Source organism: Persephonella marina EX-H1, from assembly GCF_000021565.1.
GTDB lineage: Bacteria > Aquificota > Aquificia > Aquificales > Hydrogenothermaceae > Persephonella > Persephonella marina.
Genome location: NC_012440.1, coordinates 228,556 through 286,226 on the forward strand (window position 1 = coordinate 228,556; position 57,671 = coordinate 286,226).

The 57,671-nt window shown below is 37.4% G+C and carries 56 protein-coding genes and 2 tRNA genes (2 of these 58 only partly in view); 44 read left to right on the top strand and 14 right to left on the bottom strand.

From position 1 onward, the window contains the following. From PERMA_RS01250 to fbp, 14 genes are all read left to right on the top strand, one after another. Positions 1-564, top strand: the final stretch of a protein-coding gene (locus PERMA_RS01250; RefSeq protein ID WP_012675719.1) for an FIST signal transduction protein. The gene continues 576 nt to the left of window position 1, outside the view; only the last 564 of its 1,140 coding nucleotides appear in the window; its start codon lies beyond the left edge, outside the window; the stop codon is at positions 562-564. Then, positions 561-1,943, top strand: a complete 1,383-nt coding sequence (locus tag PERMA_RS01255; RefSeq protein WP_015898871.1) for a GGDEF and EAL domain-containing protein — start codon at positions 561-563, stop codon at positions 1,941-1,943. Before PERMA_RS01250 ends, PERMA_RS01255 begins: the two co-directional genes overlap by 4 nt. An 11-nt stretch (positions 1,944-1,954) precedes the next feature. Further along, on the top strand, positions 1,955-2,740 hold the full coding sequence (locus tag PERMA_RS01260) for an ABC transporter ATP-binding protein (protein ID WP_012676175.1): 786 nt from the start codon (positions 1,955-1,957) through the stop codon (positions 2,738-2,740). Positions 2,741-2,808: 68 nt separating this feature from the next. Further along, positions 2,809-3,879 carry a threonine synthase gene (thrC, locus tag PERMA_RS01265; RefSeq protein WP_012676942.1) on the top strand — a complete coding sequence of 357 codons (1,071 nt, stop codon included), beginning with the start codon at positions 2,809-2,811 and terminating at the stop codon, positions 3,877-3,879. Continuing rightward, a complete protein-coding gene (locus tag PERMA_RS01270; protein ID WP_012675455.1) occupies positions 3,876-4,820 on the top strand; it encodes a ketopantoate reductase family protein in 945 nt (314 codons plus the stop codon). The genes thrC and PERMA_RS01270 overlap by 4 nt, the downstream gene beginning before the upstream one ends. Positions 4,821-4,878: 58 nt before the next feature. Continuing rightward, entirely contained in the window at positions 4,879-5,664 is a 786-nt protein-coding gene (gene rph, locus PERMA_RS01275; protein WP_012676856.1) for a ribonuclease PH, read from the top strand. Beyond that, a complete protein-coding gene (locus PERMA_RS01280; protein ID WP_012676514.1) occupies positions 5,664-6,962 on the top strand; it encodes an adenylosuccinate synthase in 1,299 nt (432 codons plus the stop codon). The genes rph and PERMA_RS01280 overlap by 1 nt, the downstream gene beginning before the upstream one ends. Before the next feature lie 2 nt (positions 6,963-6,964). Next, on the top strand, positions 6,965-7,228 hold the full coding sequence (locus tag PERMA_RS01285; protein ID WP_012675642.1) for a hypothetical protein: 264 nt from the start codon (positions 6,965-6,967) through the stop codon (positions 7,226-7,228). After that, entirely contained in the window at positions 7,225-8,808 is a 1,584-nt protein-coding gene (locus PERMA_RS01290; protein WP_148206393.1) for a hypothetical protein, read from the top strand. The genes PERMA_RS01285 and PERMA_RS01290 overlap by 4 nt, the downstream gene beginning before the upstream one ends. Further along, positions 8,805-9,182 (top strand): HEPN domain-containing protein, encoded by a 378-nt coding sequence (locus tag PERMA_RS01295; RefSeq protein WP_015898960.1) that lies wholly within the window; start codon positions 8,805-8,807, stop codon positions 9,180-9,182. Before PERMA_RS01290 ends, PERMA_RS01295 begins: the two co-directional genes overlap by 4 nt. Continuing rightward, entirely contained in the window at positions 9,179-10,765 is a 1,587-nt protein-coding gene (locus PERMA_RS01300) for a bifunctional ADP-dependent NAD(P)H-hydrate dehydratase/NAD(P)H-hydrate epimerase (protein ID WP_012676463.1), read from the top strand. Before PERMA_RS01295 ends, PERMA_RS01300 begins: the two co-directional genes overlap by 4 nt. 37 nt (positions 10,766-10,802) lie before the next feature. Further along, a complete protein-coding gene (locus PERMA_RS01305; RefSeq protein WP_012676805.1) occupies positions 10,803-12,179 on the top strand; it encodes a class II fructose-bisphosphate aldolase in 1,377 nt (458 codons plus the stop codon). Positions 12,180-12,184: 5 nt separating this feature from the next. Beyond that, a complete protein-coding gene (locus PERMA_RS01310; protein WP_012676594.1) occupies positions 12,185-12,694 on the top strand; it encodes a 6-carboxyhexanoate--CoA ligase in 510 nt (169 codons plus the stop codon). A gap of 11 nt (positions 12,695-12,705) precedes the next feature. Beyond that, entirely contained in the window at positions 12,706-13,671 is a 966-nt protein-coding gene (gene fbp / locus PERMA_RS01315) for a class 1 fructose-bisphosphatase (protein ID WP_012676407.1), read from the top strand. Here fbp and PERMA_RS01320 read toward each other — a convergent pair. Both PERMA_RS01320 and PERMA_RS01325 read right to left on the bottom strand, forming a co-directional pair. Next, the gene (locus tag PERMA_RS01320; RefSeq protein WP_012675461.1) at positions 13,661-15,460 is read right to left on the bottom strand and encodes an EAL domain-containing protein; all 1,800 of its coding nucleotides are present in this window, start codon (positions 15,458-15,460) and stop codon (positions 13,661-13,663) included. The two genes, fbp and PERMA_RS01320, sit on opposite strands and share 11 nt — an antisense overlap. Continuing rightward, complete coding sequence (locus PERMA_RS01325; protein WP_012675315.1) at positions 15,454-16,497, bottom strand: alcohol dehydrogenase catalytic domain-containing protein; 1,044 nt, start codon at positions 16,495-16,497, stop codon at positions 15,454-15,456. The genes PERMA_RS01320 and PERMA_RS01325 overlap by 7 nt, the downstream gene beginning before the upstream one ends. A gap of 101 nt (positions 16,498-16,598) precedes the next feature. Here PERMA_RS01325 and crcB point away from each other — a divergent pair, with 101 nt between their 5' ends. The 7 genes from crcB (at position 16,599) to trpE (ending at position 20,747) form a co-directional block, all read left to right on the top strand. Beyond that, on the top strand, positions 16,599-16,973 hold the full coding sequence (gene crcB, locus PERMA_RS01330; protein WP_015899036.1) for a fluoride efflux transporter CrcB: 375 nt from the start codon (positions 16,599-16,601) through the stop codon (positions 16,971-16,973). Between the two features lie 9 nt (positions 16,974-16,982). Then, positions 16,983-17,309: a DUF190 domain-containing protein gene (locus tag PERMA_RS01335; protein ID WP_012675800.1), complete on the top strand. Its 327-nt coding sequence runs from the start codon at positions 16,983-16,985 to the stop codon at positions 17,307-17,309. Positions 17,310-17,378: 69 nt separating this feature from the next. Next, the gene (locus PERMA_RS01340) at positions 17,379-17,957 is read left to right on the top strand and encodes a hypothetical protein (RefSeq protein ID WP_012676924.1); all 579 of its coding nucleotides are present in this window, start codon (positions 17,379-17,381) and stop codon (positions 17,955-17,957) included. A 92-nt stretch (positions 17,958-18,049) separates the two neighbouring features. Then, positions 18,050-18,307: a hypothetical protein gene (locus tag PERMA_RS10725; RefSeq protein ID WP_041530854.1), complete on the top strand. Its 258-nt coding sequence runs from the start codon at positions 18,050-18,052 to the stop codon at positions 18,305-18,307. A 129-nt stretch (positions 18,308-18,436) separates the two neighbouring features. Further along, positions 18,437-18,895, top strand: a complete 459-nt coding sequence (locus tag PERMA_RS01350; RefSeq protein ID WP_012675552.1) for an Hsp20/alpha crystallin family protein — start codon at positions 18,437-18,439, stop codon at positions 18,893-18,895. A gap of 48 nt (positions 18,896-18,943) precedes the next feature. Continuing rightward, positions 18,944-19,219 (top strand): hypothetical protein, encoded by a 276-nt coding sequence (locus tag PERMA_RS01355; RefSeq protein ID WP_012676932.1) that lies wholly within the window; start codon positions 18,944-18,946, stop codon positions 19,217-19,219. A 37-nt stretch (positions 19,220-19,256) separates the two neighbouring features. Further along, positions 19,257-20,747, top strand: a complete 1,491-nt coding sequence (trpE, locus tag PERMA_RS01360; RefSeq protein WP_012675821.1) for an anthranilate synthase component I — start codon at positions 19,257-19,259, stop codon at positions 20,745-20,747. Here trpE and dapE read toward each other — a convergent pair. The 5 genes from dapE to PERMA_RS01385 form a co-directional block, all read right to left on the bottom strand. Then, positions 20,744-21,805: a succinyl-diaminopimelate desuccinylase gene (dapE, locus tag PERMA_RS01365; protein ID WP_012675402.1), complete on the bottom strand. Its 1,062-nt coding sequence runs from the start codon at positions 21,803-21,805 to the stop codon at positions 20,744-20,746. The genes trpE and dapE overlap by 4 nt on opposite strands. Then, positions 21,802-22,587, bottom strand: coding sequence for an IclR family transcriptional regulator (locus PERMA_RS01370; RefSeq protein ID WP_012676772.1), 786 nt, complete (start codon positions 22,585-22,587; stop codon positions 21,802-21,804). The genes dapE and PERMA_RS01370 overlap by 4 nt, the downstream gene beginning before the upstream one ends. Positions 22,588-22,609: 22 nt before the next feature. After that, positions 22,610-22,688 (bottom strand) — tRNA-Asp (locus tag PERMA_RS01375). 8 nt (positions 22,689-22,696) lie between these two features. Beyond that, positions 22,697-22,770 (bottom strand) — tRNA-Val (locus tag PERMA_RS01380). 30 nt (positions 22,771-22,800) lie between these two features. After that, a complete protein-coding gene (locus PERMA_RS01385; protein WP_012676674.1) occupies positions 22,801-23,616 on the bottom strand; it encodes a radical SAM protein in 816 nt (271 codons plus the stop codon). A gap of 88 nt (positions 23,617-23,704) precedes the next feature. Between PERMA_RS01385 and alaS the strand changes: the two genes are divergently transcribed. Continuing rightward, entirely contained in the window at positions 23,705-26,341 is a 2,637-nt protein-coding gene (alaS, locus tag PERMA_RS01390; protein WP_012675483.1) for an alanine--tRNA ligase, read from the top strand. A 38-nt stretch (positions 26,342-26,379) separates the two neighbouring features. Next, on the top strand, positions 26,380-26,808 hold the full coding sequence (locus PERMA_RS01395) for a PPC domain-containing DNA-binding protein (protein WP_012675295.1): 429 nt from the start codon (positions 26,380-26,382) through the stop codon (positions 26,806-26,808). Between the two features lie 3 nt (positions 26,809-26,811). Here the strand turns inward: PERMA_RS01395 and PERMA_RS01400 are convergent, their stop codons facing one another. Then, positions 26,812-27,333 carry a YqhA family protein gene (locus PERMA_RS01400; protein ID WP_015898906.1) on the bottom strand — a complete coding sequence of 174 codons (522 nt, stop codon included), beginning with the start codon at positions 27,331-27,333 and terminating at the stop codon, positions 26,812-26,814. A gap of 100 nt (positions 27,334-27,433) precedes the next feature. On the opposite strand from PERMA_RS01400, the gene ccsA reads away from it, so the two are divergent. Then, on the top strand, positions 27,434-28,234 hold the full coding sequence (gene ccsA / locus PERMA_RS01405) for a cytochrome c biogenesis protein CcsA (RefSeq protein WP_012676295.1): 801 nt from the start codon (positions 27,434-27,436) through the stop codon (positions 28,232-28,234). On the opposite strand, the gene pyrE is transcribed toward ccsA, so the two are convergent. After that, the gene (gene pyrE, locus PERMA_RS01410; RefSeq protein WP_012675679.1) at positions 28,224-28,775 is read right to left on the bottom strand and encodes an orotate phosphoribosyltransferase; all 552 of its coding nucleotides are present in this window, start codon (positions 28,773-28,775) and stop codon (positions 28,224-28,226) included. The genes ccsA and pyrE overlap by 11 nt on opposite strands. Positions 28,776-28,785: 10 nt before the next feature. Continuing rightward, the gene (locus PERMA_RS01415) at positions 28,786-29,526 is read right to left on the bottom strand and encodes a nitrilase-related carbon-nitrogen hydrolase (RefSeq protein WP_012675530.1); all 741 of its coding nucleotides are present in this window, start codon (positions 29,524-29,526) and stop codon (positions 28,786-28,788) included. Positions 29,527-29,655: 129 nt separating this feature from the next. On the opposite strand from PERMA_RS01415, the gene purL reads away from it, so the two are divergent. The 6 genes from purL (at position 29,656) to PERMA_RS01445 (ending at position 38,582) form a co-directional block, all read left to right on the top strand. Further along, entirely contained in the window at positions 29,656-31,911 is a 2,256-nt protein-coding gene (purL, locus tag PERMA_RS01420; protein ID WP_012676381.1) for a phosphoribosylformylglycinamidine synthase subunit PurL, read from the top strand. A gap of 167 nt (positions 31,912-32,078) precedes the next feature. After that, complete coding sequence (locus PERMA_RS01425) at positions 32,079-32,669, top strand: cupredoxin domain-containing protein (RefSeq protein ID WP_012676493.1); 591 nt, start codon at positions 32,079-32,081, stop codon at positions 32,667-32,669. Next, positions 32,666-34,327 carry a cbb3-type cytochrome c oxidase subunit I gene (locus PERMA_RS01430; protein ID WP_012675288.1) on the top strand — a complete coding sequence of 554 codons (1,662 nt, stop codon included), beginning with the start codon at positions 32,666-32,668 and terminating at the stop codon, positions 34,325-34,327. Before PERMA_RS01425 ends, PERMA_RS01430 begins: the two co-directional genes overlap by 4 nt. 2 nt (positions 34,328-34,329) lie before the next feature. After that, positions 34,330-34,920 (top strand): hypothetical protein, encoded by a 591-nt coding sequence (locus PERMA_RS01435; protein ID WP_012676634.1) that lies wholly within the window; start codon positions 34,330-34,332, stop codon positions 34,918-34,920. Positions 34,921-34,980: 60 nt separating this feature from the next. Next, complete coding sequence (locus tag PERMA_RS01440) at positions 34,981-35,529, top strand: hypothetical protein (RefSeq protein ID WP_012675496.1); 549 nt, start codon at positions 34,981-34,983, stop codon at positions 35,527-35,529. Continuing rightward, positions 35,517-38,582: a UvrD-helicase domain-containing protein gene (locus PERMA_RS01445; RefSeq protein ID WP_012675759.1), complete on the top strand. Its 3,066-nt coding sequence runs from the start codon at positions 35,517-35,519 to the stop codon at positions 38,580-38,582. Before PERMA_RS01440 ends, PERMA_RS01445 begins: the two co-directional genes overlap by 13 nt. On the opposite strand, the gene PERMA_RS01450 is transcribed toward PERMA_RS01445, so the two are convergent. Continuing rightward, a complete protein-coding gene (locus PERMA_RS01450) occupies positions 38,570-39,712 on the bottom strand; it encodes a hypothetical protein (RefSeq protein WP_012676810.1) in 1,143 nt (380 codons plus the stop codon). The genes PERMA_RS01445 and PERMA_RS01450 overlap by 13 nt on opposite strands. Before the next feature lie 113 nt (positions 39,713-39,825). Between PERMA_RS01450 and PERMA_RS01455 the strand changes: the two genes are divergently transcribed. Further along, positions 39,826-41,184: a cytochrome c biogenesis ResB family protein gene (locus PERMA_RS01455; RefSeq protein ID WP_012675522.1), complete on the top strand. Its 1,359-nt coding sequence runs from the start codon at positions 39,826-39,828 to the stop codon at positions 41,182-41,184. Here PERMA_RS01455 and PERMA_RS01460 read toward each other — a convergent pair. The 3 genes from PERMA_RS01460 to PERMA_RS01470 form a co-directional block, all read right to left on the bottom strand. Beyond that, a complete protein-coding gene (locus PERMA_RS01460) occupies positions 41,181-41,810 on the bottom strand; it encodes a Crp/Fnr family transcriptional regulator (RefSeq protein ID WP_012676206.1) in 630 nt (209 codons plus the stop codon). The two genes, PERMA_RS01455 and PERMA_RS01460, sit on opposite strands and share 4 nt — an antisense overlap. Before the next feature lie 32 nt (positions 41,811-41,842). After that, positions 41,843-42,538 (bottom strand): anaerobic ribonucleoside-triphosphate reductase activating protein, encoded by a 696-nt coding sequence (locus PERMA_RS01465; protein ID WP_012676735.1) that lies wholly within the window; start codon positions 42,536-42,538, stop codon positions 41,843-41,845. An 81-nt stretch (positions 42,539-42,619) separates the two neighbouring features. Continuing rightward, complete coding sequence (locus PERMA_RS01470; protein ID WP_012676142.1) at positions 42,620-44,425, bottom strand: ribonucleoside triphosphate reductase; 1,806 nt, start codon at positions 44,423-44,425, stop codon at positions 42,620-42,622. Positions 44,426-44,712: 287 nt separating this feature from the next. Between PERMA_RS01470 and napA the strand changes: the two genes are divergently transcribed. The 13 genes from napA to PERMA_RS01535 form a co-directional block, all read left to right on the top strand. Continuing rightward, the gene (napA, locus tag PERMA_RS01475) at positions 44,713-47,553 is read left to right on the top strand and encodes a nitrate reductase catalytic subunit NapA (RefSeq protein WP_015898889.1); all 2,841 of its coding nucleotides are present in this window, start codon (positions 44,713-44,715) and stop codon (positions 47,551-47,553) included. Between the two features lie 12 nt (positions 47,554-47,565). Beyond that, positions 47,566-48,426 carry a ferredoxin-type protein NapG gene (napG, locus tag PERMA_RS01480; RefSeq protein ID WP_012676233.1) on the top strand — a complete coding sequence of 287 codons (861 nt, stop codon included), beginning with the start codon at positions 47,566-47,568 and terminating at the stop codon, positions 48,424-48,426. Continuing rightward, complete coding sequence (napH, locus tag PERMA_RS01485; protein WP_012675431.1) at positions 48,416-49,276, top strand: quinol dehydrogenase ferredoxin subunit NapH; 861 nt, start codon at positions 48,416-48,418, stop codon at positions 49,274-49,276. The genes napG and napH overlap by 11 nt, the downstream gene beginning before the upstream one ends. Then, positions 49,269-49,811 (top strand): nitrate reductase cytochrome c-type subunit, encoded by a 543-nt coding sequence (locus tag PERMA_RS01490; RefSeq protein WP_012676366.1) that lies wholly within the window; start codon positions 49,269-49,271, stop codon positions 49,809-49,811. The genes napH and PERMA_RS01490 overlap by 8 nt, the downstream gene beginning before the upstream one ends. 6 nt (positions 49,812-49,817) lie before the next feature. Beyond that, a complete protein-coding gene (locus PERMA_RS01495) occupies positions 49,818-50,372 on the top strand; it encodes a ferredoxin-type protein NapF (protein ID WP_012676488.1) in 555 nt (184 codons plus the stop codon). Beyond that, complete coding sequence (locus tag PERMA_RS01500; RefSeq protein WP_012675574.1) at positions 50,365-51,321, top strand: WD40 repeat domain-containing protein; 957 nt, start codon at positions 50,365-50,367, stop codon at positions 51,319-51,321. Before PERMA_RS01495 ends, PERMA_RS01500 begins: the two co-directional genes overlap by 8 nt. A 2-nt stretch (positions 51,322-51,323) precedes the next feature. After that, the gene (locus PERMA_RS01505; RefSeq protein ID WP_012676700.1) at positions 51,324-51,683 is read left to right on the top strand and encodes a chaperone NapD; all 360 of its coding nucleotides are present in this window, start codon (positions 51,324-51,326) and stop codon (positions 51,681-51,683) included. A gap of 28 nt (positions 51,684-51,711) precedes the next feature. Beyond that, on the top strand, positions 51,712-51,891 hold the full coding sequence (locus PERMA_RS01510) for a hypothetical protein (RefSeq protein ID WP_041530855.1): 180 nt from the start codon (positions 51,712-51,714) through the stop codon (positions 51,889-51,891). Continuing rightward, entirely contained in the window at positions 51,888-53,156 is a 1,269-nt protein-coding gene (locus PERMA_RS01515) for a hypothetical protein (protein ID WP_012676823.1), read from the top strand. Before PERMA_RS01510 ends, PERMA_RS01515 begins: the two co-directional genes overlap by 4 nt. Before the next feature lie 104 nt (positions 53,157-53,260). After that, positions 53,261-54,904: a nitrite reductase gene (locus tag PERMA_RS01520; RefSeq protein WP_012676432.1), complete on the top strand. Its 1,644-nt coding sequence runs from the start codon at positions 53,261-53,263 to the stop codon at positions 54,902-54,904. Between the two features lie 2 nt (positions 54,905-54,906). Next, the gene (locus PERMA_RS01525) at positions 54,907-56,577 is read left to right on the top strand and encodes a cytochrome D1 domain-containing protein (RefSeq protein WP_012675226.1); all 1,671 of its coding nucleotides are present in this window, start codon (positions 54,907-54,909) and stop codon (positions 56,575-56,577) included. Beyond that, positions 56,561-57,649, top strand: coding sequence for a radical SAM/SPASM domain-containing protein (locus tag PERMA_RS01530; RefSeq protein ID WP_012676367.1), 1,089 nt, complete (start codon positions 56,561-56,563; stop codon positions 57,647-57,649). The genes PERMA_RS01525 and PERMA_RS01530 overlap by 17 nt, the downstream gene beginning before the upstream one ends. Next, positions 57,637-57,671, top strand: the 5' portion of a protein-coding gene (locus PERMA_RS01535) for a cytochrome D1 domain-containing protein (protein ID WP_012675245.1). Its footprint extends 1,024 nt past the window's final position; only the first 35 of its 1,059 coding nucleotides appear in the window; the start codon lies at positions 57,637-57,639; its stop codon lies off the right edge, out of view. The genes PERMA_RS01530 and PERMA_RS01535 overlap by 13 nt, the downstream gene beginning before the upstream one ends.

Here is a 57,671-nt window from a genome sequence, read left to right on the forward strand (position 1 = left end):
ACAAAGGCAAGAGATAATAAGATATACTCGCTTGATGATATGCCTGTTGTTTATTTTTTAAACAACATACTTAAAAATACAGGTATAAAGCCACAGGATCTTGATCCTGTAAAAACATCTGAGGTTCTGTGGGAGTTTCCATTTCTCTTTATTGAAGACTCAGGTTATATAAGTCATCTTCTTGTTCCTATGTGTTTTGATAATGAGGATGAGTCATTTATGTTTTACGGCGAAGTTTTAGAAGGCAGTAAGATAAAGCTTTCAACTGGAGACAGTGAAGATATACTTATGGATGTTAAGATTCGTTCTGAAGAGTTTGGAAATATCATAAATGTCAGAAGTTTAAAACCTGATTTTGTACTTAATATAACATGCACAGCAAGAAACTATATTCTTCTTGGTGATAACATGGAGAGTAAAGAACAGGAGATATATTACGAAAAAATAAAAGAGATACCTTTCGCAGGTTTCCTCACATTTGGTGAGATCGGTCCTGACAGAATGGGAAAGGCAGGAAAGTTTTATAATGAAACATCCATACTGGTAGGGTTTGTTGAGAGATGAATTATAAGATAAAGGAGAGAATACTAAAGAATCTACTTGTTGAGATAACAAAAAAATACGATTATATGATCAATGAGTATAAGGCAAAGGACAGTCAGTCTGAAGAAAAACTGCTTACAGATTACCTGACATCACTCTTAAACAGAGACGGTTTTAAAAAAACACTTTTAGAGCTTTCAAAACTTTCCTCTCTTGAAGAAAAAAGTATAGCTGTGATAACACTTGATCTTGATAACTTTAAGATAATAAATACCTCATACGGTTATGAGATAGGAGATCTCTTTCTTAAAGAAATTGGAAAACTTTTAAAAAGTATAAGCAGATCTAACTGGACTGTTGCAAGGATAGGTGGAGATGAGTTCGGTATAGCTATATACGGGATAAAGTTTAATGAGATACTGTTTGAGGTTGAGAGAATAAAAAGCAGAATTGAAAATTTTAGATTTAAGGTTGGAGACAGTTACTTAAGCACTACAGTATCTGTAGGTGTCTCTATATACTCTCCGGATTCTGATACTGACATACTTTCGGTTTTGAATAAGGCTGAGGTCAGTACATACCAGTCAAAAACAAAGGGAAAAAATATAGCAACATTCTCATCAGAGGATATACAGGAAAAGCTTAAAGATCTTGAAGAGAAGAAAAATATAATAGTACATGCGATTAATAATAAAGATGCTATAAAGGTTTATGTTCAGCCAATCGTTTCTCTTAAGAAAAACGAGATTATAGGTGGGGAGCTTCTTCTCAGGATTGAGTACAGGGGAAAGATAATTCCTGCCGTTGATTTTATAGAGTCGTCTATATTCTTTGGTCTACTTCCAAAACTTGAAAAGATACAGCTTGATAAATTCCTTACATCTGGGAGTATAAAAAAATTAAGAGGAAGGTATATTTTCATAAACAGACACATTAAAGCAGGACAGCTGAAAAATATTAAATCTCTGATAGATGAGCTCTCCTATCATAAGAAGGAGATATCGGGTATAAACTTTGTTATTGAGATCACTGAAAACTCATTTGTTGAGAACTTCTCCTATCTTAAAGATATAGTTCATTATGCTAAAAAGAGGGATATACTCTTTGCTGTTGATGATTTTGGTGCAGGATTTGCCTCTTTTGGTTATGTTTCAAAGGTTCCTATAGACATTATAAAGATTGATGGATCTATTATAAATGAGTGCATAAGCGATAAAAAGCATCAGGCTATAGTAAAAGCGATATCAATACTTTCTAGAGAGCTTGATATGAAAACTGTTGCAGAGTTTATTGACAGTATTGACAAACTTAAAAAATGCACTGTTTTTGATATTGATTACGGTCAGGGATTTTATTTCAACAGGCCTTTAGAGTTAGAAGATTTCTTAAAACTCCTGTAAAATAAGTCTTTATGAAAAGAAAGATAATCGTCCAGAATCTTACAAAAAAATTTGGAGAAAGAGAGGTTTTAAAAAATATCTCCTTTGATGTTAAAGAGGGGGAGATATTTGTTATTATGGGGGGAAGTGGGAGCGGTAAAAGTACTACTATAAAACATATAATAGGGCTTTTAAAACCAACATCTGGAAAGATAATCGTTGATGATACAGATATAACAGCTCTTTCTGATAGAGAGTTAATAGAGTTCAGAAAGAGAATGGGTTATCTGTTTCAGGAAGGGGCATTGTTTGACAGTCTTACAGTGTGGGAAAATGTAGGATTTTACTTCCTTGAGAACACAAAGATGCCTGTAAAAGATATAAGAAAGATAGCTGTAGAAAAACTGTCACTTGTTGGTCTTAAAGGTATAGAGGATCTTTATCCTTCACAGCTTTCAGGTGGTATGAGGAAAAGGGTTTCACTTGCAAGGGCGATATCAACTGATCCTGAGATAATCCTTTATGACGAGCCCACATCAGGACTTGATCCTGTAACAAGTGCTATGATAGATAATCTTATAGTTCACCTAAGAGATAAGATAGGAGTTACATCAATAGTTGTTACACACGATCTTGACAGCGCTTTCAGTATTGCGGACAGGATAGCTATGATTCATAAAGGTGTTATATATGCTGTGGGAACACCTGATGAGATAAAAAATCATCCTGATCCTGTTGTTCAGCAGTTTATAAATAGAAAAGCTGAAGGACCTATAACAGAGGAACTTTTCAAGGAACTAAAACTCTCAAAATCATAATATATTCTGATCTATATCAATGAGAATGATATAATATTCTGTCAAACACATACAGGAGGAATTTTCTTTTGGACAACTGTAAATGGAGAGGGATAATCACCGCATACAGAGAATTTTTACCTGTAACCGATAAAACCCCTGTTGTAACACTGTACGAAGGAAACACACCACTCATAGATGCTCCAAACCTCTCAAAAAAGATAGCTCCTGACAAGGATCTTAAGATATATCTGAAGTATGAAGGACTTAACCCAACAGGATCATTTAAAGATCGTGGAATGACGATGGCCATATCAAAGGCTAAAGAGTCTGGAAAGACAGCCGTTATATGTGCATCAACAGGAAACACATCTGCATCTGCAGCTGCCTATGCTGCAAGGGCTGGTATGGATGCTTATGTAATACTTCCTAAGGGTGCCGTTGCCCTTGGAAAACTCTCTCAGGCTATGGTTTACGGTGCAAAGATTATAGCCCTGATGGGAAATTTTGACGATGCTCTGAGTATAGTGAGAGAGATTGGGGAAAAGTATCCTGTAGAGGTTGTTAACTCTGTAAATCCTTACAGGATTGAAGGACAGAAAACAGCAAGTTTTGAGATTATAGATGCTCTTGGTGATGCTCCAGACTACCACTTTATACCTGTGGGAAATGCAGGAAATATAACAGCTTACTGGAAAGGTTACAAAGAGTATAAAGAGGCAGGCAGATCAACAAAACTTCCAAGAATGATAGGATGGCAGGCTGAAGGTGCTGCTCCTATAGTGAAAGGTTTTCCCATAAAGAATCCACAGACGATTGCAACAGCGATAAAGATAGGAAATCCTTACAGCTGGCAGCCTGCACTTCAGGCGGCAAAGGAGAGCAACGGCTTTATTGATGCTGTTTCTGATGAGGAGATACTTGAGGCTTACAGACTTGTTGCCTCAACTGAAGGTGTTTTCTGTGAACCTGCATCTGCAGCATCGGTTGCAGGTGTTATAAAGGCATACAGAAAAGGTCTTTTTAAAGGTGGAGAAACTGTAGTGTGTACACTTACGGGTAACGGTCTTAAAGATCCTGACACAGTTATAAAGGCAAGTGAAAAGCCTGTAGAGATGCCACCGGACATAAATGAGATAGCAAGATATTTAGGACTATGAATATAGTAGTATTTGGTCTTGGAGCTGTAGGAACTGTATTTGCAACATTCCTGAAAGAAGCAGGGTATAAAGTTTACGGCATAACAAAGGATAAATATCTGAATGATCTAAAATCATCTGAACTTAGGGTAAAAGGTATATGGGGAGATCATAGAGTAAAGCTTGATGGTATTTTCAGCTCAGTCTCCCCTCTGAAGGATAAAAAGATAGATCTTATAATACTCTCAGTTAAGTCTTACGATACTCAGAATGCTGTAAAAAGCCTTAAGGATATGGTATCGGAGAAAACAAAGGTTATAGTTGCACAGAACGGATACGGTAATTACGAGATCGTCTCAGAAGAGATAGGTAAAGAACATACATTACTTGCAAGGGTTATTTTTGGTTCAAAGATCATAAAACCGGGTTTTGCAGAAGTTACAGTAAATGCGGATGATGTAAGAATAGGAGATCCTTCAGGAACAATACCTGAAGAGGAGATAATAAAGATCGCCTGCATAATAAAAAATGCTGGTATACCAGCATCATACGATCCAGATGTTTATAAGACATTATGGTATAAGATACTTTACAACTGTGCATTAAACCCTCTTGGAGCTCTTTTAAGCTGTAGTTATGGTGATCTTGCAGAGAATGAGGAGACAAGAAAGATTATGAACAGAGTTATAAAAGAGATATTTGAGGTTACAGAGGCACACGGTATAGAACTTAACTACGAAAGCCCTGAGGAGTATATAGAACATTTCTACAAAAATCTTATACCACCTACAAGGAATCATTACCCTTCTATGTACTACGATCTGAAAGCGGGAAAGAAAACTGAGATAGACGCTCTGAATGGGGCTATTGTCAGACTTGCAAGAGAGAAGGATATTTATGTTCCTGTGAATGAGACCATTACAGGTATGATAAAGTTTATTGAGGGAAGATTGAGAGGGTGATTTAAGACCAATTTATGCTAAAATTAAATGTTTGTGAAAATCTTTTTGGAGGAGTATGTTGCGTCCAGATGGAAGGAAACCAACACAGCTCAGACCAGTAAAGATAATCAGAGATTTTAATATATACGCTGAAGGCTCTGTTCTTATTGAGATGGGAAATACTAAGGTTATCATAACAGCATCAATTGAAGAGAAGGTTCCACCATTTTTAAGGGGAACAGGTCAGGGATGGATAACAGCTGAGTATGCGATGCTTCCAAGATCAACAGAAAGCAGAAGTATAAGAGAGGTTGTTAGAGGAGCACCATCAGGAAGAACACAGGAGATACAGAGGCTTATAGGAAGATCTCTCAGAGGTGTTGTTGATCTTAAAAAGCTTGGTGAGAGAACGTTATGGGTTGACTGTGACGTTATACAGGCTGATGGTGGAACAAGGGTTGCATCAATAACTGGAGCTTTTATAGCTGTTGCTGATGCAATGATAAAACTTACAGAATCTGGGAAGGTGAGACAGAATCCATTAAAAGATTATGTTGCAGCAATAAGCACAGGAATAGTTGGAAATGAGGTTGTTCTTGATCTTAACTTTAAAGAGGACTCATCTGCCAAGGTTGATATGAATCTTGTTATGACTGGAAGTGGTAATTTTGTTGAGGTTCAGGCAACAGGCGAGGAGTACTCCTTCACACAGCAGGAGTTTGATAAGATGCTTGAGTATGGAAAGTTAGGTATAAACAAGCTTATACATATACAGAAGAAGTTTATAGAAGGGATGCCTTCTATAGGCCACTGGAAAAGGCTGAGTATTAAAGAGTTCAGTTATACAGATACAGGAGGTAATTAATGAATAAAAGCCTTGTTATACTTGGTTCACAATGGGGCGATGAAGGAAAGGGAAAGATAGTTGATCTATTAGCCCCAGATTATGATTATGTTGTAAGGTATCAGGGGGGAAGTAATGCAGGACATACAGTTATAGTTGGAAACAAAAAGTATGCTCTTCACCTTATACCATCGGGTATTTTACATGAAGGAAAGAAAAATCTGATAACAAACGGTGTTGTTATAGCTCTTGAAGAGCTTATAAATGAGATGGAAAAGGTAAGAGAGGTTGCTGGAGATTTTGAAGGAAAGCTGTACATAAGTGATAGGGCACATATAGTTTTTCCACATCACAAGATACTTGATGGTCTTGCTGAGAGATCAAAAGGTAAAGATAAAGTTGGGACAACACTTAAAGGTATAGGTCCTGCGTATATGTCAAAGTATGCAAGAACAGGAATAAGAATAGCCGATCTTTACGATCCAGCCTACTTCAGACATAGACTTGAAAGCTCTATGAATGAGGCTAAGGAGATAGCTGAAAAGATATACGGTGTATCCTTTGATCTCAGTATAAACAAGATATACTTTGAGACATTAAGGATGTTTGAGAAGATAGAGTATCTTGTTGCGGATACAGCTCTTATGCTTGATAAGGCATTGAGAGAAGGAAAAAGAGTTCTCTTTGAAGGTGCACAGGGAACTATGCTTGATATAGATATGGGAACATACCCTTATGTAACATCTTCAAACTCTTCAGCTTTAGGTCTGAGCAACGGGACAGGTGTTTCACCTAAGCTTATAGGTCAGGCTAAGGTTTACGGTGTTAGTAAGGCTTATGTAACAAGGGTTGGTGCAGGTCCTTTTCCAACAGAGCTCAATGATGGATTTGGTCAGAAGCTGAGGGATGAAGGTCATGAGTATGGAACAACAACAGGAAGACCAAGAAGATGTGGATGGCTTGATCTTGTAGCTCTGAGATTTGCCGCAAGAATAAACGGTATGGACGGAATAATAATAACAAAACTTGATGTTCTTGACCATTTTGAGGAGATAAAGGTTGCTGTTGCCTATGAGTACGAAGGCAAAGAGATAAGGGATTTTCCCGCTTCATTGAAGGTTCTTGAAAAATGCAGACCTGTTTATAAAACACTGAAAGGCTGGCACACAAGTACAAAAGGACTGAAGGATAAAGAGAAACTTCCTGATGAGGCATGGGAGTTTATAAGATTTGTTGAAAAGGAGACAGGAACACCTGTTGTTATGCTTTCAACAGGACCTGAAAGATCTGAGTATATATGGATAAAACAGGAGGGGTAGATGTGAATACTCCTAACGATATTCTGGCAGAAGTTGGGAATATGCATGCCTCTGATATACTTCTGCTTATAATACTTATAATAGGGGCTGGTTTTCTAACATACTTTATACTTCTGAAGATAAATGCAAAAAGGCCACCTGAAAAAAGAAGGTCAAGTATAGCCCTCTTCCTGATATCCCTTAATGTCAGCTTTTTTGTCGTTGTAACATTTTTTGTTTACAAGGTTCTTTTAGCAGGATTAAAATACCTTATGAGTAACGGATGATGGAGATTCTGGATAAACATCTAGAGGATACCTCTAAAGTAGATAAGGTTGTAGAAAGGTCTGTTGATTTCTTAAAAAAAGAGATACAGAGTTTTAGAGATCTTGAAAGCTTTTTAAAGGACAGTGGGAACTTCCTCGTTATAAGAAGAAGCTGTGTTGAGTTTGTAAGAAGAGAGTTCAAAGATCTGAATAAATGGGAGACAAGAAAGGCTGTATCAGAGATATTCAAAAAACTTGATTTTAAGATAGATCAGCAGAACCTTGATAAACTTGTTTTTCTCTTTTTTACAGATGCTGTCTGTGAAACATCGCCTACACCATCCCCTTTAGTTTTTGATTATAACGGAAATATATTTGTAAAGAGGCATTCTATAGCTATTGATTTTGATCTTGTTCCTTTTCTTATGGAAAGTATTGAAAATCTGAACTCTGTTAAAAAACATCAGGCTGTATTCAAGATATATCCGGAGGATCAGCTTGTTACAAAAGGTATATCAAAACATGTCTCAGATCTTAACTTTTTGATACTGGATCTTCTCGAAAAGGTTCTTTATGAGGAGGTTATACCTTTTGATACCGTTGTTATCCATAAAGGTAAAGAGTTAAAACCTGATCTTGATATATTAAAGTTAGGGATTGAGTCTGTTTTTTCTGGTATAACGGAGTATTTCCTTGGGGAAAAGGAGATACTGAAAACAGGAATTTTAAATAAAAAACAGTCCAGTATATTTGTTAAGGTTAAAAATTATGTTATAGACCAGCTTAAAGATAAGGATGAGCTTGAGTATCTTCTTTTCACTTCTGATGCTGATGAGGAAAGCACAGAGGGGAGAATTTTTACAGTTCTTGACTACACAAATCAGAAAAATGTTTTTGAAGAGTCACTGAAAAGGGAGGATGCTACAGTAAATGACAGGATAGAAAGTATTTTCTGGCTTCTTGGTATAGATAATATAAATATCACACTTCTTGTGATGTATTTTGATACAGATGATATTGTTTACTATATACTGGAGCTTTTAAGACAGGCTCAGGATGAGGGATTTCTGACAGAAAGGTTTAAAAGATCAGTAAAGAGTTTCTTAGAAAATCTCTTCCAGTATCCTTACATCTCAAAAGGTTTTATGAACCAGAAAACCCTTGATAAAGCTATGAGGATACTTTTTGAGGATGATAAAAAGCTTATGGCAGACTACAGCTATTACACAAAAAGGTACGACCAGTTTTTAGAGATAACAAAGGATATACAGGATAAAGATCCTTACACACAGCTCAGACAGCTTACAGCGAGATACCTGAAAGGTGATATATCTAAGGAGGATTACAAAAACTGGCTTATACTTATCCCGTCAGGTGAGGCTCACTTTCTTTACAATCTCTTTTCAGACAGTCTTGACAGCCTACCTTACGATAATGAATATAGAATATTAGTTGATATATACAAAAAAGGTGAGTTTGTTGAAGAGGGGAAAGATCCTTCAGAGGAAGAGAAGATCTACACAATGATTTTAAGAGTCCTCGGTGTTTATCCTGAAGAAGAGAGGCTAAAAAAATTATTAAACCTGAGGTATGAGGCATGAGGGAGGATCTTATAACACTTGCTGAAAGGGAGCTGAATGAGGTTGCAACACTTTTAAACGAGTCTTTCTGTGATGACGGTCTTGTTTTTCACCATCTAAGGAATGGGGTTCTTTATCTTTTGAAAGCACTCGCCGAAGAGTACAACCTTGATTATGAAGGTATAGAAAGTATATCCGATCTTGTTGCACTTATTGAGAGAAAAACCACAGTAAAGTTCCCGGAGTATATGCAGTCTATAATTGATCTTGAGGATATAATGGTACCTGATGACTGTACAACTTCAATATGCTACGATCCTGAGATGTATGGAGATATACTTGATGCTGTTGAAAACCTTAAGGAGTTTGTTGAGAAGGAAATAGAAAGCCTATGAAGATACTTAAAGCCTCTGAGATGGCTTATGCAGATGAGAACACGATAAAGCTGACAGGTATCCCCTCACTTGTTCTTATGGAGAATGCTGGAAGAACAGCATCACAGATAATCCTTGAAAGGTATCCTGATAAAAAATATTTTGTTGTTGTTGCAGGAAGTGGGAATAATGGTGGTGATGGTCTTGTAATAGCAAGGTATCTTCTAAGATATAACAGAGATGTTAAGGTTTTTATACTTTCTGACAGCAGGCAGAAGCTCTCACAGGACAATCTAAAAAATTTAGAGATATTTGAGTCCTTTGGTGGTGAGGTATTATTTATAAACAAGGAGAACACAGGTAAGATAAGAAACCCTGTAAAAGAGGCTGATGTAGTCATAGATGCTATATTTGGGACAGGATTCAAACCACCTGTTAAAGGTTTCAGAGAGAAGGTTATACAGATAATAAATAGATATGCTAAAAATGTTGTTGCTGTAGATATACCCTCAGGTCTCTCAACAGATACAGGGAGGATAGAGGGTGTTCATACAAGAGCTGATTTAACAGTAACATTCGCATATCCAAAGCCTGCACACATACTTTATCCTGCCTGTGAGCTGTGTGGTGAGGTTTTTGTTGTTGATATATCTATAGATGATAGCTATCTGAAGGAGATACACAGATATCTGCTTACTTATGAGAGCATAAAGCTTCCAGAGAGGAAGAAAAACAGCCATAAATACACATACGGTCATCTTCTTGTTGTTGGAGGTTCTGTCGGGAAGACAGGAGCTGTTATAATGGCTTCAAGATCAGCTACAGCCTCAGGATCTGGACTTGTTACTGCTGTGGTTCCAGGATCTCTTGATCAGGTGTTTGAGAACGCATTAACTGAGGAGATGACAATACCTGTTGATGATATTGACGGCTATTTTGGAAAAAAGGCTTACAGACAGATAAAAGAGATCATAAAAAATGGTAAGTTTACATCTGTTGTTGCTGGAATGGGAATGTCAGTAACTGAAAACTGTATCTCTGTGATAGATCAGCTTTTAAAGGGGAAGATGCCTCTTGTTATAGATGCTGATGGTATAAACAATCTTGTTCTTGTTGATAACTTTAAGGAAAAACTCAAAAAGAGAAAACATCCCACAGTTTTAACACCCCATATAGGTGAGATGTCAAGGCTTACAGGTCTTAAAACAAAAGAGATACTGGACAGCATGGAAGAAACAGCATTATCCTTCAGTAAGGAGACAGGATCATTTGTTATCCTGAAAGGATCAAGAACTGTAATATCAACACCTGATGGGAAGGTTTATTACTCAATAAAAGGTAATGAAGGGATGGCAACAGCTGGAACGGGGGACATACTTTCTGGCATAACAGGGACTCTTGTTTTCAGGCTTGGAGCAGAGGAAGGGGTAAAAACAGCTGTTTATCTTCACGGTCTTTCAGGGGATCTTGCTGTTAAAGAGACAGGTGTTGAAAGTATGAAAGCAACAGATCTTATAAGATTTATCCCTGAGGCCTACAGAGAGATAAAAAGAATGAAAGAGAGGAAAGATACAGGATTTTACAGAACTCTTTCATCTGTCTGATATAATTTAATATAAATAAAAACAGGAGGGTTGTTTTATGCCGGTTATAGCAAAATCAAAAGAGGAGCTTATAAACATTATTTCTGAAAGTGTATCAGTTGAAGGAGATCTCGTTAATATAAAGGATGAGAAGAAACTTAGAGATAAGACTATAGATGATCTTATCTATACTGCTGTATTCTCAGAGGATGAAGGAACAAAGGAAGAGGCAAAAAGGATAATAAGGGAGACAGCAAACCAGTTTGGAGCTGTGGCAGCATCAATACATGATTTTTATATGGCTATAGGAAGAGGAGAGGTTGATAATCTTACAACACCTGCTGTTAATATAAGGGGGATGACATACGATGTTGCAAGACAGATATTCAGGGTTGCAAATAAACATAATGTTGGTGCGTTTATATTTGAGATAGCAAAGTCAGAGATAGGTTACACATTCCAGAGACCTTCTGAGTATGCTTCTTGTGTTCTCGCAGCAGCTATAAAGGAAGGTTATAAAGGACCTGTTTTTATACAGGGAGATCATTTCCAGTTTAATGCAAAAAAGTATGCAGAAGATCCTGAAAAGGAACTTCAGGCTATAAAAGATCTCACTGAGGAGGCTATTAAGGCAGGCTTTTACAATATAGATATTGATCCTTCAACACTCGTTGATTACTCAAAACCATCACTTAAAGAACAGCAGTACCATAACTATATAAACACAGCAAAGATGACACAGTTTATAAGAGATATAGAACCTGAAGGTGTGACAGTTTCAATAGGAGCTGAGATAGGACATATAGGAGGTAAAAACTCAACTGTTGAGGAGTTTGAGGCTTTTATGGAAGGGTATCTAAGTGAGATACCTGAAGGTATGGCAGGTATATCAAAGATGTCTGTCCAGACAGGAACAGAGCATGGAGGTATCCCTCTCCCTGATGGAACTGTTGCAGAAGTAAAGCTTGATTTTAATGTTCTAAAAGATATAGGAAAGGTTGCAAGGGAGAAGTACGGTCTTGGTGGAACTGTTCAGCATGGTGCATCAACACTCCCTGATGAGCTTTTTGATAAATTCCCTGAGAGTAACTGCTGTGAGATACACCTTGCAACAGGATTTCAGAATATTATGTACGATCTTATCCCTGAAGATTTCAGAAATGAGATATACGAGTATATAAAAGAGAACTTTAAGAATGAGTGGAAGGAAGGACAGACAGAACAGCAGTTTATATACAAAACAAGGAAAAAAGGTTTCGGTCCATTTAAATACCAGTGGTGGACATTAGAAGATCAGTACAAAAATAGAATACTTGAAGCCCTCTATAATAAGTTTGAGTTCCTCTTTGATAAGCTGAATGTGTTTAACACAAAGGAAAGTGTAGAGAAGTATGTAAAACCTGTAAAGATAAGTTATGGATCAGTTAAAGGATAGATAATATGTCGCAGCTTGACAGTCAGATAAATGCTATAAAGGAGATATACAGGGAGATAAAAAAGGCAGGTTCAAGGATACAGCCTGTTGTTGTAGGTAAGTTTGCCCTTACAGTTTACACACAGGGTATGTATCCGGCAGGTAATATCTCCCTTCTCTTCCCTGATCTGAATCTGCTTAAAAAAGTATTAAAGGAGCTCGGATACCAGTCTATGGGAGATTTCTGGGTGAGGGGAGATATAGCTGTTGAGGTGAGCAGAAAGTTTGAGATAATCCCATTTGGAACATTTAACAGGATAGAGGTTGATGGTGAGATCATAAATGTTATCTCAGTTGAGGATCTCCTTATAGATATGATGAATGAGTGTATAGCCGGTGATGAGAATGTGTGTAATCTTATAAAGATGCTTGTAAGATCCTACGGAAAAGCTATAGATTTTCATTATATATTCCAGCATATAAAAAACAAGAAAGCCCTGATAAAGTTCAAAGAGTTTAAAAAGGATCTTAACTGATGGAGGTGAGAATGGCTGAGAAAGGTATGGATCTAAATAGATTTATTCTTGAGGAGGAGAGAAAGCATCCTTCAGCCTCAGGATCTCTATCACTTGCCCTTATGGCTATAGAGTCAGCTGCCAAGATAATAGCTTCACATGTAAGGATGGCAGGTCTTGCTGATGTACTAGGACAGGCGGGGAAAGTAAATGTTCAGGGAGAGGAAGTCCAGAAACTTGATGAGCTTTCAAACACAGTTATGCTCCAGCATCTTCTTGACAGTGGACAGTTTTACGCTCTTGCTTCTGAGGAGCTGAATGAACCTGTTTACTCACACAAGGGAAAGGATGCAAGGTATGTTATAGCTTTTGATCCACTTGATGGATCATCAAATATAGACGTTAATGTTAGTATAGGAACGATATTTTCCATACACAGAAGGATAGGGGATGGTATTGAAAACTTCCTTCAGGAAGGGTACAAACAGGTTGCCGCAGGTTATATAATATACGGCTCATCCGTTATGTTTGTTCTAACAACAGGAAACGGTGTTAACGGCTTTACTTACGATCCTGCTGTTGGTATGTTCCTCCTTTCACATCCTGATATAAAAATACCTGAAAAAGGAAAAATCTACTCTATAAATGAGGCAAACGCACATAAATGGACTGATGAGGGTCTAGTAAGATATATAGATAAGCTTAAAGAGGAAGGTTACACATCAAGGTATATAGGATCAATGGTTGCGGATGTCCACAGAACACTTATAAAAGGTGGCATGTTCGGTTATCCTGCAGACAGGAAAAATAAGTCAGGAAAGTTAAGACTTTTATACGAAGCTGCTCCTATGGCTTACATAATAAAACAGGCAGGTGGAAAATCTACAACCGGGAAGATGGATATACTTGATGTTAAGCCTGAGGATATACACCAGAGAGTGCCTGTCTTTATAGGAAGCAGGAAGGAGATAGACCAGCTTCTTGAGTTTATATCTTAAATTTAGGTTTGTCTATATAAAAACCCTGAACATAGTCTACACCTAAATTCTCAACGATCTGGTATATCTCTCTTGAGTTAACAAACTCTGCTACAGTTTCTATACCGAGCAGTTTTGACATACTTATGATTGATTTGACTATAAGGAGATTTTTACGGCTTTTCTCTAAATTTTTTATAAGACTTCCGTCTATCTTTATAATATCAACAGGTAGTTTGGTCAGATATGAGAAGTTTGAGTATCCAGAACCAAAATCATCTATTGATATATAAAATCCTTCCCTTTTCAGAGTCTGGAGTATGTCCTGTGCATATCTTATCATTCTGCTCATATCCTCAGTTTCTGTAAGCTCAAGTATTATCTTGTCCGGTGAGACGCCGGATCTTTTGATCTTTTTTATTGTGTAATCTATAAAGTTCTTTCTCAGGATATCTGTTATCTCTATATTTATTGATATCTTATATCCTGTATTTTTTATTGCTTCCACAACCTTGTCAAACATTATATTTGACAGTTTTGGATAAAGACCTGTTTCTTTTGCAGGTGTGAGAAAGTCTCCGGGAAGGTAAACCTTCCTACCTGATTTTATTCTCATCAGGGCTTCGTAGTACTCAGATCCTGTATTCAGGTTTACTATCTTCTGGAATGCTGGTATCACCTTGTCATTTTCAATAGCCTTCTGTATGACCTCAATACTTTTAAGCTCTTTTTCCATCTGGGGCAGAATTGTGTCCTCATATATGATCAGATCCTTTTCCTGGTAGGCTGTTTTTTTGAATGCTATCATAGCCCTTTCAAGGAAGTTTGAGTCTATCTTTTTTATTATGATAAATTTTACCTGGACGTTTACAGTAACATACTCATTTAGAACTTCGTGAAAAACCTTTATTCCTGACTGGAGAAATTTGACTATATTTCTGTAAAAGTTTATTGACTGGTCTTCATTATTGAAAACTATAGCGAATTTGTCTCCGAAAATCCTGTAAACATTCTCAGATAGAGATTTTTTCTTTAAAAGAATTGCAAACTCCTGAAGAACTTTATCCCCAACCTGAGGACTGTATATCTCATTAATAAATCTGAAGTTTTTAAGGTTTATAAGCAGACATGATCTGTTCTTAAATTTTGGCAGATCATTAAGAAACTTTTTCCTTGTGAAAAGACCTGTAAGCTCGTCTACCGAGTACTGGTATTTCTCGTAATATATCTTGTTAAGCCAAAGAAGTCTGCTTTTCAGCACCTTCTTTAAAAATGGATCAAGAGGTTCCTTTTCACTCTGGACAATAATCTGGTACATTCCTGTTTTTAGAGCGTATGTCTCTCCCTTGCCAAAAGATGTGCTGAACTCATCTACTTTTTTGAGTTTTCCAAGTGATGTTGTAATGCTGAACTTATCAATCCCTGTATTCAGGATTACCTTATTATTCTCTACGACGGCGTACTTTTTGTTTTTAAGGAAAAGAAAGAAATCTTCTAAGCTTCCTTCCCCTGAGAAGAATATCTCATTTGCCCTGAGTATAGTCTCCAGTTCCTTTTCTAAGATACTTAATTTTTTTACCTTATGGGATGAGTTCTGGAGTGATTTTAGAATATCCTCAAGTGATTTTTTTATCAGATGCTGTTTTTTGTATGAGATATCGCCCTTTATAAGTAGAAAATACTGGTTCAGAACAGGTATCTTTTTGTAGTCAGAGTATTTATTCAGAATATCCCCTTTTCCTCTTGATACAACCTTTACATCCTCAAGCTCAAATCCCTCTTTTATACATTCTGATATGGCCTTTAACATCTTACAACTATCCTCACAAAACTTTCCTTTTCAACCTCAGCTCTGTAATAACCTTCTTCTATGATCTTTTCAAGGGTTATCTCCTGAATAAGAGTTTTAAAATTTATCCTGAGACTTTTTAATACCTCAGGCAGTTCATCTATCAGCTTTAATGAGTATGCCATAGAGGATATTATATTCTTTTCATTAAATGTAAGTTCCGAAGGTATAAACTCAACAGGATGGAAGTAGCTTCCCACACTTATTAGAAAACCCCCTTTTTTGATGTAATCAATTCCCTCAACTATAGCAGACTGTGTTGAAAGAGGATCCATCCCTGCAGCATCTATAACAATATCAAAACTGTTTTTTTTAAGCTCCTTTTTTTCTACAGTTCTGAAGCCTACCTCTTTTGCCTTTTTCATTCTGTACGAGAGTATATCATTGATAACAACATCAGCCTTAACATAATCTCTCCATACAGCTCCTACAGAGATACCTACTGGTCCAGCACCTAAGATAAGTATCTTTTTTTCCTTGAAATCCTCTTTTCCGTTGTAATGTCTGTAGATATCAAATGTGTTCATACCAACAAGTATAGGTTCTATAAATGTGAGCAGTTCCTCTTTTTCCACAGGAAATATATTCTTAACATTAACGACAGAGTACTCAGCAAATCCACCATCAAGTCCTAAAAGGCCGTGATATGCCATCTTTTCACACAGATTCTCCTTTCCTTTTAAGCAGTGTTCACACTTCCCACAGCTTATTAATGGCAGAACTGCTACCTGCTTTCCTATTAAAGATCTATCAACCCCCTTTCCAACATCCTCAATTATCCCTCCGTACTCCTGACAGGGGATTAAAGGGATCGCTTTTCCTGTAAGTGGATGTGGTTCTTTGTTTATAAAAAATGGTCCTTCAATAAACTCGTTTATCTGGGTCTGGCTTATCCCAGCCTGTGTTACCTTTATAAGTACCTCTTCTTTTTTAGGTTTTGGTTTTGGTAATTTTTCTAATCTAATGTCCCTCTGATTATAAAACCTTAAGGCTAACAAGTTATACCTCTATCATATATAATGATTGTATAAATATATAATTCGGTATAAAAGGAGTAAAAGTTTAAACTGGATTTTTATATTTACGAAAAGGTGTTGTTATGGAGTATATTTACGTTATGATAGGCGGTAGTCTTGGTGCTGTCTCAAGATTTTTTATATCTAACTATGTGAACAGAAATCTTCCCCTGGACTTTCCTGCAGGGACGCTTGTTGTTAACTCATTAGGTTCTTTTATTCTTGTCTTTTTCCTTATTCTCAGTATAGAGAAACTCAGTATTGATCCTGTATGGAGGCTTTTCTTTGCTGTTGGTTTTCTTGGAGCATTCACAACTTTCTCAACATTCTCATACGAAACTATAGCTTTATTTCAGGACGGGGAGTATACAAAGGCTATGCTTAACATTATATTGAATAATGTGGTCTCAATTACAGCAGGAATATCAGGACTATTTCTCGCAAGGGTGATTGGTTAGAGGTGAACTATGAAGATAGAAGGAGAGGCTCTTCTTTTGAGAATATTTATAGGTGAGAGCGACAGGGTGGAAGGTAAGCTTCTGTACAGAAAGATAGTTGAGATACTCAGGGAAAATGATATTGCAGGTGCTACCGTTATAAGGGGAATAATGGGTTACGGTGCTTCAAGCAGAATTCATACAGCCTCTATACTCACACTCTCTGGTGATCTACCTGTTGTTATTGAGGCTGTTGATAAGGAAGAGAAGATAAAAAGGGTTATACCGATTATTGAGAAGTTCATAACAAAAGGACTTATCACCCTTGAAAAGGTGAATGTTATAAAGTACATATAGCCTTATATAGATCATAAAAATATTCTCTCCTTAGTTTTATCATTTATAAAATCTTTCTTGGGGAAGATAATGTATATCGGTATAAATATAAGCGGCAGAAATCTTTTTACTGTAGCTGTTATAGAGGAAGACGGGAAGATTTCCAGTATAAACCATTTCTGGAAAGAGGGCCTTTACTGGTTCCTGGAGCATTCAAAGGTGAAGGTTGCTGTTTTAAATCTTAACTTCAGGGAAAGAGGTTCAGATCTGAAGTTCAGATATCTTACAGATCTTATGAATGTCCTTCTTGAGAGTTTTGAGTTTGAACAGATGGAAGTAAAAAAGGTTTATGAAAATGGCAGGTTTGTTGGGGTTACAGATACTGATCTATTTTTTGAACAGGCTGTTAGCAGAGATCTTCTTCCGGTTGAGACGAGGGAAGGTGTTGAGCAGAGGATATATACCCTGTCAAAAGCTGGAATCTATGTAGATGAGAATCTTTTCTCAACGGATATGGAAAGACTCAGATCAGAGGTGAATGCTGTTGTATCTTCGTACACGGCTCTTTCGGTAGAGATGGGAAATTATTCATTTAAAGAGATTGAAGGGATAGAGGTCTTGGTTCCTGAGTACAGGTATGTTCCAAAAGCTGAAAGGAAGTATTTATAGAGATCTTTTAACTTCAAAAATTTAAAGATCCTGAAATTTAGTCCGGTCTGATTTATATTCAATCTTAAAGAATCTTTCAAAAGGAGTTAGCTGTGAGACAGATTATCCTCTTTCTTTTTCTTATTCCCTCATTCTTATATGCTGATGATTTGTGTGACTTTGTCGGTAAGTTAGTAGTTGAATGCTATCATAAAAGAGAAAAAGGAGAGTTAAAAAGCTGTAATGTTAAGATATACGAGATTCCTGCTTTAAATAGAGCTTGTCAGGTTGGATGTCTGTCAGAATCTCTTTATGAAGCAAATCTTAGTAGCGAGTTGCTGAAGAGTGAATGTGAAAGCGGCTATTTTTAACAGGTGTAAATTTTTTCCTAATCATTAGATTTATTAGTGAAAGTATTGTAAATATACCCTTGAAAAGATTTGAGTATGATATTATTATATTATATATAAAAATGATTATAAAAATCGGAGGTGAGGAAGATGGAAAGAAGAAATATCCCAGCAACATTTACATGGAATCCATTCAGAGAGCTTGCAAGAATTGAGCATGAGCTGAACAAGATATTTAATGAGCTTGTTCCATCAACAGTTAAAGGAGAGGTTGTAGAAGTAAGAACATGGAATCCCAGAGTTGATATCTACGAAAAGGATGATAAGCTTGTGATTGAGGCTGAAATACCTGGAGCTAAAAAAGAGGATATAGAGGTTAAGATCAAAGACAATAGCGTAATTATTAGAGGTGAGGTTAAGAAAGAAGAAGAGAAGAAAGAGGAGAACTACTACAGAAGTGAGAGATTCTACGGTAAATTTGAAAGGGTTATACCTCTCCCAGTTGAGATAAAAGCTGAAGATGCTAAAGCAACAATAGAGGATGGTATCTTAAAGTTAGAGATACCTAAAGCAACAACAGAAAAAGAGGTAAAAATAGAAGTAAAATAAGGGAGTTTCTCCCTTCCCCTTTTTTTAAATCTGTATTAAAATTTTTTTATGCTGAAAATATATTCCTATGATGAAACAGAATCTTCTATAGTTATTGAGGTGGGGAGTAGAGAGGGTATCAGGTTAGCCTCATCTATTCTTTCAAAGATCAATGAAGATCTTTTTGTTGATTGGGAGTATGTTTTGGAAGAGATAAATGAAAGGGTTAACGGCGGAATAGCTGATAAAAAGATCCATATATCAATAATTCCGAGAAAAGATAAGGACAGTCTTGTTATAGTTTCCCTTCAGCATGAAGAGGTTATGGCTATCATCCCTTCCTGATCTGTTATAATAATTCAAAAAGACGGCAGGTAATATAATGTCTGTAAATCTTACATTTCCTGAGTTTGAAAAGTTATCTGAGAAATACAATGTTATCCCTCTGTATAAAGAGATACTTTTTGATCTTGATACGCCATTATCTGTCTTTGCAAAACTTAAATCTGAGGACAGGTTTAACTTCTTACTTGAGAGTGTTGAAAAGGGAGAAAATGTAGGCAGATACTCATTTATAGGCTCTTCCCTGCCTGTTTATATAAGAACAAAGAAAAATTATGTTGAGTATTACGATAACGGGAGAATAAGCTACAGTTATACTGAGGACCCTATAGATGAGCTTAAAAGATTCCTCGCTAAATTCAAGCCTGCAGACCTTCCAGACCTTCCACCTTTCTGGGGAGGGCTTGTAGGTTATTTAGCATATGATGTTATCCATTTTTATGAGCCCGTTCCTGATGAGAAGCCTGATACATTAAATCTTCCGGATCTTTTTTTCTTCCTGAGTGATGAGATTATAGCCTTTGATAATGTTAACAACAGTATAAAGATAATAGTCTCTGCGATCATTGATGGGGATAGATCTTTAAGGGAAGTTTATGATGAGAGTATAAGGAAGATAGAGGAGATTGAGGATAGACTTTCCTCAGAGGTAAAGATAAAGAGGATATCCCTTAAGGAAAAGAAGGATGTTGATATAAAAAGATGGAGATCAAACTTTAAAAAGGAAGATTTCTTAAAGGCTGTTGAGAAATGTAAGTTTTATATAAAGGAAGGGGACATAATACAGGTAGTAATATCACAGAGATTTCATAAAAAGCTCAGGACAGATCCTATTAATGTTTACAGGGCTGTGAGGGCTATAAATCCTTCCCCGTACCTTTTTTATCTTGATTTTAGAGATATAAAGCTTATAGGATCATCACCTGAGATACTTGTTTCTGTGAAGGACGGGAAGATACTGACAAAGCCTATTGCAGGTACAAGACCAAGGGGGAAAACGGCAGAGGAGGATAAGAAGCTTTCTGAGGAACTTCTGAATGATGAGAAGGAAAGGGCAGAACATCTCATGCTTGTTGATCTTGCGAGAAATGATGTAGGTAAGGTATCAAAATCAGGAACTGTGAAGGTTGATAGATTTATGTATATAGAGTACTACTCACACGTTATGCATATAGTTTCTGATGTTTCTGGACAGTTGAGGGAGGATCTTCATCCTTTAGATGTTTTAAAGTCTGTTTTCCCTGTTGGAACTGTAAGTGGAGCACCTAAGGTAAGAGCTATGCAGATCATTGAAGAGATAGAGCCTGAGAAGAGAGGTCCTTACGCAGGAGCTGTAGGCTACATATCCTTCAATGGAAATCTTGATACTGCTATAGCTATAAGAACAGCTGTTGTCAGGAAAGATGATGTTTATATCCAGGCAGGTGCTGGGATTGTTGCTGATTCAGTTCCTGAAAGGGAGTATGAGGAGACTGTAAACAAGGCGAAAGCTATGATGAAGGCTGTTGAGCTTGCTGAGGAAGAGGATTAACCCTCTAAAAAATCCCTCAGTATATCAAAGTTCTCATAAAGATTTTTTAAAGGAATATACTCATTCTTCTGGTGAGCCTGAGCTGGATCTCCAGGACCAAAATTTACAGCGTCTACACCATAAAGTGAAAGTCTCGCAACATCTGTCCATGCCTGTTTTGCCTCAACCTTAAGAGAAAATCTGTTTATAAGCTCCTGCAGAACAGGGTTATCAAGGCATACCTTTCCTGAGGGACAGAGATCTGTAAACTGAACCTCAGCCTCGCCTTTTACAAGATCTAATACATCCTTTTTTGCTTCCTCTATACTTTTTCCAGGTGCAAACCTGTAGTTAACATTTATAACAAACCTGTCAGGGATTATATTTCTCCCACCTGAGTAATCAACCATTGTTGCATTCATAACCTCAACAAACTTAAGTCCGCCAAATGTATACTCCTTCCATTTAAGTTCAGAAAGCCTTTTAAGAAAGTCTGCAGATCTGTGTATAGCATTCTCACCCTGCCACGGTCTTGCTGAGTGGGCTCTTTTTCCTTTGAATATTACAGATGCATGCATAGTTCCAAGACATCCAACCTGTATATTGTTGTTTGTTGGTTCAAGAACGACAGCAAGATCTGATCTCTGGATGATACTGAAATTTCTGAGCAGTGGTTCAAGACCGTTCTCATCGTAAGGTCCTTCTTCCCTCTCATAAAACACATAGATACAGTTAAATCTTTTATCCCTGTCTTTGAAATACTCAGCAAGAGCCATCATAACAGCAAGACCACCTTTCATATCGGAAGCACCAAGACCGTAAAGCCTGTTATCAATGATCTTCCCTGTAAACTCATTCTCACCTGGAACGGTATCCAGATGTCCTATAAATGAGATCGTTTTTTTATCAGGGTTTATGCTGTCAAAAGCGATGATAGAGTTGTTGTATCTGATTATATTCTCTTCAGGAAAGAGCTTTTTTAAAAAGTTTTCAACGTAGTCAGCAATATCCCTCTCATTTCCAGTTACAGATGGGATATTTACAAGATCTGTCAGATAATCTTTCAGCTTTTCTCTCATTCCTTTGAGTATCCGAGTTTCTCAGATAGTTCTGAGGCTTTTTTAATAAACTCGTCCTTTACTTCTGTTATTAATCTTTCCTTTGGAACCCTGTATGATGGGGCGGAAAGTGTTAAAGCTGCTGCCACCTTGCCTGTGTGATTTCTAACAGGGACAGAAAGACATTTAACCTCTTCTTCCCATTCCTCATCATCTATAGCATATCCCTGCTCTTTTACCTTCTTTATATGCTCAAGGAGAAGGTTTTTATCTGTTATCGTTTTGTTTGTGTATGGTATGAGTTTTACCTCTTTAAAAAACTCCTCAAGCTCATCCTGATCCATCTCCGCAAGATGGATCTTTCCTGAGGCTGATGCGTACATTGGTAGGAGTCTTCCAACCCTCGATCTTACAAGAACAGATCTGTTTACCTCATAAGAGTCTATATATACGATCTCAAAACCACTTCTTAATGCAAGATAAACATTCTCTTGAAATTTTTCACCAAGATACTGAAGATAAGGTTTTGCCAGTTTTCTTATCTCAACGTGTGATATGTATGAGTATCCTACCTCAAAATTCTTTATACCGAGTGAGTATGTTTTTTTCTTTTTATTAAAATCTATGTAACCTCTGTTTATAAGAACCTCAATTATCTTTTCTATCTGATAGTGAGAGCCTTCTATTCTGCTTTCTATCTCCTGGAGTTTGCTTTCTGGATACTTTGCTAAGAAAAAGAGAATATCAAAGGCAAGATCTACATTATGGACTATATACTCTGTTTTTTCTCTTTTTCTATACATGAGATGCTCTTTTTTAATGTAATGGCGGAGCCGACGGGATTCGAACCCGCGACCTCCGGCGTGACAGGCCGGCGTTCTGGGCCAAGCTGAACTACGGCTCCGCATTAAGTGGGCGGTATAGGATTCGAACCTATGACCCCCTCCTTGTAAGGGAGGTGCTCTGGCCAGCTGAGCTAACCGCCCAATCAGGACAAATATAATATAAACTTTTTTTTATTTTGTCAAGACAGTTCTGTTTATCATTAAAGTTCCGCAGCCGCCTATCTTTCTTGTTCTGTACCTGTTTGAGAGTGTAACCCTTATCCCATTCTCTCTAAGCTGTAAGAAAACCCTCTCATACTCCTCATCAGATGTTGATCTGTAATCAATACCATCTATCTCGTTGTATTTCAGCAGGGAAACACCTACCTGAAGATCTCTGGCAATCTGGGATAGCTTCTGTATCTCTTCCTCAGAGTCATTCACACCACCAATCAGGAGGTATGCGATACTGTACATCTTCCTTTTTCTTCTTGATAGTTTTGACAGATGATCCTTAAACACATCCAGTATCTGGTCTAAAGGCTGACCGTAAGGTATGAGCTGTTTTCTTTTTTCATCTGTTACAGCGTGAAGAGAGAGACTTACGCCGTTGTGTGGTAGTTCAAGCAGCTCTTTAAAGTTTTTAAGTGGAAAACCTGTAGTGTAAAAAGATGCTTTCAGTCCTATATCTTTAAAATGGTAAAAAGCCTTTTTAACATTTTCCCAGTTTAGAAGGGGCTCCCCTATCCCTGCAAAAGCTATATTTTTTATTTCCATTCCTTCTGAAACGGCAATTCTGTACTGATCTATTATCTCATCGTATGAGAGATTTCTTATAAGACCGTTCATACCTGATGCACAGAATGAGCATCTTACAGGACAGCCAAGCTGTGATGATACACAGAGAGTATCACCTCTGTAATAAACAGACTCAACTGTGAAATGATCTTCCGTTTCTATCTCAAAAAGCCTGTTAAGACTGTCTTTTATAATATCCTTTAACTTCATGAACAGTAATATATCCCTGTTGGAGTTTTTTTTCAATTTTAATATGTTTTATAATTATTTTTCACATAAAAGTAAACCGGAGGAAGATTTGAAGTTTCTTACAGCAAATCAGATCAGGGAGAGTTTCTTAAGATATTTTGAGGAAAGGGGGCATACAAGGGTAAAATCTGCTTCCATAATACCTGAGACAGATCCAACACTACTGTTTGTGAATGCAGGGATGGTTCCCTTTAAAAATGTATTCCTTGGACTTGAGGAGAAACCTTATAAAAGGGCTGTATCCTGTCAGAAGGTTTTCAGGGTTTCAGGTAAACATAACGATCTTGATAATGTTGGATATACACCGAGACACCACACATTTTTTGAGATGTTAGGTAACTTTTCTTTTGGTGATTACTTTAAGAGAGAGGCTATCCAGTTTGCATGGGAGTATCTGACTGAAGTTTTAGAGATACCTGAAGAAAAACTGCTTGTTTCTGTTTTTGAGGAGGATGATGAGGCTTTTGAGATATGGAATAAGGTTATAGGTCTTCCTGAGGAGAAAATTCACCGACTTGGTGTTGAGGATAACTTCTGGTCAATGGGTGAGACGGGACCCTGTGGACCGTGTTCAGAGATATACTATGACAGAGGAGAGGCTTTCGGAAATCCAGAGCTTGGATCACCCGAGGATATAAGATACCTTGAGGTCTGGAATCTTGTTTTTATGCAGTACAACAGAGATAAGGACGGAAGGTTAACGCCACTCCCAAAACCTAATATAGATACAGGAATGGGACTTGAGAGGATAGCATCTGTTCTCCAGGGTGTAAACTCAAACTATGAGACAGACCTTTTTATGCCTCTTATAGAGTTTGCACAGTCTGTATCAGGAAAGAGTTATGATCCTGAGGATCCAGGATCTGAAAATACTGTTGCGATGAGGGTTATCGCTGATCATCTCAGAGCTATAACATTCCTTATATCCGACGGTGTTTTCCCTTCAAATGAAGGAAGGGGATACGTTCTTAGAAGAATACTGAGAAGGGCTTTAAGATACGGAATGGAGCTCGGCATAGAAAGACCTTTCCTTTTTGAGGGTGTTGATGTTGTTGTTGACATAATGAAAGAGCCTTACCCTGAGCTTATAGGAAACAGAAGTTTCATAAAAAATCTTGTTAAGTCTGAAGAGGAGAAGTTTATAAAAACATTAAGAAAAGGCCTGGAGATACTTTACGATATAATTCAGAAAGCTAAAAAAGAAGGAAGAAATCATATAACAGGTAAAGAGGCATTTTTACTTTACGATACGTACGGATTTCCGGTGGATCTTCTTGAGGATATAGCGAGGGATAACGGTTTTGGCGTTGATATAGCAGAGTATTACAAACTTCTTGAAGAGCAGAAGGAAAGGGCGAGAGCTTCATGGAAATCACAGGCGAAGGAGATAAAACCTGTATATCTTGAGCTGAAAAATAAGCTTCCTGAGAATGTTTTTGTAGGATACGAAAGATTAGAGGTTGATGATGCACAGATCCTTTCTGTTCTGAAGGAAGATAGAGAGGTTGACACACTCCATGAAGGTGAGACAGGTGAGATAGTTCTTGATGTAACCCCATTTTACCCTGAAAAAGGCGGTCAGGTTGGAGACAGGGGAATAATTGAGGGTGATGGATTTTTATTTGATGTTGTAGATACACAGACACCTGTTGAAGGGATTATAGTTCACAGGGGAAAGGTTATACACGGTACTGTTAAAAAAGGTGAGACTGTATCTGCAAAGGTAGATAAGGATACGAGACTTGATATTATGAGACATCACACAGCAACACACCTTTTACATGCTGCACTTAGAAACCTTCTCGGAGATCATGTTAAGCAGGCAGGATCACTTGTTCATCCTGATTATCTCAGGTTTGATTTTACCCATTTTGAGTCCCTAACTGATGAGGATATAAAAAGGGTTGAGGAGCTTGTAAATGAAGAGATAATGAAGAACGAGCCTGTTATCTGTAAGGAGATGCCTTATGATGAGGCTATAAAATCAGGAGCTATAGCCATATTTGATGAGAAGTATGGAGATACTGTGAGGGTTATATCGGCAGGAATATCAACTGAGCTATGTGGTGGAACTCATGTGAGCAGAACGGGTGATATAGGATACTTTAAGATAATATCTGAAACGGCTGTTGCTTCAGGAACAAGGAGGATTGAGGCTGTTGCAGGAAGAAAGGCTGTGGAAAGAGGCCTTAGAGAACATTTCCTTATTGAGAATGTAAAAAGAGCTCTTACTGCGAAGGAAGATGAGATAATAGACAAGATAGAAACACTTAAGCTTAAGCTTAAAGAGGCTCAGAGGGAGATAGAGAACATAAAGAAAAAGTCTGTTGTTGATAGAATTACAGATATACTTACAGTGGAAGAGAAGGAAGGAATAAAGATAGCATACGGCTCAGTTGAAGGATTACAGCCTAATGATCTTAGAGATCTTGCGGATGTTGCAAGATCAAAACTTGGAAGATCTGTTGTTATGATAGCATCAGTAGATAAGGAGAAGAACAAGGTTAACTTTATTGTTGCAGTATCAAAGGATCTTACTGACAGAATAAAGGCAGGTGAGATAGTAAAAAAAGTTGCTCCTGCATTAGGTGGAAAAGGTGGAGGGAGACCTGATATGGCACAGGGTGGCGGAACTGAACCATCAAAGCTTAAAGAGGCCTTCAATATCTTCCGAAAAGAGATCTAAAACCAGATAATAAAACTCAGTATTAATAGAGAGTATTTATGAACTACAAAAAGATAGATGATATTTACCTCCTATGCCTTCAGGAGGGGGAAAGGGTAATAGGATCAATAGAGAGGTTTGTTGAGACAGAAGGGATAATCTCTGGATTTTTCTGGGCTGTTGGTGCTATAAGAAATGTTGAGCTGGGAATATTTGATATAGAGGAGAAGGATTACATAAAGGCTATCTTTAAGGATTATTACGAAATAGTCTCCTGTCACGGAAATATATCTGTTGATCCGGAAAGTAAAAAACCTGTAATACATACACATATATCAATAGCTGACAAAAACTTTAAACTTTTTGGTGGGCATCTTTTTGAGGCTGAAGTGACGGTAACATTTGAGATGATTTTACTTCCTGTTACCGTCCCGATTCACAGAAATATCAATCAGAAATTCAATCTGAAGCTGTGGAAGGTTATATGATTACTATTTTTTATCCTTTCCTTTATGCATCATATATATGGAAAGTGAGACAAGAAATATACCCATACTTAAGAAGAGAAGGCTTTTAATATCTTTGTACTGAAAATCTATAGCATACTTAAAGAATGTAACTATTAGAACCATAAGAATAACCTTGGCGAGCTTCTCCTTTAACTGGTCAAGTGTATGTATCTCAAGTATCTTTGATGACTTTTCCTCCTGTTCAATATAATCAATCTTGCTTATAAAAAGCTCATAAAGACCTATACCAAAAATGAGGAGAACGGTTGCTATAAGATAGATATCAACAGCTGTAACTATATGTTTTATCGCGTACTTATAAAAATCCTCAAATACTTCCTTTTCTCCAAATAGTTTGACAGATCCTTTAAGAACATAAACGATCTCAAAAGTTCCTATAAGAACAAGGACGAAAGCTGCGAATATACTTGCCACAACAGCTAAAAATATCATAAGTCTGCTTTCCCAGAGCAGTCTTTCAATTATCTTTTCAATAAGGCCCAAAGAAAAACCTCCTTTTATATTCTATTTTTGGTTAATAGATTATACTATTAAGAGTGTTACCGTGTATAATATTTGTCATGTAGTATAAGAGGAAAAAAGGATGCTGAAAATAATACTGGTAGCCTCCCTGATGTCCTACTTTTTATCATCCCTTGTTTTCTGGATGTACATATTTACAAAGAAAAAGATCGGAGAAAGGGTAGGTTTCTCATTTTTTGGTATAGGATTTCTTTTACAGCTTCTTTATATAGGGATAAGGGATATACAGGAGAAGAGTTTTGCTGTTGCAACAGCAAAAGAGCTTCCATTTTTCCTCGCTTTTTTACTTGCTGTTGTTTTTTACGGACTGTCTCTCAAGTATAAAAAACAGCTCAGGGATTTTGGATCTATATTTGCACCTATAAATGTTTTTCTAATAGCTATGACACTTCCAAATGTTGGGACCGATCAACAGCTTTATAAGAATTTCTGGTTTTATGCCCATGTTATCCTGTCTATGATGGCTTACGCTTTTATAATTGCAGCTGCTGTTGTTGCATTTGTGTATATACTTACAGAGAGGGATCTTAAGAAGAAAAAGCTTGACTCATTTCTTGTTTCTAAATTCTCATCTTCTCTTGTTCTGCTCCAGGATATAGAGTACAAATCAAATGTTCTTGCGTTTATAACACTATCACTTGCACTTATAGCCTCATCTGTATGGTCAAGTGTATATCTTGGGAAACACTGGATATGGGATCTTAAACAGCTTGCGCTTTCATTCCTCTGGATTTACTACGGTTTTATAATACATATTATGGTGATAAAACATGAGAAGGGTAAGAAAGCCTCCTATCTGACAGTTCTTGGAGGCTTTTTCGCTTTTATTATCTACTGGTTTGTGAAACATCCTATCTATTGAGAAATTCCGAGATCTTAAATACAGGGAAGAAATCAAACCCTTCTTTTCTTATGTTCTCCTCTCCACCTTCCTCTCTGTCAACTATCGCTATTATACCTAATATCTCAAGTCCAAAATCTCTGGCAACTTTTGCTGCCTTTAGTGATGATCCTGCTGTTGTAACAACATCCTCAACAATAAAAACCTTCTCTCCTGGCTTGACGTTTCCCTCTATCTGTTTTCCTGTTCCGTGTCCTTTAGGCTCTTTTCTTACAACAAAAGGTTTTATAGGTTTTCTGTTTATGTATGAGATCAATGCTGTAGCGTAAGAGATGGGATCAGCACCAAGTGTGAGACCACCAACGGCATCAGGATTTCTATCCTTTATCATCTCAAATATAAGATTGCCTATTATAAAACCACCTTCAGGATCAAGTGTTATCGTTCTTAAATCCATATAGTAAGTACTCATCTTTCCAGATGAGAGTTTGAATATAGGCCTGTCGGAAACCTTTAAAGCCCTTTCATTTATCATCTCTTTAAGTCTTTCCCTGTAATCCAACTTATACCTCCTATATATCCATCCTTATTTTTCTTCTTATCTTGTAGATATCATTAAGATTTATATCAGCCTCAATCATTCCCTCCTCTTCATCGATAAAGGCAAGGGGTTCACCCCAGGGATCGTATATTCCTGAGCTTCCTGCGTAATCAATATCTCCTATCCTCCCCGTTGTGTTGCTCACTATAACAAATGCCTGATCCTCTATAGCCCTTGCCTGTGAAAGTATCTCAAGATGTTTTTTACGTGGTTTTCCCCACTGTGCAGGAACGAGTATGATCTCAACCCCTTTTTTCCTGAGTGTATAGGAGATATTTGGAAATCTGAGTTCAAAACATATCATTATCCCAAGATTCCCGTTTGAGCTTTCTGTTACATCAAAATTTTTTCCTGCCCTGTAGTATTTGTGTTCTCCTGTTGGCCTGAAGAGCTTTACCTTCGCCTGTTTGTAAACGATCTCACCATTGTCTATAACGAATGCCTTGTTGTATATCCCGCTTCTTGACTTCTCGGGTAGTGTTCCTGATATAACAAGATGTTTTTCATGTGATATCTTTTTCAGCTGTTTGTAAATGGAAGGTGTTTCTTTAACATGTATGTCTAAATTTTCGTTATCAAAGCCGCAGCTGAACATCTCCGGAAGTAGTACAAGGGAACCTTTCTTAACCTTTTTTATATATGAGAAAACCTTTTCAATATTTTTTTCTGTATTTCCAAGCTCAAGATTGACCTGTAAGGCATAAACGAGCATACACAACTCTCCGATTCCGTTAGTGTGAATAAAGATTTTATCATAATATTGTCCTGATAACTCATTACCTGTTTGTTAAGGATTAAATCCTGATAAAATATTAGTTGATTAAAATTTAAGGAGTAATGGATGGAAGAGAAAGTTCTTTCAGCACATGGACTGACTTTAGATGAGTATAAAAGGATAGTTCAGCTTATAGGCAGGGAACCTAATGAGGTTGAGCTCGGTATATTCGGTGCTTTATGGAGTGAACACTGTTCATATAAATCATCAAAGCCTTTCCTGAAGGTATTTCCAACAGATGCACCATGGGTTATACAGGGACCTGGAGAGAATGCAGGTGTTGTTGAGATAGATGATAAGTATGCTGTAGCTTTCAAGATAGAGAGTCATAACCATCCCTCTTATATAGAGCCTTTTCATGGAGCGGCAACAGGTGTTGGTGGAATTATAAGGGATATTCTCTCAATGGGAGCAAGACCTGTATGTGCTTTTGACAGCCTCAGGTTTGGGGATGTCAGAAATGATGGAAAAAGAAAAAGCATAAAGGATGCAAAACCTATAGTTCAGGGTGTTGTTAAAGGTATTGGATTTTACGGAAACTGTATAGGTGTTCCAACAGTTGGTGGAGAAGTCGTATTTGATGAGGTTTATGCTGGAAATCCCCTTGTAAACGCCTTCTGTCTTGGGATACTTGAGAAGGACAAGATGTTCAGAGCGAGGGCTACAAAGGTAGGACAGAAGATGGTTATGGTAGGCTCCTCAACAGGTAGAGATGGGATACATGGAGCAACAATGGCATCAGCTGAGTTTTCTGAGGAGTCTGAATCAAAAAGACCTAATGTCCAGATAGGTGATCCATTTTTTGGGAAAAGGCTTATTGAGTGTACTCTTGAGGTTATGCAGAAAGGTCTTATTGTAGGATGTCAGGATTTTGGAGCTGCTGGTTTTGCAGGATCAACATCAGAGTTTGGATCAAAATCAGGAATGGGTGTGAGGGTCTATCTTGAGAATGTTCCTTTAAGGGAAGAGGGAATGACACCTTATGAGATACTGCTATCTGAATCACAGGAAAGGATGCTATATGCTGTTGATGAGGAAAATGTTGATCAGGTTATAAAAATAGCAAAATCCTACGGTCTTGAGGCAGCTGTTATAGGAGAGACAACAGACACAAAAAGGATGGAAGTTTTTTATAAAGGTGAGAAGGTGGCTGATCTTCCAATATCAGCTATCGTTGATGATGCACCTGTTTATAACAGACCTAGAAAGGAGCCTGAGTATCTTAAGGAGACAAGAGCTTTTGATCAGAACAGTCTCCCTGAGGTTGATATTAAAGAGGCTATTAGGACAGTTCTTTTTTCACCAACGATAGCAAAGAAGGAGTGGGTTTACAGACAGTATGACCATGAGGTTGGTATAAACACTGTTGTGAAACCTGGAAGTGATGCTGCGGTTTTAAGGGTAAGATGGGCTGTTAAGCCTGAGATAAACTCTGAAAAAGCTGTTGCCATATCGTCAGACGGAAATGGGAGATGGGTATACCTTGATCCTTATGAAGGCGGCAAAAGGGTTGTTGTTGAGGCTGTGAGAAATGTTTATATATCTGGGGCAAAACCCCTTGCGATAACTGACTGTCTTAACTGGGGAAATCCTGAGAATCCTGAGATAATGTGGCAGTTTGAACAGGCAACAAAAGGGATGGCAGATGCCTGCAGGCAGCTTAACACGCCGGTTATAAGCGGTAATGTCTCCCTGTACAACGAGACGGTTTTACCTGATAGAAGGATAAATATATATCCTACTCCTACTGTTGTGGCTGTAGGTGTTCTTGACAGACCTGAAGATGCTATACCTTCCTTTTACCAGGAAGAGGGAGATATTGTTGTTCTTATAGGTGAGTTAGACAGAAATCCTACAGTTAACGGCAGTGAGTATCTTAAAGAGGTTCACGGAGTAGTTTCAGGGTCTATACCACCTGTAAATATTGAGATAGAGAAAAAGATGATGGAATTTATTCATAAGAACAGGGATAGGATAAAATCAGCCCATGATGTATCGGATGGTGGGCTGATAACAGCCATACTGGAATCAGCATTTGGAGAGGAAAGAACATTTGGACTTGATATACAGATAAAAACGGATCACAGACCTGATTTTGAGCTTTTTGATGAGATGAGGAGTATTGTTGTTATATCAGCTTCAGAGGAAGATATCCCCTATCTTGAGGCAAAGGCAAGGGAACTTGCTTTAGGCTTCAAGGTTGTAGGAGTTGTAAAGGACAGCTCTTATCTTGATCTTAAGATAGGAGATCTCCATATAACTGACAGTATGGAAGAGTTGAGAAAAGGTTGGGAAAACAGGCTTAAAGATCTACTTGGATAACCTCAAATTTTTAATTTTGATAAAGGTCAATTTTTTACAGGGAGTATTCTGTTAAACTTTCAGGAAATATAAAAATATAAAAAATATATATCAAGGTACACGTCCGTTAAAAACCATAAAAGATCTGCTGGGGGATAAGTCTGTAAAAATTAAGGGGAGGTTGTATTATGGTCACATCAGCGGACGTGTTGTGGATGTTAAAGATCGTTTACACCATCTATGCATTTGCTATCATCTCATTTATAGGATGGTTTGGCTACAGGGTTACAAAAAAACCGGACTCAAACAGAACATGGCTGACTCCGAAGGTTTTCTACAGCTATCTCGGGATGCTTGTAGTTATAGGAGTAGGGATTCATATTCTTACCTACAACAAGGTTCCCTGGGTTGCATGGGAGTTAAAAAAACATAAAATCCAGCCGGACAGGGAGATAAATGTCCATATCAAGGATCACACATTCATTATCCCTGAGGAAACGCCTATAACAATAAAATGTGGTGAGGTTGTAAGGTTTAATGTTACAAGTGAGGATCTTACTTACGGTTTTGGACTTTTCAGGGAGAATAACAGTATGGTCTTTCAGATGCAGGTAGTTCCACAACATAGGAATGTTCTCCTCTGGAAGTTCACTGAGGAAAGAACTTTTTATGTTCTCAGTACAGAGTACTCAGGTCCAAAAGGGGCTTATATGAAGGTTCCTGATGCGTTTAAGGTTGTTGGATGTGAAAGATTAGCAATGAGGGAGGGGGTGAGATGAGTATAAAGGATATTCTTTTAAAAGGTTACAGCGGTGGCCTTAATCATGAGGGACTAAGTCCACTTCAAAAGGTAACACTGAGATTCGTTGTTATAGGTCTTTTGTTCTATGGTGTTGCAGCTATAGAAGGTATGATTATGAGAGGTTATGCAGTAAAACCTCTCCCTCTTATAGATGAGAGTCATTACTTCTCTATTATGACAGCACATCCTATAGTTGGTATATTTGGTTCAACATATCTCCTTGTCTTTGGATCTTTCACATTTCTCGTTCCATATCTGATGAAAAAACCTATTTTCAGCATAAAGTTAGCTAACTTTACATGGCTTATAATGACGGTGGGAACAGTTCTTGTATGGCTTTCAGGTTTTATCTACCATTACGCACCTTTATACACAATATACTGGCCTTTACCTGTTGATTTTACACAGTTCAGTGTTGCAGGTGGTTTTATGTTTGTCCTCGGTGTTGCCTTTATTATGATAGGGACGTTAGCTTTTATCTTTAATACTTACGCAACTGTGTTTCATACACCTAAGGGGCAGAAAAAACAGCCGGTAAAACCACTTCTTATGAGTGCATTTGGTATTGATGGATTTTTGAATATCGTCAATAAGATAAGAGGGAAAGAGCCTTATGTTAAAGAGCCGCCTCTCTCACTTCCTATTGTTGCCATATTCAGGGGAACTGTTGACACATTCCTTGATGCCCTTGTTATTCTTTCAGCAGGATTGCTTATACTCTTTTATATAGGAAATGAGGTTTTCAGCTGGGGATTGCACTATCATGCGGTTGATGCACTTCTTTACAAAAATATATTCTGGTGGGGTCTTGATCTTATAGCTGATGGGCTTGTTCTGATATATGTTGCCGGTACATGGTATCTCCTTGCTATGATAATATCAGGAAGAAATCTGTTCATGCAGAATATAGCGAGAGCAGCACTTCTTCTTGAGCTTCTCGTTTCATGGGCTGTATGGAGTCACCACCTTCTATCTGACCAGCCTCAGCCTGAGATCATGAAGCTTGCATCAGGTGAGATGATAACAGCATTTGAGCTTATAACGCAGGGTCTTGCATTCTTTATAACTCTTACGACTCTATGGCTTGCAAGACCTTTAAAGATGTCAAATGAGCTTAAGTTTTTACTTGGTGGTCTTCTCGGGTTTGCACTTGCAGTTCCTGCAGGTATAATACAGGCTGATTTAGGTATGAACAGACTTTTACATAACACACAGTGGGTAGCAGGAGCCCATTTCCATGTTGCCATTCTTGTAGGTCTTACAATGACTCTTTACAGTGCTATATATGTTCTATTCCCTATACTCACGAACAACTCAGTGAAACTTTACAGCCAGAAACTGGCAAACTGGCATTTCTGGTTGCATCTGATAGGTGGTATAGGAATGGGGGCGTTTATGGGAATGGCAGGGATAGACGGTATGCTGAGAAGACATATTTACACAGAAGGGGAGTATATGATCTATATGATTCCTGCTGCTGTTTTTGGTTTTATGCTGATACTCGCATGGGTACTTTTCATGTTCAATATAGTGGCAACTATTGGTCTTAAAGGTCTGATAGGGATATTCAGGCCATCAAGTATAGACAGGGATGTTGTTGTACCTGAAACAGCAGCAGCTGTTCAGAAAGGATAGGTATGTTAGATATTCAGAAGGCTGCGAGACTTATAAAGGAAGATGGTCTTTACACATTTATATACAATGAGATGAAAGAGCTTTCTGGAAAGGAGGGTCTTACCGTTGAGGAGATCCTCCATCTTTTAAATGAAAATCCAAAGTTTCTTGATGATTACAAAACGTTAAACAGCCAGAGTGAGATAAGTAATATACAGATAAGGGAGCAGATCATAAATAAAGATGATAGTGAGGAGTGTAAAAGTATAAAGAAAAAGATAAATGAAAACAGAAGAAAGCTTTTAAGTCTTGAGGCTTATGGAAACGAGCCTGACAGTATGCTTTACGCTGTATGGATAGGTTCAGCTGTGATATTTACCATTTTTGTTATACATAATCTTGTAGTTCTTTACACATACTGGTACGAAAACCATCCATTCTATGTTTATCTTTTTTATCTTTTCTCGGTTATTTCAGGGTTTCTCTTTTACAGAAAGAAGATCAGAGATCACCACAGGCTTCACAAAAAATTCAGAGAAATAGAGAAAGAGACGAAAACCTTAATTGAAAAGGGAAAGGAAAAAGGATGTATTGATAAGATCTATACTGACTGAATTTTTAAATCCCTTAAAGATGTAATATCATTATTATCAGAATTATTGTGGGGTTCTACATTGGAGATCAGAGAGGATTTCAAACCTGTTGAAGATAAGATAAAAAAGCTTTTAAAAATTGGAGAAGAGCTTAAAGATCTTGATCAGAATGTATGGCCGCACCTTAAGAATATGGAAGATTTTGAGAAGATCTACTATATGACAGTAAATGAGGATATTAAAAGATCTTTTGAGAGACTTTATGAGGACGGGAGGCTTATAGCTGGACAGCTCTGGCACACAATACTTTCCGTAAATATGGACGAGAGCTATCCTGATCTTTACACATTTGTTAGATATCTTGAGACAGGATGGATAAATGAGGAGAATATAAGATTTTTGGCTTTAGAGCTGAAGAAATACCAGGATAACTACAACTGGATTTTACAGAACTACGGTTATGGTGTTAAGGCTGTAAAAGATATGATACAGCTTTTTGAGAGACAGATAGATCTTTTACAGGAGATAAAAAGTATTATTGATCAGCTCAAGGAAGAGCCACTTTACAGAAAAAGAGAAGAGAAAAAGTCGGGGATTTTCGGCTTTTTTAAGAGATTATGGAAAGGATAAACTATATAGCCTCTGCTGGAACAGGGAAAACATATACACTTGTAGAAAAGATCGTTGATGAGTATATAATCAGAAAAAGGATAAATATAGATCAGGTATTTGTATCAACATTCACAGAGAAGGCCGCTTCAGAGCTGAAAAGCAGAATATACGCCAGAATAAAGGAGAAGATATACGAAAATCAGAAAAACCCTGATCAGCTTAAATTACTTTTCAGTAATTTCAGAAATGTCCAGCATAGCTATATAGGAACGATACACTCACTTCTCCTAAGGATACTCAAGGCAAATCCTGATAAATCAGGAATAACAGAGGATATCAAGGTTATTGATGATTTACAGCAGGAGGCCTTATTTTTTGAGAGCTTTGAGATCTTTCTTGAGAAAAACAGGGAGAGGGCTGGTATACTTGCTAACTATTTTTCAGGGAAGAATCAGATATACACAGTATTCAAGAACATATACGCCAATCTGTGGAAGATAGAAAGATACAGAAAAGAAAGTATAGAAGAACGTGAGGGGTATATAAAAAGGTTAAAAGAGAAAGCTCTAAAACTTTTGGATGATTTTATAAAGGATCACTACAGGGATTTTGTGGACAGTCAGGAATTTTTAAAAACCGATCTTAAGGATATCTATACAAAGATAAAGCAGGAAAGATTTACACAGATAAAGGTAGAGAAAAATAAAAACTTCCCAAAGCTTTTGAAACATAAAAATGTTAAAAATCACAGATCACTTAAAAGTTTAGATAAGGAAAAGGTATTAGAACTTGAGGATCAGCTTATAAACACTCTTGAAGAGTTGAGGAACAACGCCCTCTATTTAAACTTTCTTATTATTCTTGACAACTTTGATGAGTTTTTACAGATTTTTGAGGAGAAAAAGAGAGAAAACCATCTTATAACTTACAGCGATATAATTCTCAGATCAAAAGAGATCTTTTTGAGATACCCTGACCTTTTAGAGGAGTACAGGGAGAGGTTTAAGGCATTTTTTATAGACGAGTTTCAGGATACAGACCAGATACAGACAGATATAATAAGGATGCTTTCTGAAAGATCTGATCTTATCGTTTTTGGAGATCCAAAGCAGTGTATTTACGAGTGGAGATCAGCTGATCTGTACAACTATATAAGTTTCACAGAAGATTTTGAAGAAAGAACACTTAATGTTTGTTACAGAAGCGGTCCTTCTTTAGTGGGATTTTTTAATCTTTTTTTCGTGGAGAACGATTTTTTAAACAGGGATTACTCAAATAGGAAGGTGAAGGAGCTCTATCATCTTGAAGAGAAGTATATACCTGAACTTTTTTATTCGTCAGAAAAAAGTCTGGATATAACAGATCCTGTTGAGATAGTAAAAACCGAAAGTGATACAGAGCCTGTTGCCCTTGCAGAAAAGATAAAACAGCTCTTAAACTCAGGATACAGTCCTGAGGATATACTTGTTCTCTTCAGATCAAGAAGTAAAACTGATAGGTATATTCAGGAGCTGAGAAAATCAAATATACCTTTCATATCTTTCTTGAGTTCAAACTTTTACAACAGTGTTGAAGTTATAACAGTCCTTAATATTTTAAAGCTGATACAGTATCCTTACGATCAGCTTACACTTTTAAAAGTTTTGAAGTCTCCAGTTTTCAGTTTTTCAGATAAAGAGATTTATCAGATAAGAAATGATCTTTATATTGACAGAATACCCCAGCTAAAGGAGATAAAAAGATTAGAGGAGATAAAGGACAGCCTGAATATATCACAGATATTAGATCGTGTATACAGAGATCTGCCTGTTCTGGAGATATTTTCTCTTTATCCAGACGGCAAACAGAAAGTAGCAAATCTTGAGAAGCTGAAGTTTATCGCAGACAGACTTGAAGGTGAGAATTTCCAGCTGAGAGATTTTATACAGTTTTTAGAGGATAACAGGTATAAAGATGAAGAGGATGCTTTAATAACCACAGATGACAGATTTGTTAAAGTGATGACAATGCACAGATCAAAAGGTCTGGAAGCTAAGGTTGTTATAATCCCTGGACTCTCTGAAAGGATAAACAGAAGTACAAACGGTTTCTTCACTGTTGAAGATGAGATCATGGTAAGGATAAGAGATGATTACAACAGGGAGGTGGCAAGAACATTAAACTTTGATGAGGAAAAGGTAAAAAGAAAGATCTATCTTGAGGAAAAAAGACTTCTATATGTTGCTTTTACAAGGGCTAAAGAGAGGCTTATTCTGTTCTATTCAGGAAGCAAAGGGTATATGAATGAGATAGAGACTGTTATTGAGAGGATAAATGGTAAGGAAGTTACAGTTTACACACAGGATAGGAAACCTGTTAGTTTTAAACTTGAGATAAAAATGACTGAACCGTCTGGTATATCAAATAATATCAGGTACTGGAGCGATATCATTAAAAGACAGGACAGGAATATTATGGAAAAGTTAAAACTGTTAAAAGATGAGGAAGAGGGAAGAAAGGAAGAGTTTGAAAAGGCTGTATCAGCGAAGATTTTTACAACAGTCTCGGCTCTCATAGATGAGAAAAATGAAAAATCAGTTGTTGAGGAGTTTCAGATATCTGAGGATGACAGTTTAAAGGAAAGGGATATACCAGTTGAGACAGGGATTATTGTTCATAAGATTCTTGAGTATTTCAGTTTTCCTGAAGATCTGAAAGAGGCTGAAAATGAGATAGAGGAACTTTTTGAGAGATTTTCAGGACTTATAACAGAGGATAACAGGGATAAAGTAAGAGATATATCGTTAGAAAAATTGAAGAGATTTATCAGATCAGATGCCTACAAAGATATCTCCTCTTCAAGGATAATATTCAGGGAGATGCCTTTCACTTTAAAGGAAGGGGGGCGTTATATTGAAGGTAAGATAGATATTGTTTATGAGAAGAATGGAGTTATATATGTTGGGGACTACAAAACAGGAAGGATAAAAGATGAAGAGAAATACAGACCTCAGGAGAGATACTACACAGAGGTTATAAAAAAGATCTTTCCTGATAGGGAGATGAAGTTCAGATTTATCTACCTTATATAAAAGATGAACATCTTTACAAAAAGAATATAAAAGAAGTATAAGGAAGCCAGTATATAAACAACGGAAGCAAAAGAAGGAAGCATCATAAACTCAAGTGCTATCATCAGTAATGTTCCAGCGGTCATAATATAAAAGGAGAGGTTCGCCTTTCTGTAATCTATAAGCTGGAAAACGTTTGGTATCTCTTTACCTTCCCTTGCCTTTTTAATATGAACCATATTCCAGACTATTCTCGGCATTAGATGAAGCATACCGCCAAATATAGTAAGAGCGGCAAAGCCGTACATCATAGCATCCATATGAACAGGTATAAACTGGATCATCTTACTTGCAGATATATGTAATGCCATAAGGAGACCTATAACAAGGAAAAGATGTCCCCCTAAGAAGTACTTAATAGGTGGCTGGACTTTCATAAGTGATCTTGATGGTTTTACAGCTGAGAATATCACATAGAAGAATGCTAATATAACAGCCGTTTCAAAAATACCAGCAAAAAGTATATATCTGTAATCAAAAAAGTAGAAAGATCCTATAAGGAGAACTGTTGTTACCTGATGGAGATAGAAGATGATATTTCCCAGTCTTATATTAAGTGAGTGCATAAGCATCATAGGTATCCATGCAAGCTCAACGCCTATAACAGCATTAAGAAGAACGCCAACTGTTACAGTATGTAAAACAGTCTGGAGAAGTATATTTCCTGTTATCTGTGATAGTAGGAAAAAAACAGATGCTACATTAGTATAAACAACACTTGAGATTATAAATCTCACAGTAATAGGCTGAATGTTGTGAACAACTGTTGAGACATGAGCTGTAAATATAAGAACTGTGATCAGGTTAAATATTGAGGCGTATAAAAACTGACCTGTAAGAAGGAAGATAGATGACAGAACAGATAGGAAGAAAACAACAGCCTGAATATGTTTATACTTTATCTGCCTCTGCTGTGAGTTTGGTATTATCTGGTAACCTGCACCTATTAATGTGTATATAACAAACCCAAAAGCTGTTATTATGGCTGTATCTATATGATCAGACCCATTTATTCTAAGTACTAGAGACCCTATAAGGTTTACAAATGCAAGGAAGAAAAATAACGGGCTGTATTTGGATATAAAAAACATGAAAACCCCCAGATCTTTTTTAGAGGGAGAAATTTTAGCAGTCCTGAAAAACAAATATAATGATTTATATCAAGTAGTTTTACATTAGTTGAAAAAAATGGGAATATATACGTATGAACTTTTTTAGATCTGCTTTTAGTAAACTCTTCAGTATAAAGCTTTCCATATTTCTTTTTATCATCCTATCTGTATCTATGGCTGTAGGAACATTCGTCGAGAACGATTTTGGAACTGAAACAGCCCTTTCCCTTGTTTATAAATCAAGATGGTTTGAGGTTTTATGGCTTTTGCTCATACTGAACCTGACAGGGGGTATATTTCTTTACAGGTTGTGGAGGGAACCTTCTGTTCTTTTAATACATCTCTCTTTTCTGCTTATATTTTCAGGTGCTGTTTTAACAAGGTATTCAGGATATGAGGGGACAGTTCATCTAAGGGAAGGGGAAGAAAAAAGTTATATGATCTCCTACGATCCTTATATAAGTTTTGTTATAAAGAAAGAAAACCAGAGTATAAAGTATGAGGAAAGATTTTATGTATCATCTGCCGGTGGGAACTTCTTCAGTAAAAGATTTAATATTGGAAGTTCTACACTTTCCATACAGCTTGTTGATTTTTTACCTGTTGCTGATATTGATCTTGTGGAGAGATCTGATGGTGCTCCTGTGGCTTTACTGAAGATAAAGGAAAGAGGGAAGGATTTTAAGAAGTACCCCTTTAAGGATGGTAGCAGTTTAAAGATAGGAAGGGTCAGCCTGTTTTTTAATAAAAAGCCCTCTGTTGATGAACCTTATATCCATATATACGTAAAAGATAACAGCTTTTTTATCGGCTCTAATTATCCATTTTTAGTTTTCGATCCACAGACAGCTAAAAAGGATAAAGTTAAAGGTTATATGAGACTGGAGAAAGGAAAACTTTATGCCATAGGTGGTCTTGTTATATCTGTTGAAAAGATCCTTTTATCTGGAGATCTTCATATAAAACCTGTTTTTAAGCCTGTTAGAGGTGAGAACGATCTCTCTTCACTCATTTTTAAGGTTAGGTATGAGGGAGAAGAGAAGTTTTTGTATCTTTTAGGCAGAGGTATATCCTACAGGGGAATTCCAGACAGGATAAATATAAAAGATGTTGAGATAAAGGGGTTATGGGGATCAAAAGAGATAAAGCTTCCATTTTCTTTGTATCTGGAAGATTTTGTGATGAAAAGATATCCTGGATCGGACAAAGTCTCTTCTTATGAAAGTCATGTTATTCTCAGGGATGGAAACACTGAGATACCTTATGTTATTTATATGAACAATCCTTTAAAGTACAGAGGTTACAGGATTTTTCAGACTTCTTACGATAATGATGAGAAAGGTTCAGTTCTTTCTGTCAATTACGATCCGGGGCTTATTCCAACTTACACAGGTTATGCTGTTTTATTCCTTGGACTTTTTATAAATCTCTTAAGGAGAGTGAAAAACTAAAGAAGTTTCTTTAACTCTTCCCTGTTTATTTTGTATGTTCCCCCATCCTTCTGTATGATGCCCCTTGTTTTGAACTTTTTAAGTATTCTTGACAGAGTTTCAGGTGTCATATTCAGTATTGAGGCTATCTTGTTATGTTTTAATGATATAAATAGATCCTCGTGTTCGTAAATAAATTTAGCTGTTCTTGTAACAGCATCCATCATCAGGTTTTGAACGATAACATCATCAAGTATTTTTATTTTGTATAAAAGTGATTTTACAATGTTGAAACAGAGGTTTGAATCTTTTAATAGCTCCTTCTCAAATGTTTTGAAATTGATTACAAGAACCTTTCCATTTGTTTCAAACTCAGCGTTTGCAGGGTAAGGTATGTTCTCAAAGTTAGCCCTCTCAGCTATAAGAGATACAGGATGGAAGTGGTGAAGTGTGATCTCATGTCCTTTTATATCTGTTTTGTAAACCCTCAGTATACCTTCGGTAAGTATGTAAAGATTTTCAGGCTCCTCTCCCTCATAGAAGAGAAGATCACCTCTTTCGTACTCCCTCTCAAAAGAGATTTTCTGTATTTTTTTCAGGTGTTCATCTGAAAGATTTTCAAAGATATAAATATCTCTTAGATTCATAATTAATTACCTGCTGCTTATTTATTTTTTTATCATCTCAAAATAATCTCTTTTACGTAATTTTTCAATCTCTTTTTCAGTTTTTCTCTCTCCTCTCTGGAAAAACCTGTTTTATTCTTAATCTCTTTGTTTATCAGATTTTCTGATGAAACAAAGTTCTGCAAAGCGTACCTTTTAGCTCCTTTTATCATCTGACCTATTTTAATTATATCATTATAAGTTAGTAAGTCCTTAATAAGAGTTGTTCTGAACTCATATTCTATATCTGATTGTAATAAAATTTCAATACTTTTTTTAATTTTGTCCATACTTATTGATGAGCCTGATATATATTCGTACTTACCGGCAGATGCTTTAATATCCATTGCAACATAATCAACAAGTTTTTCCTCAATGAGCTCTTTTAATACCTCAGGATTTGTTCCATTTGTATCCAATTTCACAAGATACCCAAACTCCTTGATCTTTTTTATAAAATCTTTTATCCCTTCGTATATTGTTGGTTCTCCACCTGATATAACTATACCTTCAATCATCTTTTTTCTACTTTCAAGAAATCTAAAAACCTCATCAATTCCTATTGTGTATCCGAAATATTCAGGTAGAACAAGATGTCTGTTATGGCAGTAAGGACATCTCAGGTTACATCCCTGGACGAATATCACAGCAGAGATCCTTGAGGGAAAATCTATCAATGAAAATTTATGGATTCCGCCGATTTTAATCATGATTGTTTTACCTCAGTTTTAATATAAAAAGGCCTCCCGGGGAGGGAGGAGCGGGGAGAGGGGGGAGAAAACAGGAGGAGATTACCTGAGGGTAACCCGTATCTTATAACTTTTTCTCTTAATAAACTCTTCTTTCTTTCCATCATTCCAGTATTTAACAGGTCTGAAATATCCAACGATTCTTGAGTAAACCTCTGTCTCTGTATCACATTCAGGACATAATCTATGCTCACCGGATATATATCCATGGTTTGGGCATACACTGAATGTAGGAGTAAGTGTAAAGTAAGGAAGATGGTAGTTTTCGCACACAGTTTTTATGAACTTTTTAACACTCTCCTTCTCAGATATCTTCTCTCCAAGGAAGAAATGTATAACTGTTCCTCCTGTGTATTTAGTCTGGAGGCTGTCCTGATGATCCAGGACAAAAACAGGGTCGTCAGAGTAATCAACAGGAAGGTGAGTTGAGTTTGTATAGAAAGGCTGTGCACCTCTCTGATAGTCTTCTTCGTTTGCAACGATTATGTCCGGATATCTGCTTTTGTCTATTCTCGCAAGTCTGTAAGATGTTCCTTCAGCAGGTGTTGCTTCAAGGTTGTAGTTATTACCTGTCTCTTCCTGGTATCTGAAAAGTTTTTCCCTTATGAAATCAAGAACCTTTTCTGAGAATGCCTTACCCCTTTCTGTTGCTATGCTCTCACCAAAAAGATTGAGGCATGCCTCATTCATACCAATCACACCTATCGTTGAAAAATGATTTTTCCAGAAGCTTCCTGTTCTTTCCTTAATACTTCTCAGATAAAACTTTGAGTAAGGGTATAGTCCTTTTTCTGTAAGTTCTTCTAAGAATGCTCTCTTTGTCTCAAGACTCTCCTTAGCAAGATCAAGGAGATACTCAAGCCTGATGAAGAACTCATTTTCATCCTTTGAAAGATATCCAAGTCTTGGAAGATTTATCGTTACAACACCTATAGATCCTGTTAGAGGGTTTGCTCCAAAGAGTCCACCTCCTCTTTTCTTAAGTTCTCTTATATCAAGTCTAAGTCTACAGCACATACTTCTTGCGTCATTTGGATCCATATCAGAGTTTACAAAGTTTGCAAAGTAAGGAATGCCGTACTTTCCTGTCATATACCACAGACCATCGTATATAGGGTTATCCCAGTCAAAATCCTTTGTTATGTTGTATGTGGGGATAGGGAATGTAAATATCCTTCCTGATGCATCACCTTCAGACATAACCTCAAAAAATGCTCTGTTTATCATATCCATCTCTTTCTGGAACTCTTTGTACTTCTCTTTCTGAACCTTACCACCTATTATCACGTACTGATCTGCATAGGCTGATGCTGAAGCTTTTAGATCAAATGTAAGGTTTGTAAATGGTGTCTGGAAACCGACCCTTGTTGGAACATTAAGATTAAAAACAAACTCCTGAATCGCCTGTTTTACCTCTCTGTAGGAAAGACCGTCGTACCTGACAAAGGGAGCAAGCAGTGTATCAAAATTGGAAAAAGCCTGAGCTCCTGCAGCCTCACCCTGAAGTGTGTAGAAGAAGTTAACTATCTGTCCAAGTGCCGATGTAAAATGTTTTGGAGGTTTACTTTCAGCTTTTCCATAAGCACCTTTGAAACCGTTAATAAGAAGATCATAAAGATCCCAGCCTACACAGTAAACACTAAGATTCTGTAGATCATGGATATGGAAATCTCCATTTCTGTGAGCCTCAGCTATATCCTTCGTGTATATCTTTGTCAGCCAGTAGTGTTTTGTCACCTCTGAAGATATATAGAAATTCAGTCCCTGAAGTGAGTAAGTGGTATTACTGTTTTCCGTAACCCTCCAGTCTAACTTCTTTAAATAGCTGTCTATCAGATTTCTTTCCACCTTGACCCTCCTCAATATTTAGTGGTCTAAAAAATTTATCCACTATATATAGTATGGATTTTTTTTGAGAAAATAATTGATTCATGTCAATGATTGTTCTCTGATAACTACTTACATTCAATATACGAATTGAATAAGGATTAAGATGTAGTATTCCGTTGATTTTAATCTTATCTTTATAGAGGGATAGACAAAATTACCGCCTGCTGGGTCGTGTCTATCCTTTAAAATGGCGGAATATAAGTAGCCCAGCCCTGAGCAGAAGGAGCTCAGGATAGGAGCAGGAAATGGAGGTCAAAGAAAGGGAAAAACGTGAAACGGGATTTGAACTGTCCCGTAGAGATTTCCTAAAAACAGCAGCAGCGGTCTCGGCAGCTGCAGCGGTTGGAATGAAAGTTCCTGAAGAAGCCATGGCTGCAGCAAGGGAAGCAGAGGCTGGCTGGAGATGGGATAAAGCGGTCTGTAGATTCTGTGGAACAGGTTGCGGAATCATGATCGCTGTAAAAGATGGCCGCATTGTTGCTGTTAAGGGGGATCCAAAAGCACCTGTTAACAGGGGTCTTAACTGTATTAAGGGTTACTTCACTGCAAAAATCATGTACGGTGCTGACAGGCTGACAAAACCTCTTCTCAGAATGAACGAAAGGGGAGAGTTCGACAAAAATGGTAAGTTCAGACCTGTTAGCTGGCAGAGAGCCTTTGAAGAAATGGCTAAGCAGTTCAAGAAGGCTTACAACGAGTTAGGTCCAGAGGGGGTAGCAATTTTCAGTTCAGGTCAGTACACAATTATGGAAGGTTATGCTGCTGTAAAACTCACAAAAGCTGGATGGAGAACTAACAACATTGACCCTAACGCAAGACACTGTATGGCATCTGCGGTTGCTGCATTTATACAGACTTTCGGAATTGACGAACCATCAGGATGTTACGATGATATCGAGCTCACAGATACAATCCTTGTCTGGGGATCAAATATGGCTGAGATGCACCCAATCCTCTGGGCAAGGGTTACTGACAGAAAACTCTCAGATCCTGATAACGTGAGACTGGTTGTTCTTTCAACATTCAGACACAGAACAATGGATCTGGCAGATATTGATATTGTATTCAGACCTTCAACAGATGTAGCTATATGGAACTACATTGCAAGAGAGATAGTTTACAACCATCCAGAAGCTATTGACTGGGATTTTGTGAACAAACATACAGTATTTGCAACCGGTTATATAGATATTGGTTATGGAATGAGAACACCTGATCATCCAAGCTTTACAGAAAAAGAAAGAGAAACTGTTAGAAAACAGGTTGCTAAGCCTGTATCAAACCTCGAGGCGAAAGCTTTAAGCATTTACGGTTACAAAGAAGGTGATATTATCCAGATGAAACATGCTAAACAGGCAGGTAAACACTGGATAATCACATTTGAAGACTTCAAGAAAGGACTTGAACCTTATACTCTTGACTATGTTGCAAGAATCGCAAAAGGTGATCCTGATGAAGATCTAGAAACATTCAAGAGAAAACTCAAAGCACTTGCTGATCTGTACATAGATAAAAATAGAAAGGCTCTTACTTTCTGGACAATGGGATTCAACCAGCATACAAGAGGAACATGGTGTAACGAGCTGGCATATACAGTTCACCTCCTCCTAGGAAAGCAGGCTAAACCAGGAAGCGGTGCATTCTCAATCACAGGTCAGCCTTCTGCTTGTGGTACAGCGAGAGAGGTTGGAACATTTGCACACAGACTACCTGCTGATATGGTTGTATTCAATCCAAAACACAGAAAGATCGCTGAAAAGATATGGAGAATTCCTGAAGGAACAATAAATCCAAAAGTTGGATCACACATCGTTAAGATAATGAGAGATCTTGAGGACGGTAAGATTAAGTGGGCATGGGTAATGGTATGTAACCCATGGCAGGATACAGCCAACGCGAACCACTGGATTAAAGCTGCCAGAAAGATGGATAACTTTATCGTAGTTTCAGATAGTTACCCAGGTATATCTGCTAAAGTTGCTGACCTTATTCTCCCAGCAGCAATGATATACGAAAAATGGGGAGCTTATGGTAACGCTGAAAGAAGAACACAGCACTGGAGACAGCAGGTTATTGCTCCAGGTGAAGCTATGCCTGATATATGGCATATAGTTGAGTTCTCCAAGTACTTCAAACTGAAAGAAGTATGGAAGGAGTGGAGACTCTCAGACGGAACAGTACTTCCTAATGTTCTTGATAAAGCTAAAGAGATGGGATACGATCCAGAGATGACACTTTACGAAGTTCTGTTTGCCAACGATTACTTCAAGTCATTCAAATGGCCTGATCCAATAGCTAAGAACCCTAATACTGGAGAAATGCATCCAAACACAGAAGCTGAAGGTGACCACAGAAATGTACGTGGTATAGATGGAAAACCATGGAAAGGATATGGATTCTTCATACAGAAAGCTCTCTGGGAAGAGTATAGAAAGTTTGGTAATGGACATGGACACGACCTTGCATACTTTGATACATACCACAGAGTGAGAGGTCTCAGATGGCCTGTTGTTGACGGTAAAGAGACACTCTGGAGATTTAACGCAAAATACGATCCTTACGTTAGAAAACTCGCTCCAGGTGAAGATTTTGCATTCTACGGACCTGCTCTTAAATCTCTACCAAAAGGAGACCTTTTCGGTCCTAAGACAAAACAGAAATTCAGCCTTAAGAATAAAGCTAAGATATTCTTCAGACCTTACATGGATCCACCTGAAACACCTGATAGCGAATATCCATTCTGGCTTGCAACAGGTAGGGTTCTTGAGCACTGGCACTCAGGTACAATGACAATGAGAGTTCCAGAACTGTACAGAGCTGTTCCTGAAGCACTCTGTTACATGCATCCAGCTGATGCTAAAAAACTTGGTGTGAAGGATGGAGAGCTTGTATGGGTTGAGTCCAGACGTGGTAAAGTTAAAGCGAGAGTTGAGACAAGAGGTAGAAACAGACCTCCAAGAGGACTCGTGTTCGTTCCATGGTTCGATGAAAGGGTTTATATCAACAAGGTTACACTTGATGCTACATGTCCTATATCCAAGCAGACAGACTACAAGAAGTGTGCTGTGAAGATATACAAAGCTTAACCAGGAATAAAGATGAGTGAAAACAATAAAACTGACAGCAATGTGAATAAGGAAAGAAGAAAGTTCTTCATAAAGACCCTCCAGGGGATAGGTCTCTCTATCCTCGGGGGGACTGTTTGGGGTGCCTATGTTAGTGAGGCTAAAACTGATCCTCTTGTACTGCGTCCTCCAGGTGCTCTTAAAGAAGAGGATTTTTTAAAAACCTGTATAAAATGTGGATTATGTGTAGAGGCCTGTAAAAACAGGGATTCCAATCCTGATAGAACCAAAAGCACAGCAACGCTGAGACTGGCATCACCAGGTGATCATAAACCTATAGGCACCCCTTACTTTATTCCCAGGGAGATACCCTGTTATATGTGTGAAGATATCCCCTGTGTTCCTGTATGTCCTACAGGAGCTCTAGATGTTGATTCTGTTTCCTCTATAAAAAATGGGAAAAAAGTTCTGGATATAAACAAGGCACGAATGGGAGTTGCGGTTGTAGATGAAGAACACTGTATAGCATTCTGGGGAATCCAGTGTGATGCCTGCTACAGAGCCTGTCCTTTGATCGATGAGGCTATAAAGCTAGAGTACAGAAGAAATCCACGTACAGGAAAACACGCATTCCTGTTACCTGTTGTTTACAGTGATGTATGTACAGGTTGCGGCCTATGTGAGAAGGCATGTGTTACAGAAAAGGCTGCCATATACGTACTGCCCAGAGAGATTGCATTAGGTAAGGTCGGTAAACACTACATAAAAGGCTGGGAAAAGAAAGATGAGGAGAGATTGAAAGGAGCTAAGGGAATAGAAACTACCAGAACTGAGAGAAGTAAACTTTCACCTGAAGAATATCTGAACATAGAGGACTTATTAGATGAAGAGTAAAGAAGATAAGAAAGAGGCAGGATTTTTGTATAAACATAGATACCTAATAGCAAGAAGGGTGGTTCAGTTGAGTATTATCTCCCTGTATATAGCAGGAAATGTATACGGCTGGAAGATACTTCAAGGAAACCTGAGTGCTTCGAAGATCTTTGATGTCATACCTATGGCTGACCCTTATGCCACCCTACAGATGTTTGCTGCAGGCGTTATTGTTGGCACAGATGTTCTCATAGGTGCTGCTATAGTTATTATTTTCTATGGACTGATAGGTGGAAGAGCTTTCTGTAGCTGGGTATGTCCTATAAATATGGTTACGGATCTTGCGAACTGGATAAGGGTGAAAACAGGTCTTCACAGGGAAGAATGGCAGCTCAGAATAAGCAGAAAGCTGAGATACTGGATTCTTGGAATAAGTCTGGTACTATCAGCACTGATAGCCGTTCCAGCGTTTGAGTTTGTAAGCCCCATATCGATGCTTCACAGAGGACTGATATTTGGAATGGGAATGGGATGGGCAGCTGTTTTAGCTGTATTCCTATTTGATCTTTTTGTTACAAAGAATGGATGGTGTGGTCATATATGCCCATTAGGTGGATTTTATTCACTGATTACAAAACCCAGTGCCATAAGGGTAAAACATGATGCTGATAAGTGTACTCTCTGTCTGAACTGTAAGAATGTGTGTCCTGAAAAGCAGGTGCTTCACATGATAGGTAAGGAAAGTGTTTTTGTTACATCTGGTGAGTGTATAAACTGTGCCAGATGTATAGAGGTCTGTAATGACGATGCTCTAAATTTTGGTTTTAGATACAAACCACAAGGTAAAAAGGAGGAAGGTAAAAATGATTAAGAAAAAATTAGGGATGCTAATGTTAGTTCCTATTGTAGGGGTTTCTATATTCGCATGTGCAACAGCAAGTGAGAAAGCTCTATCATCGGAAGATCTAAGTTATAGAAATGTTCCTTTAACAGCAACTGCAGTACCACCAGCTGTTGAGTTTCCAAAAGAACCACCAGGAAAAGCCAAGCGTTTTACAAGAGCTTATGAAAATGCACCTCCATTAATTCCTCACAGTGTTGAAGGTCTACTTCCTATAACAAAGGATAACAACGCATGTCTAGGATGTCATATGCCAGAAGTGGCCAAAGATGTTGGTGCTACACCTATCTCTCCAACACACTTCATAGACTTCTTCAGACTTCCGGAAGGAAAGATTGTTAAGTTAAAAGATCTTGATCCAGCAAGATTTAACTGCTCACAGTGTCACGTTCCACAGGCAAAAACAAAGCCACTCGTTCAAAATACGTTTAAGCCTGATTACAGAGATCCTTCTACTAAGAATAGAACAAAACTTTACAAAAACCTTCTTGAAGGTGTGAAGTAATTAATTATGGAAAAGAAAGTTGACAGGAGGGGTTTTTTAAAAACCCTTCCTTTTTTCCCAGCAGCTATTGTTGATGAGATAGTTGAAGGATCAGAGAAAAATGAAGAGGAATATACACCTGTATTTATAAAACCTCCTTATACTGTTAAAGAAGCAGATTTCTCTCTGTGTAAAGATTGTGAAGGTTTCTGTGTAACCTCATGTGAGGAGGATATTATCAAAAGAACGGAAGAAGGTATTCCCCATATTGTATTTGGTGATAGGGGATGTACTTTCTGTGAAAAATGTGCTGAAAGCTGTCCAGAGGGCATTCTCTCAGTTGAAAATGGTGAGAAAAATATTCAGGTTAATATAAGGATAGATATTAATAAATGTGTTGCCTGGAAAAAAACGATGTGTTTTTCCTGTAAAGAGCCCTGTCTGGATAATGCTATAAAGTTTGAAGGTTTATTTAATCCACAGATAATTCCAGATAGATGTACAGGTTGCGGTTTTTGTGTATCTGTATGTCCTGTATCTGCGATAAGTGTAGATATTCCTTCGGGAGAGGGATATGATTAGAACATTTGTTCTCCTTTTATTCTTTGTTAGCATAGCTTACGGAAAAGTTTTTAAAAATACTGATATAGTTGATCTGAAAAGTGCAATTACAGAGATAAGACTGAAAGACGGTAAGCTTTATGTATCTGTTGAGCTTGGAAAGATATATGTTCTTGATCTAGAAGAAAAAAAGGTTCTCAATGTAATAGAACTTCCCGAGATAGAGAATTATTTTGGAGAGAAACTTAAACCAAAGGTTTTCTCAATAGATATTTGCAGAAATGGAAATATTATTGCTGTTGTCGAAGGTTTCGATGGTACAAGAGAGTTGAAGTTTATAACTGTAAATGATGGTAGGATCCATACTATTATTCCCGGAAAGAGAAGGATCTCTATGACAAAGGTTAGATTTGTAGATAAAAATAACGTGGTAGTTGCAACAACAGGCGACGAGATATTACTGATATCCCTGGATGATAAAAAGATTCATTACAGAAAATCCGTAGGTATGTCTACTTTTTCAGATATGGAGATAAATGAAGATAAAACACTGGTAGCTGTGGGTGATGAGTCTGGAGATGTCCATATAGCAGATGTAAAAACAGGAGATCTCGTTAAAGATCTTACAGGTATAAATGTTGATAGACTTTTCAATGTTGATTTCAGAAACGGTAGAGTTGCCTCAGGTGGAAGAGATAGAAGGGTGGCAGTTTACGATCTGGAGACAGGAAAAGGGAAAAGATTTGATGGTCAGTTCCTGGTTTTTGGACTTGGTCTTAGCCCATCGGCAAAATATCTGGCATATCTTTACAATGATAAAAATGATGTTGCTGTTGTGAATGTTGATACGGGAAGCAGGGTGGATATGCTTACAGGACATAAATACACGGTAAGTGTTATTCTATTTTTAGATGAGAACAGTCTCATTGTTGGCTGTGATGATGGAAAACTATTTTTTTGGAGGAGGTAGCTATGAATATATCAAGTATCGTTGTTATGACAAAGCCGGAACATATTCAGGATGTTCTGAAAAGTTTAGAGGAAAGTGGACTGTGTGATATTCATTTTTATGATGAAAAAGGAAGAATTATTGTAACTATTGAAGGTGAAGATGTTTACGAAGAAACTTTCAAATTAAGAGCTATACAGGATATTCCCCATGTAGTTTCTGCTGAGATGTCATTTGCTTACAGTGAGGAAGAGCTCCAGAAGGCGATAAATGAGTTTGAAAGAGTTCAAAAGGAACAGGAAGTACCGGAAATACTCGAAAGGGATGATGTAAAAGCTGAAGCTATAGTTTATAAAGGACATATAAAGGCGTATATAAAGTAAAAATTAAAAATTTTTTAGAAGGATAATTATGCCTGCAGGAAATGGAGGGGACCAAATTATAAAAATTAAAATACAAGATACAAATTCTACTAAAACTATCCAAGTCATTCTTAAATTGATACAAATCAATGACTATTTTTCATCAAAAGGGGATTTTAAAAAGAGATATTTTGAGATTTTTGAAAATCCAATGGAGGTAGGGTTATGAGTAAGAGAAAGTTAAAACTTGCCCTTGCGTCGCTGCTTATGATGGAAGGTTTTATATTGGGGCAGGGGGCTGTTTCAGATGTTTCAGCACAAAGTGCATTTATTGATGATGTAAAACCATATCTTGAGTTCAGACCAAGATATGAGTATGTGGATGTTAGTGGAAGTACTAATGATGCTGCAAGTGCTTTAACATTAAGAACAAAGATAGGTGTAAAAATCGGATCTGTTTTAGGAGTTCCTGGATTAAAAGGTCAGATTGAAGCTATTGATGTAGGAGCATTTATTGATGATTACGATCCACAGAAATCCGGTTATGAAAAAGTTGCCGATCCTCCAAATACAAGAATTACACAGGCGTTTATATCTTACACAGTAGGAAAGACAACATTTATAGCTGGTAGAAAATATGTAGCCATTGATGATCACAGATTTATAGGAACTGTTAACTGGAGACAGATGCCACAATCTTTTGGTGTACTTGCTATAGCTGATAACACAATTCCAAATCTTAATGTACTTGTAGCTGGAATATACGAGAGAAAAGGTATTCTTGATAAGTTCAATATGGACTGGAAATTAGATAAAATGCCATTAATATTTGATGTTAATTACACAGTATCTCCACAACTAAGACTTAAAGGTTTTGCTTATCTTATAACTGATGTTCATAACACTTATGGAGTAAAAGCTTCAGGTAAAGTTGATCTTGGAGCTGCGAAAATCTCTTACCTCGCAGAGTATGCACAGCAAAAAGATCCATATACAACTGATAATGCTGCAACAAAACCAAAGATAGATACAGACTATTACAGAGTAAAAGTGGGTGCTTCTTCAGGTGGATTTTTCGGTAATGTGATGTACACATACTTCGGTGACGCAGGTGGAAAAGCGAAAGGATTCTCTGTACCACTTGCTACAAACCACAAATGGGATGGATGGTCTGATGTTCTTTTAACAGGTGCAGCAAACGGCTTTGATGGTGGATTAAATGAGATCTGTATATCTGCAGGTTACAAAAACAAAACAATAGGAAAGATAATGGTAGCGTACCTAACATTTGATTCAGACAAAAGTGTAGGTGGAATAGGTAAGAGTGTAGGTACAGAGATAGATGCTCTTTACGCTAAAAAACTGACAAAGAGACTTTCTTTCCTTGCTAAAGCAGCATTCTACAATGCTGATAATGGGTACTACTCTCTTGGATCTTTATACGGAACAAAAGATGTAACAAAGTACTGGCTAATGCTTGACTACAAGTATTAATAAAACCTTGAAAGGCGGGTTAAGGGGGATCACCCGCCTTTTTTGTTGAGTAAGTAAATTTTTACTTATAGGTCTGATAAATCAATATCAATGGAGGGAACATCATGAAAGTGTCAAGGAGTCTAACAACCTTCCTGTCTGCTGCTACAGTGGCTTCTTTCCTTACAGTCGCTGTAACTGCAGCTAATGCAGGACCGCCGCCACTGACTAAAGAAGAGATGAAAAAAGCGTCACAGATCTTCTTTGACCGCTGTGCAGGATGTCACGGAATGCTCAGAAAGGGAGCTACAGGACCAGCATTAACACCGGAAGCCTTGAAGAAAAAGGGATACAACACTGAAGTTTTAGAAGCTTTTATCTACAATGGTACTCCAGGTGGTATGCCAGACTGGGGTAAGCAGGGAGTTCTTTCAAAGAGTGAAATTAACCTCTTAGCAAGATTTCTCCAGCATGAACCACCATCACCACCTGAGATGTCACTGGCAGATATGAAAAGATCGTGGAAAGTATTTATTCCACCTGAGAAGAGACCAAAGAGACCACAGCACAACCTTAACTGGAAGAACTTCTTTGGTGTTATATTAAGGGACGTAGGTAAGGTTGCTATAGTTGATGGTGATACAAAGAAACTTGTAAATATTGTAGATACAGGGTTTGCTGTTCATATCTTAAGATCTTCCGCTTCAGGAAGATATATGTACTCAATAGGTAGAGATGGAAAGGCTACCGTCATAGACCTCTGGCTCAAAAAGCCTGACAAAGTGGCAGAGGTTAAAACTTGCTATGATGCAAGATCTATAGACACAAGTAAGTATCATGGTTACGAAGATAAATATGCTGTTATTGGATGTTACTGGCCTCCATCATTTGTTGTTGTTGATGGTGAAACACTTGAACCAAAGAAGATAGTTTCAACAAGCTCTTACTACTATGATACTCAGGAATTTGTTAGAGAGGCACGTGTTGCATCAATCGTTTCTTCTCATTACGATCCTATCTGGGTTCTGAATATTAAAGAAGCTGGTCAGGTCTGGCTTGTAGACTACTCAAAAGTTGATAAAGGAACTGTAAAGATAGATATGATTGATGCTGAAAGATATCTTCACGATGGTGGATGGGATCTTTCTAAGAGATACTTCCTTGTTGCTGCGAACATGAGAAATACTATTGTCGTTATCGATACTAAGGATAAAGAGCTTGAGGCTCTCATCAAAGTTGGAACAAAACCACACCCTGGAAGAGGAGCAAATATAGATCATCCTAAGTATGGTCCTATCTGGTGTACAGGACATATCGGTGAGAAAAGGGTTGCATGTATAGGAACTGATCCAGAAGGTCATCCAGAGTATGCGTGGAAGGTTGTTAAATGGTTTAACCTCCCAGGTGAAGGTGGTGGAAACCTGTTTATCAAAACACATCCAAACTCAAAGTATCTCTTAGCTGACAGACCTTTAAACCCAGACCCAGAACTTAAGAGAAGTATATTTGTTTTCGACAAAGTTACATTTAAGCTTGTAAAAACACTGAAAATACCTTCAAAATACAAAAATGTTAGAGCTGTTCATGAAGAGTTCAATGAAGACGGATCAGAGTTCTGGATCTCAGTATGGGGTAAAAAGGACTATCCAACGGCTATACTCGTTTATGATGCAAAAACATTAAAGCTGAAGAAAGAGATTACAGGAGACTGGGTAAGAACACCAACAGGTAAGTTTAACGTGACAAATACAATGAAGGATATTTACTAATAATGAGAAGATGGTTGCTGCTGCTGCTGTTTGGTTTATCGGTCGTAGCTACCTCCTACCCTCAGGAAGTAGGAGAAGGGCAACTACTTTACCAGACTCACTGTGCCTCTTGCCATGGGGAAGACAGGGCTGGTAAAGTAGCCCCTCCTCTTTTTTCTTTATTTTTAAAACGTTACTCTGAAAAAAAATTATTCAATATAATTAAAAATGGTCTCCCTGCATCTCAGATGCCAGCCTTTTCTCATCTTTCGGAAAAAGAGATAAAACAGATTATAACATACATAAAAAAACCAGCAAATATAAGCTGGGATATAGATAAAATCAAAAAAAGTATAACATTAAATTCAGACAAAAAAGGTAAGGATCTTAAGATCAGAGATATAAAAAATATCGTTGCTGTTGTTGAAAGGGGAAAAAATAAAGTATGGATTATGGAAGGTTTACAGATACTTGATAAGTTTGATTTCAAAAATGTTCACGGTGGGCTGAAATTTTCCCCGTCAGGCTGGTCAGTTTATGTTCCATCAAGGGACGGTTGGATAGGCAGATATGATATAGATAAAGGAAGATTTTACGGTAAGGTAAGAGCCTGTGTTTACCTGAGAAATATATCTCTTGATAGAACAGGTAAGTACATCCTTGTTTCCTGCTGGCTTCCTGAAGGAATAGTTGTGCTTGACGGTGAAACTTTCAGTCCTGTCAGATATATAAAACAGGATGGTCTTATATCTGCTATTTATGAGCTCTACTCGGAGGATAAGGCTGTTTTCAGTTTCAAAAACAGACCTGTTATAGGTTTTCTTGATACAAAAAATTTCAAGATATCTTACCTGAAGATAAAAGAGCCTTACGAGGATTTTTTTATAGATCCTTTTGAGAGATTTATTATAGGCACTTCAAGGAAAGGAACTGTTCTCTCTGTTTACGACATAAGGAAGGAAAAAGAGGTTTTTAACTACCCTATAGAAGGTATGCCACATCTTGCTTCAGCAACTTACTGGTACAGAGATGGGAAGTTTTATTTTGCCACACCTCATATGATAATGCCTTATGTTACTGTATGGCAGATGTATAACTGGAAGTTTGTAAAAAAGGTAAATACAGAGGGAAACGGCTTTTTTGTAAGAACACATCCTTCAACTCCTTATCTCTGGACAGACAACGGTAAGGATAAAGTTATACTTATAGATAAGACAGATTACTCAGTAAAAAGCATAGAAACATTTAAAGGAAAAAGGGTTATACACACAGAGTTTTCCGGTGATGGAAAATACGCCTATGTAAGCCTTTATAATAGGGATGGAAACCTTCTTATATACGACAGTATAACACTGGACCTTTTGAAAAATATTCCTGCAAGTATCCCTATAGGAAAGTACAACATTATAAACAAATCAAGAAAGTATGCACCTGTCCTTTTAGGCAGGGAGGTTTTTCTTAAAAAATGCTGGGGATGTCATCATGAGACACAGGAGGCATTTGCCCCATCATTCAGATGGATAGTGAACAGACGTGACAGATCAACAATAGTTGCACATATTTTAAATCCAGAGGGAATGTATAAAGCTTTAGGTTACAGCAGAAATGCCATGCCCCAGTTAAATCTTTCAGAGTGGGAGCTTGAGGCTGTGGTCAGTTATATGATGGAGTTTAAAGATGCTCAGAATAACTGAGTATATAAGGAAAAGTTTAGATGGGAAAAAGATCAGACCATTTAACGGGGTCATCCTTATATGGAATCTGACAAACGCCTGTAACCTTTTCTGTCAGCACTGTTACTCAGCTGCAAATCTCAGCAGAGCTGGAGAGCCTTCTATTGATGAGATAAGGTCACAGATACCTTATCTTAAAGAGGCAGGTGTTAAGGTTCTTATACTCTCAGGAGGTGAGCCATTAATCCGTGAGGATATATTTGATATAGCCAATCTGTTTAAGGAAAACGGTTTTAATGTCACACTATCAACAAACGGACTTTTAATAGATGAAAAAAATATTGAGAGTATAAAGGAATGCTTTTCCTATGTGGGGATAAGTATAGATGGAGATCAGAAGACACATGATGCTTTCAGAGGTATGGAAGGAGCATTTGAAAGATCAGTTGAAGCTCTCAGGCTTGTAAGGGACAGCGGAATAAAAACAGGGATAAGATTTACCATAACATCACAGACATACAGATCAATCCCATTTATATTTGATCTTGCACTGAATGAAAGAATCCCAAAGATATACTTCTCACATCTTGTTTATTCAGGTAGAGGCAGAAACCTTAACCAGGCTGAGAAGGAAGATTATAGAAAGGTTGTTGATTATATAATTGAGAGATCCTTTGAGTTTGTAGATAAAGGTGTAGGGATAGATGTTGTGACAGGAAATAATGAGGCTGATGCTGTTGTCCTTTATGAGAAGTTTAAGGAAAGATATCCTGAGAAGGCTGAGATACTTTATGAGAATTTGAAAATCTGGGGTGGAAATCAGGCAGGTGTGAGAATTGCTGATATAGATTATAGAGGTTTTGTAAAACCTGATACATACTTTCCCTTAAAACTTGGAAATATAAAAGAGAAAAACTTTTACGAGATATGGAACTCAAACGGGATACTGAGTAAGTTAAGACAGCATCCAAGACCTGTAGAGGGAAGATGTAAGTATTGCAGATACCTTGAGATATGTAACGGTAATTCAAGATCAAGGGCTTACGCCGTATACGGAAACTATTTTGCGGAGGATCCAGAATGTTACATCTGATAATGGTTTTTCTGATATCTTT

Excerpts from the sequence above, each read along its gene's own strand:
- PERMA_RS01525 (WP_012675226.1), top strand. The coding sequence starts at position 54,907 with ATGAGAAGATGGTTGCTGCTGCTGCTGTTTGGTTTATCGGTCGTAGCT.
- PERMA_RS01300 (WP_012676463.1), top strand. The coding sequence starts at position 9,179 with ATGAAGATACTTAAAGCCTCTGAGATGGCTTATGCAGATGAGAACACG.
- napA (WP_015898889.1), top strand. The coding sequence starts at position 44,713 with ATGGAGGTCAAAGAAAGGGAAAAACGTGAAACGGGATTTGAACTGTCC.
- PERMA_RS01490 (WP_012676366.1), top strand. The coding sequence starts at position 49,269 with ATGATTAAGAAAAAATTAGGGATGCTAATGTTAGTTCCTATTGTAGGG.
- PERMA_RS01335 (WP_012675800.1), top strand. The coding sequence starts at position 16,983 with ATGAAGATAGAAGGAGAGGCTCTTCTTTTGAGAATATTTATAGGTGAG.
- ccsA (WP_012676295.1), top strand. The coding sequence starts at position 27,434 with ATGCTGAAAATAATACTGGTAGCCTCCCTGATGTCCTACTTTTTATCA.
- PERMA_RS01280 (WP_012676514.1), top strand. The coding sequence starts at position 5,664 with ATGAATAAAAGCCTTGTTATACTTGGTTCACAATGGGGCGATGAAGGA.
- PERMA_RS01450 (WP_012676810.1), bottom strand. The coding sequence starts at position 39,712 with ATGTTTTTTATATCCAAATACAGCCCGTTATTTTTCTTCCTTGCATTT.
- PERMA_RS01505 (WP_012676700.1), top strand. The coding sequence starts at position 51,324 with ATGAATATATCAAGTATCGTTGTTATGACAAAGCCGGAACATATTCAG.
- PERMA_RS01385 (WP_012676674.1), bottom strand. The coding sequence starts at position 23,616 with ATGAAGTTAAAGGATATTATAAAAGACAGTCTTAACAGGCTTTTTGAG.
- PERMA_RS01460 (WP_012676206.1), bottom strand. The coding sequence starts at position 41,810 with ATGAATCTAAGAGATATTTATATCTTTGAAAATCTTTCAGATGAACAC.
- PERMA_RS01495 (WP_012676488.1), top strand. The coding sequence starts at position 49,818 with ATGGAAAAGAAAGTTGACAGGAGGGGTTTTTTAAAAACCCTTCCTTTT.
- purL (WP_012676381.1), top strand. The coding sequence starts at position 29,656 with ATGGAAGAGAAAGTTCTTTCAGCACATGGACTGACTTTAGATGAGTAT.
- PERMA_RS01350 (WP_012675552.1), top strand. The coding sequence starts at position 18,437 with ATGGAAAGAAGAAATATCCCAGCAACATTTACATGGAATCCATTCAGA.
- PERMA_RS01415 (WP_012675530.1), bottom strand. The coding sequence starts at position 29,526 with ATGCTCGTTTATGCCTTACAGGTCAATCTTGAGCTTGGAAATACAGAA.
- PERMA_RS01310 (WP_012676594.1), top strand. The coding sequence starts at position 12,185 with ATGTCGCAGCTTGACAGTCAGATAAATGCTATAAAGGAGATATACAGG.
- PERMA_RS01465 (WP_012676735.1), bottom strand. The coding sequence starts at position 42,538 with ATGATTAAAATCGGCGGAATCCATAAATTTTCATTGATAGATTTTCCC.
- crcB (WP_015899036.1), top strand. The coding sequence starts at position 16,599 with ATGGAGTATATTTACGTTATGATAGGCGGTAGTCTTGGTGCTGTCTCA.
- fbp (WP_012676407.1), top strand. The coding sequence starts at position 12,706 with ATGGCTGAGAAAGGTATGGATCTAAATAGATTTATTCTTGAGGAGGAG.
- PERMA_RS01510 (WP_041530855.1), top strand. The coding sequence starts at position 51,712 with ATGCCTGCAGGAAATGGAGGGGACCAAATTATAAAAATTAAAATACAA.
- PERMA_RS01295 (WP_015898960.1), top strand. The coding sequence starts at position 8,805 with ATGAGGGAGGATCTTATAACACTTGCTGAAAGGGAGCTGAATGAGGTT.
- napG (WP_012676233.1), top strand. The coding sequence starts at position 47,566 with ATGAGTGAAAACAATAAAACTGACAGCAATGTGAATAAGGAAAGAAGA.
- trpE (WP_012675821.1), top strand. The coding sequence starts at position 19,257 with ATGTCTGTAAATCTTACATTTCCTGAGTTTGAAAAGTTATCTGAGAAA.
- PERMA_RS01445 (WP_012675759.1), top strand. The coding sequence starts at position 35,517 with ATGGAAAGGATAAACTATATAGCCTCTGCTGGAACAGGGAAAACATAT.
- PERMA_RS01320 (WP_012675461.1), bottom strand. The coding sequence starts at position 15,460 with ATGTTAAAGGCCATATCAGAATGTATAAAAGAGGGATTTGAGCTTGAG.
- PERMA_RS01455 (WP_012675522.1), top strand. The coding sequence starts at position 39,826 with ATGAACTTTTTTAGATCTGCTTTTAGTAAACTCTTCAGTATAAAGCTT.
- PERMA_RS01255 (WP_015898871.1), top strand. The coding sequence starts at position 561 with ATGAATTATAAGATAAAGGAGAGAATACTAAAGAATCTACTTGTTGAG.
- PERMA_RS01395 (WP_012675295.1), top strand. The coding sequence starts at position 26,380 with ATGAACTACAAAAAGATAGATGATATTTACCTCCTATGCCTTCAGGAG.
- PERMA_RS01340 (WP_012676924.1), top strand. The coding sequence starts at position 17,379 with ATGTATATCGGTATAAATATAAGCGGCAGAAATCTTTTTACTGTAGCT.
- PERMA_RS01370 (WP_012676772.1), bottom strand. The coding sequence starts at position 22,587 with ATGTATAGAAAAAGAGAAAAAACAGAGTATATAGTCCATAATGTAGAT.
- PERMA_RS01435 (WP_012676634.1), top strand. The coding sequence starts at position 34,330 with ATGTTAGATATTCAGAAGGCTGCGAGACTTATAAAGGAAGATGGTCTT.
- PERMA_RS01270 (WP_012675455.1), top strand. The coding sequence starts at position 3,876 with ATGAATATAGTAGTATTTGGTCTTGGAGCTGTAGGAACTGTATTTGCA.
- PERMA_RS01260 (WP_012676175.1), top strand. The coding sequence starts at position 1,955 with ATGAAAAGAAAGATAATCGTCCAGAATCTTACAAAAAAATTTGGAGAA.
- napH (WP_012675431.1), top strand. The coding sequence starts at position 48,416 with ATGAAGAGTAAAGAAGATAAGAAAGAGGCAGGATTTTTGTATAAACAT.
- PERMA_RS01520 (WP_012676432.1), top strand. The coding sequence starts at position 53,261 with ATGAAAGTGTCAAGGAGTCTAACAACCTTCCTGTCTGCTGCTACAGTG.
- PERMA_RS01430 (WP_012675288.1), top strand. The coding sequence starts at position 32,666 with ATGAGTATAAAGGATATTCTTTTAAAAGGTTACAGCGGTGGCCTTAAT.
- PERMA_RS01500 (WP_012675574.1), top strand. The coding sequence starts at position 50,365 with ATGATTAGAACATTTGTTCTCCTTTTATTCTTTGTTAGCATAGCTTAC.
- PERMA_RS01530 (WP_012676367.1), top strand. The coding sequence starts at position 56,561 with ATGCTCAGAATAACTGAGTATATAAGGAAAAGTTTAGATGGGAAAAAG.
- PERMA_RS01355 (WP_012676932.1), top strand. The coding sequence starts at position 18,944 with ATGCTGAAAATATATTCCTATGATGAAACAGAATCTTCTATAGTTATT.
- PERMA_RS01425 (WP_012676493.1), top strand. The coding sequence starts at position 32,079 with ATGGTCACATCAGCGGACGTGTTGTGGATGTTAAAGATCGTTTACACC.
- dapE (WP_012675402.1), bottom strand. The coding sequence starts at position 21,805 with ATGAGAGAAAAGCTGAAAGATTATCTGACAGATCTTGTAAATATCCCA.
- PERMA_RS01515 (WP_012676823.1), top strand. The coding sequence starts at position 51,888 with ATGAGTAAGAGAAAGTTAAAACTTGCCCTTGCGTCGCTGCTTATGATG.
- PERMA_RS01290 (WP_148206393.1), top strand. The coding sequence starts at position 7,225 with ATGATGGAGATTCTGGATAAACATCTAGAGGATACCTCTAAAGTAGAT.
- PERMA_RS01305 (WP_012676805.1), top strand. The coding sequence starts at position 10,803 with ATGCCGGTTATAGCAAAATCAAAAGAGGAGCTTATAAACATTATTTCT.